The sequence below is a fragment of the Bradyrhizobium sp. MI1.7 genome, assembly GCF_055811795.1.
In genome coordinates, this window is the sequence record NZ_JBVVPO010000069.1 from 1 (window position 1) to 44,397 (window position 44,397).

General features: G+C 64.8%; 44 protein-coding genes. 13 read left to right on the top strand and 31 right to left on the bottom strand.

The features are described from left to right. Positions 1–373: 373 nt before the first annotated feature. From phoB to AC0L3X_RS38130, 13 genes are all read right to left on the bottom strand, one after another. Entirely contained in the window at positions 374–1,081 is a 708-nt protein-coding gene (gene phoB, locus AC0L3X_RS38070) for a phosphate regulon transcriptional regulator PhoB (protein WP_014491300.1), read from the bottom strand. Between the two features lie 15 nt (positions 1,082–1,096). Beyond that, a complete protein-coding gene (gene phoU, locus AC0L3X_RS38075; protein ID WP_028155152.1) occupies positions 1,097–1,813 on the bottom strand; it encodes a phosphate signaling complex protein PhoU in 717 nt (238 codons plus the stop codon). A gap of 11 nt (positions 1,814–1,824) precedes the next feature. Continuing rightward, the gene (gene pstB / locus AC0L3X_RS38080; protein ID WP_063979878.1) at positions 1,825–2,646 is read right to left on the bottom strand and encodes a phosphate ABC transporter ATP-binding protein PstB; all 822 of its coding nucleotides are present in this window, start codon (positions 2,644–2,646) and stop codon (positions 1,825–1,827) included. Further along, entirely contained in the window at positions 2,643–3,488 is an 846-nt protein-coding gene (gene pstA, locus AC0L3X_RS38085) for a phosphate ABC transporter permease PstA (RefSeq protein WP_063979879.1), read from the bottom strand. The genes pstB and pstA overlap by 4 nt, the downstream gene beginning before the upstream one ends. A 1-nt stretch (position 3,489) precedes the next feature. Beyond that, a complete protein-coding gene (gene pstC, locus AC0L3X_RS38090; protein WP_063979880.1) occupies positions 3,490–4,479 on the bottom strand; it encodes a phosphate ABC transporter permease subunit PstC in 990 nt (329 codons plus the stop codon). A gap of 143 nt (positions 4,480–4,622) precedes the next feature. Further along, a complete protein-coding gene (pstS, locus tag AC0L3X_RS38095) occupies positions 4,623–5,636 on the bottom strand; it encodes a phosphate ABC transporter substrate-binding protein PstS (RefSeq protein WP_063985930.1) in 1,014 nt (337 codons plus the stop codon). Between the two features lie 144 nt (positions 5,637–5,780). Further along, on the bottom strand, positions 5,781–7,079 hold the full coding sequence (locus tag AC0L3X_RS38100) for an ATP-binding protein (RefSeq protein WP_063979881.1): 1,299 nt from the start codon (positions 7,077–7,079) through the stop codon (positions 5,781–5,783). A 32-nt stretch (positions 7,080–7,111) separates the two neighbouring features. After that, the gene (locus tag AC0L3X_RS38105; protein ID WP_063979882.1) at positions 7,112–8,167 is read right to left on the bottom strand and encodes a putative bifunctional lysylphosphatidylglycerol flippase/synthetase; all 1,056 of its coding nucleotides are present in this window, start codon (positions 8,165–8,167) and stop codon (positions 7,112–7,114) included. Positions 8,168–8,619: 452 nt separating this feature from the next. After that, on the bottom strand, positions 8,620–8,847 hold the full coding sequence (locus tag AC0L3X_RS38110; RefSeq protein WP_063979883.1) for an Rdx family protein: 228 nt from the start codon (positions 8,845–8,847) through the stop codon (positions 8,620–8,622). Positions 8,848–8,858: 11 nt separating this feature from the next. Further along, positions 8,859–9,791, bottom strand: coding sequence for a haloalkane dehalogenase (locus AC0L3X_RS38115; protein WP_063979884.1), 933 nt, complete (start codon positions 9,789–9,791; stop codon positions 8,859–8,861). Continuing rightward, positions 9,788–10,378, bottom strand: coding sequence for a TetR/AcrR family transcriptional regulator (locus tag AC0L3X_RS38120; protein WP_166348139.1), 591 nt, complete (start codon positions 10,376–10,378; stop codon positions 9,788–9,790). The genes AC0L3X_RS38115 and AC0L3X_RS38120 overlap by 4 nt, the downstream gene beginning before the upstream one ends. Positions 10,379–10,503: 125 nt before the next feature. Further along, entirely contained in the window at positions 10,504–10,800 is a 297-nt protein-coding gene (locus AC0L3X_RS38125) for a hypothetical protein (RefSeq protein WP_063979886.1), read from the bottom strand. Between the two features lie 2 nt (positions 10,801–10,802). Beyond that, positions 10,803–12,197 (bottom strand): OmpA family protein, encoded by a 1,395-nt coding sequence (locus AC0L3X_RS38130; protein ID WP_063979887.1) that lies wholly within the window; start codon positions 12,195–12,197, stop codon positions 10,803–10,805. A gap of 164 nt (positions 12,198–12,361) precedes the next feature. On the opposite strand from AC0L3X_RS38130, the gene AC0L3X_RS38135 reads away from it, so the two are divergent. Further along, the gene (locus AC0L3X_RS38135; protein ID WP_063979888.1) at positions 12,362–13,420 is read left to right on the top strand and encodes a polysaccharide deacetylase family protein; all 1,059 of its coding nucleotides are present in this window, start codon (positions 12,362–12,364) and stop codon (positions 13,418–13,420) included. A gap of 182 nt (positions 13,421–13,602) precedes the next feature. Then, positions 13,603–14,403 carry an SDR family oxidoreductase gene (locus AC0L3X_RS38140; RefSeq protein ID WP_063979889.1) on the top strand — a complete coding sequence of 267 codons (801 nt, stop codon included), beginning with the start codon at positions 13,603–13,605 and terminating at the stop codon, positions 14,401–14,403. A 175-nt stretch (positions 14,404–14,578) separates the two neighbouring features. Here the strand turns inward: AC0L3X_RS38140 and boxB are convergent, their stop codons facing one another. From boxB to AC0L3X_RS38165, 5 genes are all read right to left on the bottom strand, one after another. After that, on the bottom strand, positions 14,579–16,015 hold the full coding sequence (boxB, locus tag AC0L3X_RS38145; RefSeq protein WP_063985931.1) for a benzoyl-CoA 2,3-epoxidase subunit BoxB: 1,437 nt from the start codon (positions 16,013–16,015) through the stop codon (positions 14,579–14,581). 128 nt (positions 16,016–16,143) lie between these two features. After that, a complete protein-coding gene (gene boxC, locus AC0L3X_RS38150; protein WP_063979890.1) occupies positions 16,144–17,832 on the bottom strand; it encodes a 2,3-epoxybenzoyl-CoA dihydrolase in 1,689 nt (562 codons plus the stop codon). A gap of 116 nt (positions 17,833–17,948) precedes the next feature. Continuing rightward, the gene (locus tag AC0L3X_RS38155) at positions 17,949–18,476 is read right to left on the bottom strand and encodes a DUF309 domain-containing protein (protein ID WP_063979891.1); all 528 of its coding nucleotides are present in this window, start codon (positions 18,474–18,476) and stop codon (positions 17,949–17,951) included. Between the two features lie 18 nt (positions 18,477–18,494). Next, positions 18,495–19,313, bottom strand: a complete 819-nt coding sequence (locus AC0L3X_RS38160; protein ID WP_063979892.1) for an alpha/beta fold hydrolase — start codon at positions 19,311–19,313, stop codon at positions 18,495–18,497. A gap of 116 nt (positions 19,314–19,429) precedes the next feature. Continuing rightward, entirely contained in the window at positions 19,430–20,971 is a 1,542-nt protein-coding gene (locus tag AC0L3X_RS38165; protein ID WP_063979893.1) for a benzoate-CoA ligase family protein, read from the bottom strand. Positions 20,972–20,999: 28 nt separating this feature from the next. Between AC0L3X_RS38165 and AC0L3X_RS38170 the strand changes: the two genes are divergently transcribed. Then, positions 21,000–22,016 carry a helix-turn-helix transcriptional regulator gene (locus AC0L3X_RS38170; RefSeq protein WP_256376492.1) on the top strand — a complete coding sequence of 339 codons (1,017 nt, stop codon included), beginning with the start codon at positions 21,000–21,002 and terminating at the stop codon, positions 22,014–22,016. 264 nt (positions 22,017–22,280) lie between these two features. Continuing rightward, complete coding sequence (locus tag AC0L3X_RS38175; RefSeq protein WP_063979894.1) at positions 22,281–22,676, top strand: group II truncated hemoglobin; 396 nt, start codon at positions 22,281–22,283, stop codon at positions 22,674–22,676. Between the two features lie 64 nt (positions 22,677–22,740). Here the strand turns inward: AC0L3X_RS38175 and AC0L3X_RS38180 are convergent, their stop codons facing one another. From AC0L3X_RS38180 to AC0L3X_RS38195, 4 genes are all read right to left on the bottom strand, one after another. After that, entirely contained in the window at positions 22,741–23,001 is a 261-nt protein-coding gene (locus tag AC0L3X_RS38180) for a hypothetical protein (RefSeq protein ID WP_063979895.1), read from the bottom strand. After that, the gene (gene ybaL, locus AC0L3X_RS38185) at positions 22,952–24,688 is read right to left on the bottom strand and encodes a YbaL family putative K(+) efflux transporter (RefSeq protein WP_231143701.1); all 1,737 of its coding nucleotides are present in this window, start codon (positions 24,686–24,688) and stop codon (positions 22,952–22,954) included. Before ybaL ends, AC0L3X_RS38180 begins: the two co-directional genes overlap by 50 nt. Before the next feature lie 85 nt (positions 24,689–24,773). Beyond that, a complete protein-coding gene (locus tag AC0L3X_RS38190) occupies positions 24,774–25,106 on the bottom strand; it encodes a PRC-barrel domain-containing protein (RefSeq protein WP_063979896.1) in 333 nt (110 codons plus the stop codon). Between the two features lie 68 nt (positions 25,107–25,174). Further along, positions 25,175–25,960 (bottom strand): IclR family transcriptional regulator domain-containing protein, encoded by a 786-nt coding sequence (locus AC0L3X_RS38195; RefSeq protein WP_063979897.1) that lies wholly within the window; start codon positions 25,958–25,960, stop codon positions 25,175–25,177. A 113-nt stretch (positions 25,961–26,073) separates the two neighbouring features. Between AC0L3X_RS38195 and AC0L3X_RS38200 the strand changes: the two genes are divergently transcribed. Beyond that, complete coding sequence (locus AC0L3X_RS38200; RefSeq protein ID WP_063979898.1) at positions 26,074–27,432, top strand: aromatic ring-hydroxylating dioxygenase subunit alpha; 1,359 nt, start codon at positions 26,074–26,076, stop codon at positions 27,430–27,432. A gap of 163 nt (positions 27,433–27,595) precedes the next feature. Continuing rightward, the gene (locus tag AC0L3X_RS38205) at positions 27,596–29,032 is read left to right on the top strand and encodes a glutamine synthetase family protein (RefSeq protein ID WP_063979899.1); all 1,437 of its coding nucleotides are present in this window, start codon (positions 27,596–27,598) and stop codon (positions 29,030–29,032) included. Between the two features lie 312 nt (positions 29,033–29,344). On the opposite strand, the gene AC0L3X_RS38210 is transcribed toward AC0L3X_RS38205, so the two are convergent. The 9 genes from AC0L3X_RS38210 to AC0L3X_RS38250 all read right to left on the bottom strand — a co-directional run bounded on the left by AC0L3X_RS38210 (position 29,345) and on the right by AC0L3X_RS38250 (position 38,109). Further along, entirely contained in the window at positions 29,345–31,636 is a 2,292-nt protein-coding gene (locus AC0L3X_RS38210; RefSeq protein WP_084794898.1) for a TonB-dependent siderophore receptor, read from the bottom strand. A 110-nt stretch (positions 31,637–31,746) separates the two neighbouring features. After that, complete coding sequence (locus AC0L3X_RS38215) at positions 31,747–32,460, bottom strand: helix-turn-helix transcriptional regulator (RefSeq protein ID WP_245328506.1); 714 nt, start codon at positions 32,458–32,460, stop codon at positions 31,747–31,749. 312 nt (positions 32,461–32,772) lie between these two features. Further along, the gene (locus tag AC0L3X_RS38220; protein ID WP_063979901.1) at positions 32,773–33,501 is read right to left on the bottom strand and encodes an ABC transporter ATP-binding protein; all 729 of its coding nucleotides are present in this window, start codon (positions 33,499–33,501) and stop codon (positions 32,773–32,775) included. After that, complete coding sequence (locus AC0L3X_RS38225) at positions 33,494–34,261, bottom strand: ABC transporter ATP-binding protein (protein ID WP_063979902.1); 768 nt, start codon at positions 34,259–34,261, stop codon at positions 33,494–33,496. The genes AC0L3X_RS38220 and AC0L3X_RS38225 overlap by 8 nt, the downstream gene beginning before the upstream one ends. Further along, positions 34,254–35,198, bottom strand: a complete 945-nt coding sequence (locus tag AC0L3X_RS38230) for a branched-chain amino acid ABC transporter permease (protein ID WP_063979903.1) — start codon at positions 35,196–35,198, stop codon at positions 34,254–34,256. Before AC0L3X_RS38230 ends, AC0L3X_RS38225 begins: the two co-directional genes overlap by 8 nt. Beyond that, positions 35,195–36,112 (bottom strand): branched-chain amino acid ABC transporter permease, encoded by a 918-nt coding sequence (locus tag AC0L3X_RS38235; protein WP_008143427.1) that lies wholly within the window; start codon positions 36,110–36,112, stop codon positions 35,195–35,197. The genes AC0L3X_RS38230 and AC0L3X_RS38235 overlap by 4 nt, the downstream gene beginning before the upstream one ends. A gap of 296 nt (positions 36,113–36,408) precedes the next feature. Continuing rightward, complete coding sequence (locus AC0L3X_RS38240; RefSeq protein ID WP_008540920.1) at positions 36,409–36,627, bottom strand: hypothetical protein; 219 nt, start codon at positions 36,625–36,627, stop codon at positions 36,409–36,411. 1 nt (position 36,628) lies between these two features. Next, positions 36,629–37,288 carry an acyl-homoserine-lactone synthase gene (locus AC0L3X_RS38245; protein ID WP_063979904.1) on the bottom strand — a complete coding sequence of 220 codons (660 nt, stop codon included), beginning with the start codon at positions 37,286–37,288 and terminating at the stop codon, positions 36,629–36,631. An 83-nt stretch (positions 37,289–37,371) separates the two neighbouring features. After that, positions 37,372–38,109, bottom strand: a complete 738-nt coding sequence (locus AC0L3X_RS38250) for a helix-turn-helix transcriptional regulator (RefSeq protein WP_063979905.1) — start codon at positions 38,107–38,109, stop codon at positions 37,372–37,374. Between the two features lie 165 nt (positions 38,110–38,274). Between AC0L3X_RS38250 and AC0L3X_RS38255 the strand changes: the two genes are divergently transcribed. The 7 genes from AC0L3X_RS38255 to AC0L3X_RS38285 form a co-directional block, all read left to right on the top strand. Further along, on the top strand, positions 38,275–38,451 hold the full coding sequence (locus tag AC0L3X_RS38255) for a hypothetical protein (RefSeq protein ID WP_014491261.1): 177 nt from the start codon (positions 38,275–38,277) through the stop codon (positions 38,449–38,451). Positions 38,452–38,700: 249 nt separating this feature from the next. Beyond that, positions 38,701–39,639 carry a LysR family transcriptional regulator gene (locus AC0L3X_RS38260; RefSeq protein WP_063979906.1) on the top strand — a complete coding sequence of 313 codons (939 nt, stop codon included), beginning with the start codon at positions 38,701–38,703 and terminating at the stop codon, positions 39,637–39,639. Positions 39,640–39,783: 144 nt separating this feature from the next. Further along, entirely contained in the window at positions 39,784–40,662 is an 879-nt protein-coding gene (locus AC0L3X_RS38265) for a shikimate dehydrogenase (protein WP_063979907.1), read from the top strand. Between the two features lie 58 nt (positions 40,663–40,720). Beyond that, the gene (locus AC0L3X_RS38270) at positions 40,721–41,851 is read left to right on the top strand and encodes an ABC transporter substrate-binding protein (protein ID WP_063979908.1); all 1,131 of its coding nucleotides are present in this window, start codon (positions 40,721–40,723) and stop codon (positions 41,849–41,851) included. A 238-nt stretch (positions 41,852–42,089) separates the two neighbouring features. After that, positions 42,090–42,965, top strand: a complete 876-nt coding sequence (locus AC0L3X_RS38275; protein WP_063979909.1) for a branched-chain amino acid ABC transporter permease — start codon at positions 42,090–42,092, stop codon at positions 42,963–42,965. Continuing rightward, positions 42,962–43,960 (top strand): branched-chain amino acid ABC transporter permease, encoded by a 999-nt coding sequence (locus tag AC0L3X_RS38280; RefSeq protein ID WP_071909113.1) that lies wholly within the window; start codon positions 42,962–42,964, stop codon positions 43,958–43,960. The genes AC0L3X_RS38275 and AC0L3X_RS38280 overlap by 4 nt, the downstream gene beginning before the upstream one ends. Continuing rightward, the coding region (locus tag AC0L3X_RS38285) for an ATP-binding cassette domain-containing protein (protein ID WP_473317264.1) at positions 43,957–44,397 on the top strand (441 nt) is incomplete at its 3' end. The genes AC0L3X_RS38280 and AC0L3X_RS38285, both read left to right, overlap by 4 nt.

The window sequence follows — 44,397 nt, forward strand, 5'->3', positions numbered from 1 at the left end:
CTGCCCTCTCGCTCTGATTTGTTGTGGGGCGGCCGGTGGGGGGGCGGCGGGCGGCGACCCTCGGCCCCCGTGTCGCGCGCGGCGCCGCCGCCCGCGGCCGCGCGCCGGCGCGCGCCGCCGAAGCCGGGTCCGCGCTGAAGTCGTTCTGAGCTCAGAAAGGAGCCGTCACACGATGGCGGCTCAACAAATCCGATGTCGTCCCGGACAAGCGCGCCTCGAGCGCGCGCAGATCCGGGACCCTTAACCACCGCAAGATGTGGCTACGGGGACTCGGAGTTACCTTTTCACAAAATAACCGCTCGCTGTGGGTGTCCCGGACCCGCGCTTGCGCTTGTCCGGGACGACACCGAGAGTGTGGCCGCAGCTCACCGAGCTACGCCTGCTCCGCCTTCGCAAAGCGATCGTCCAGTGCGTAGCCCGCGCCGCGGACGGTGCGGATCGGGTCCTGCTCGCGGCCGAGATTGAGCAGCTTGCGCAGGCGGCCGATATGGACGTCGACGGTGCGCTCGTCGATGTAGATGTCACGGCCCCAGACGCTGTCGAGCAGCTGCTCGCGCGAGAACACGCGGCCGGGATGCTCCAGGAAGAACTCCAGCAGGCGATATTCGGTCGGACCGAGATCGATCGGCCGGCCCGAGCGCGCCACGCGGCGCTTGTCGCGGTCGAGCTCGATGTCGCCATAGGCGAGCACGGTGGCGAGCCGCTCGGGGCTGGCGCGCCTGAGCAGGCCCTTCACGCGTGCCAGCAGCTCCGGCACCGAGAACGGCTTGACGATGTAGTCGTCGGCGCCGGTCGCAAGGCCCCGCACCCGCTCGCTCTCCTCGCCGCGCGCGGTGAGCATGATGATCGGGAGCTGCTTGGTCTCGGGCCGGGTGCGCAGCCGCCGGCACAGCTCGATGCCGGAGAGGCCCGGCAGCATCCAGTCGAGCACGATCAAATCGGGGATGTGCTCCTTGAGGCGGGTGTCGGCGTCGTCGCCGCGCATCACCGTCTCGACGTCATAGCCGTCGCCTTCGAGGTTGTAGCGGAGAAGCTCGGTGAGAGCTTCCTCGTCCTCAACCACCATAATGCGTGCGCCCATGGTGTTCGTCGCTCCTTAAGTGTTCGGGACCGTCGTGGCGAAGGTCGTCATGTCGCCCTTCGGCCGCTTGTCGGTGATCGCCTGGCCCTCGATCATGTAGAACACGGTCTCGGCGATGTTGGTGGCGTGGTCACCGATGCGCTCGATGTTCTTGGCGCAGAACATCAGATGGATGCAGAACGAGATGTTGCGCGGATCCTCCATCATGTAGGTGAGGAGCTCGCGGAACAGCGAGGTGCAGATGGCGTCGACTTCCTCGTCGCCCTTCCACACCGCCATCGCCGCCGGCAGATCGTGCGCGGCATAGGCATCCAGCACCGACTTGACTTGTTGCTGCACGAGGTCGGTCATGTGCTCCAGACCGCGGAACAGCTTGAGCGGATGGAAATCCGTCTCCAGCGCCGCGACGCGCTTGCCCATGTTCTTGGCGAGGTCGCCGATCCGCTCGAGATCGGTCGCGACGCGCATGGCGCCGACGATCTCGCGCAGATCCACCGCCATCGGCTGGCGGCGCGCGATGGTGAGAACGGCGCGCTCCTCGATCTTCTTCTGGAGCGCGTCGAGCTCGGCGTCGATGGTCACGACGCGCTGGCCGAGCGCGACGTCGCGGCGGATAAGCGCGTCGACGGAATCGACGATCATGCGCTCGGCGATGCCGCCCATCTCGGCGACCAGGCGCGTGAGCTCCTGGAGGTCGGTGTCGAAGGCCTTTGCGGTATGTTCAGAACCCATGTTCCGTCTCCTCAGCCGAACCGGCCGGTGATGTAATCCTGCGTGCGCCGGTCGGTCGGCGACGTGAAGATCTTGCTGGTGTCGTCGAACTCGATCAGCTCGCCGAGATACATGAAGGCGGTCTTGTCGGAGACGCGCGCCGCCTGCTGCATGTTGTGGGTGACGATCGCGATCGTGTAGTTCTCGGACAGCTCCTGGATCAGCTCCTCGACCTTGGCGGTCGAGATCGGGTCGAGCGCCGAGCAGGGCTCGTCGAACAAGATCACCTCGGGCCGCACCGCGACCGTGCGGGCGATGCAGAGGCGCTGCTGCTGGCCGCCGGAGAGCGACAGGCCGGAGGCGTTGAGCTTGTCCTTGACCTCGTTCCACAGCGCGCCACCGCGCAGCGCCTTCTCGACGCGGTCGTCCATCTCGGACTTCGAGATCTTCTCGTAAAGGCGGATGCCGAAGGCGATGTTCTCGTAGATCGTCATCGGGAACGGCGTCGGCTTCTGGAACACCATGCCGACGCGGGCGCGCAGCAAATTGAGGTCCAGCTTGGGGTCGAGGACGTTGGTCTGGTCGAGCATGAGCTGACCGGTGACGCGCTGGCCCGGATAGAGGTCGTACATCCGATTGAAGATGCGCAGCAGGGTCGACTTGCCGCAGCCCGACGGGCCGATGAACGCCGTGACGCGGTTGGTGCCGAGCGCCAGATTGATGTTCTTCAGCGCGTGGTGCTCGCCGTAATAGAAATTGAGGTTGCGCACCGTCACCTTGGCCGGAGCTTCGGGCAGCACCGGCGCCTGGGGCAAACCACCGGCCGCGCTCATCGATACGGAAAGATCACTCATTTTGCGGTCCTCTCGGCGCTCAGAATGCGCGCGCCAATATTCAGGGCAAGAACGGTCAGGGTGATGAGCAGCGCGCCGCTCCAGGCGAGCTGCTTCCAGTAGGCGTAGGGGCTCTGCACGAAATTATTGATGGTGACCGGCAGGTTCGCCATCGTCTTGTTCAGACCCAGGCTGAAGAACTGGTTCGACAGCGCGGTGAAGAGCAGCGGCGCGGTCTCGCCGGCGACGCGGGCGGTGGCCAGCATCACGCCGGTGATGAGGCCCGAGCGCGCCGCGCGATAGGCGATGCGCTTGATCACCAGCGAGCGCGGCAGGCCGAGCGCCGAGGCCGCCTCACGCAGTGCGTTCGGCACCAGCAGCAGCATGTCCTCGGTCGTGCGCAGCACCACCGGGATGACGATCACCGCAAGCGCGAGGCAGCCGGCAATCGCCGAGAAGCCGCGCATCGGCACCACCACCGCACCATAGATGAACAGGCCGATGATGATCGAGGGCGCCGAGAGCAGGATGTCGTTGATGAAGCGGATCACCGAGGTCAGGCGGTCGTTGCGGCCGTACTCGGCGAGATAGGTGCCGGCGAACAGACCGAGCGGCGCGCCGATGCCGACGCCGAGCACGGTCATGATGATCGAACCCACGATGGCGTTGCGCAGGCCGCCCTCGGTCGAGCCCGGAGGCGGCGTGTCCGCAACGAAGAGCTCCAGGTTCAGGCCGGCAATGCCGTTGTAGAGCAGCGTCATCAGGATCAGCGCGAGCCATGTGACGCCGAAGGCAGCGGCAGCCAGGCAGAGCACACGGATGACGATGTCCATGCGGCGGCGGCGTGCGTAGATCGGGTTCATGTTACTTCCCCGCCTTCTTTTCAAGACGCATCAGCATCAACCGTGCAGCCGCGAGCACGAAGAATGTCAGCACGAACAGCAGCAGGCCGAGCAGGATCAGGCCGGACTGGTGCAGGCCGTCGCTCTCGGCGAACTCCGATGCGATCGCCGCCGAGATCGTGGTGCCCGGGGCAAAGATCGACGACGAGATGCGGAACGAGTTGCCGATGATGAAGGTCACCGCCATGGTCTCGCCGAGCGCGCGGCCGAGCGCCAGCATGACACCGCCGATGACGCCGACGCGGGTGTAGGGGATCACCACGCTGCGCACGACTTCCCAGGTGGTGCAGCCGACGCCGTAGGCGGCTTCCTTGAGCACCGGCGGGACCGTCTTGAACACGTCGACCGAGATCGAGGTGATGAAGGGCAGCACCATGATGGCGAGGATCAGCGCCGCGTTGAACAGGCTGAGATAGGACGGCGGGCCTGCGAAGATCGCGCCCAGCACGGGGACGCCGTCGAAGATCTTGATCATGAAGGGCTGGAACGTGTTGGCCAGGAACGGGCCGAGCACGAAGAAGCCCCACATGCCGTAGATGATCGAGGGAATGCCGGCGAGCAGCTCGATCGCCATGCCGATCGGGCGGCGCGCCCATTGCGGGCAGAGCTCGGTCAGAAAGATCGCAATGCCGAGACCGACCGGAATGGCGATCGCCATCGCGATGAAGGAGGTGATGAGCGTGCCGTAGATCGGGCCGAGCGCGCCGAGCACGGGCGGATCTGCCGACGGCGCCCAGCGCTGCGTCCACAGGAAGGCGAAGCCGTATTCCTTCATCGCCGGGAACGCGCCGACGATCAGCGAGATGATGATGCCACCGAGGATGAGGAGCACCGAGATCGCGGACAGCCGCGTGATCCAGTAGAAGGTGAGGTCGCCGAGCTTGAAGGCGCCCAAGGCCTTGGCGCGGTCATACGGTCCGGCGTCGTCGATTACATCGCTCTGAACGGCCATCTCTGCCACGCCGATCCCCTGTGCCCGTTTGATATACGCTTGTTGTCGGTCTTGTTGTTGGTCTTGCGCTCCGGATGCGGCGCGAGGCCGATCCGGAGCGGAGGTCTTGTGAGATCCCGGCGCCCAGTCCGGGACAAGAGCGCTTAGCTCTTGATCTCGGCAGCCCAGGTCTTCTCGATCAGCTGGACGACCGGGTCCGGCATCGGGATGTAGTCGAGTTCTTCAGCCGCCTTGCCGCCGCTCTTGAAGGCCCAGCGGAAGAACTTGATGGCTTCCTGCGAGGCTGCCTTGTCGGTGGCATCCTTGTGCATGAGGATGAAGGTCGCCGCCGTGATCGGCCAGGACTTGTCGCCGGGCTGGTCGGTCAGGATGACGTAGTAGCCGGGCGCCTTGGCCCAGTCGGCATTGGAAGCCGCGGCCTGGAAGGCCTCGACGGTCGGCTGCACCGGCTTGCCGGCCTTGTTGACGAGACCGGTGTAGGTCAGCTTGTTCTGCTTGGCATAGGCGTACTCGACGTAGCCGATCGAGTTCTTGGTCTGGCTGATGTTGCCCGACACGCCTTCGTTGCCCTTGGCGCCGACGCCGACCGGCCACTCGACCGCCGTGCCCTCACCGACCTTGCTCTTCCAGTCCGCGCTGGCCTTGGCGAGGTAGTTGGTGAAGTTGAAGGTGGTGCCCGAACCATCCGAGCGGCGGACCACGGTGATCGCGTCCGACGGCAGCTTCACGTTCGGATTGAGCTTCTTGATCGCGGCGTCGTCCCACTTGGTGATCTTGCCGAGATAGATGCTGGCCAGGGTCTCGCCGTCGAACACCAGCTCGCCGGGCTTCACGCCCTCGATGTTGACGACCGGAACGATGGCGCCCATCACCATCGGCCACTGGACGAGGCCGTCCTTCTCGAGCTGCTCGGCCTTGAGCGGCGCGTCGCTGGCGCCGAAGGTCACGGTCTTGGCCTGGATCTGCTTGATGCCGCCGCCCGAGCCGATCGACTGGTAGTTCAGACCGTTGCCGGTCTCCTTCTTGTAGGCGTCAGCCCACTTGGAATAGATCGGGAACGGGAACGTCGCACCGGCACCCGTGATGTCGGCAGCAAACGCCGCCGTCGCCGATGCGGCGACCAAGCCGGCAGCGACGATAGTTTTGATGAAATTCATGGTGGTCTCCATACAGGGGAGCGAAGCGCCATCCGCGCCCGATCGCGCTCCCCGTGCCGCCCCTTTAGGAGCGGTCGGCTGTGCTTTTACGAAGGTTTCGTGACAGCTGGATGACACGGCCAAGCGATTGAAATCGCTTGAATATCAGGTTGAAGCCGCGGTCTTCGCCTGGGGAAAACAGGCCGTGAAAACGGCGCCCTGCTTGGGCACGCTCTCGATCAAAAGCCGGCCGCGATGGCGGTTAAGAATATGTTTCACCAGCGATAATCCGAGCCCCGTCCCGCCCTGCGAGCGGCTGTCGCCGACGTCGACCCGGTAGAACCGCTCGGTCAGTCGCGGCAGATGCTCGGGCGCGATGCCGGGTCCGAAATCGCGGACCAGGACCCGGATTTCCTGAGTTCCATCAGTGGCTGCCGCGGCGGCCAGCGACACGATGACACGTCCGCCCGACGCCCCGTATTTGAGGGCGTTTTCGATCAGGTTCTCGAACAGGCGGAGCAATTCCTCGCGATCGCCCGCGATCATCACCGGGGTCTCAGGCAGATGGGTTTCGACCTCGACCTGGCGCTCCCGCGCCAGCGGCTCGAGCCCGTCGGCGACCTGGAAGATGATCGGCAGCAGGTCGACCAGGGTGTCGGGCCGCACATGGGCCGACAGCTCGACCCGCGACAGCGAGAGCAGATCGTCGATCAGGCGCGCCATCCGGGTCGCCTGGTTGTGCATGATGCCGAGGAACCGCTCGCGTGCCTTGGGATCGTCCTTGGCCTGGCCCTGGAGCGTGTCGATGAAACCCGACAGCGCGGCGAGCGGCGTGCGCAGCTCGTGGCTGGCATTGGCGACGAAGTCTGCGCGCATCTCCTCGACCCGGCGCAGCGGCGTCTGGTCGTGGAATGTCATCAGCATGCATTTGTCGGCGCCGCCGAAGGAGGTCGGCACCGGCACCGGTGTGATGGTCAGCTCCATCCAGCGGTCGACCGGCACATGGTCGAGATAGGTCGTGCGCCGCGGCTCGGTGGTCGCGATCGACTCCCGCAGCGCCGTGATGATCTCCGGCGAGCGCAGCGCGAACTGGGCGAGCTCGTTCTTGCGCAGTGCCGGCGCCAGCTGGGCGGCGGCGGCATTGAGATGGATGACACGCCCGGCGCGGTCGAGCAGCACCGCCGGATCCGGCATGCCGGCGACGACCGCGGCCACCGCCGCGCTCTCGACCGGGTTGACGCGGCGGGTGTCGTCGCGCGAGGCGGCATTGTCGTGCAGCCGCCAGGGGATCAGCGCTGCGGCCGCGATGCAGAGGAACACCGTCGCCGCCCGCATCACCGACAATTCGCCGAGCGAGACCACCACCGACAGCGCCAGCGCCGCGGCGATCAGGATGACGGTCGAGTGCCGCAGCCGGTCGGACCAGGGCTGCGCGGAGGGAGAAGATGGGGCGTCGATCGCCATCGGGGCGGGCTTCTCCTAAGGGGATGCGCCGGTCAGGCGCCGGTGTCGCTGCGCTCTCTCACATAGGCGGCTTCACGCGCCGGGCCGGGGTCGAGCTTGAGCGCCGCCTGCTGCAAGCGCTTCGATCGAGCGCCGATTATAACCTCGCGAAACGTCAGCAAGATTACAGATATGACGAAGGGGGAGAGATAATAGAGGACGCGGAACAGGAGCATGCCACCCAGCAGTTCCTCGCGGTCCATCTGCCAGAGGCCGACCAGCATGGCGGCATCGAACACGCCGAGCCCTCCCGGCGAGTGGCTGGCGAAACCGAGCAGCGTCGCCGAGACGAAGATCACCGCCACCACGACGAAGCCGAGATTGGGCTCGTCCGGGACCAGCACGTACATCGCCAGCGCACAGAAGCCGAGATCGATGATGCCAATGGCGATCTGGAGCAGCGTCAGCGGGCCGCCCGGCAGCACCACGGTCCAGGGCCCGCGGCCGACCACCCGCGGCTGGGTCCAGACCCAGACCACATAGGCGACCAGCCCCGCGATGATCATCATCGCCAGCATCCGGTTCAGCCAGGGCGGAAGCTGGTCGATCGCGGCAGCGGCTTCCGGATGGTAGGAGATGCCGAGGCCGAGCACCGCGGCATTGCCGAGCCAGAAGGTCAGGCCGGCGAGGAAGCAGATCTTTGCGACGTCGATCGCGTTCAGGCCATAGGCCGAATAGATGCGGTAGCGCACCGCGCCGCCGGTGAAGACGCTGGCGCCGACATTGTGGCCGATCGAATAGCTGGTGAAGGCGGCAAGCGCATTGATGCGGTAGGGCACATGGGCGTGACCGATCGCGCGCACGGCGAACAGATCGTAGAAGGTCAGGGTGAAATAGCCCGCGGCCACGAACAGCGCCGCCATCGCGATCTGGCTCGGCTCGGTGCTCTTGATCGCTTCGAGGACCTCGTTGACGTCGATGCCCCGCAGCATGTGGTAGAGCACATAGCAAGCGATGCCGATGACCGCGACGCTGATCACAACTCCAAGCTTATGCAGGACTTGCTTCTGGCGCAGAAACGTCATCGCCCTGCGTATGGCTTCCAGCATCTAGACCTCGAACAACGCTTCAGCGGCCGGGGTGGCCGGCGGACAGGCGGACGACGCACAGGCATTCAACGAACCCTTGCCGCCGGCTCCGGCATCGCGCATGCCCCATGCCCTTCCACTAGCGCGTTTTGGGGCGGAGTGGAATTCAGCAATTCGAACAAAAACTCGTGCCTTCAATATTTTAGGCAGGGTTGCGGGCTCCTGATGCACGGATTGGCGCTTTCGGCGGCAAGACTGACGCGAATCTCCATGGCAATCCTGCGCAGGCGCCATGAAGTTTTGATGATTTCGACCGCACAATGTTCCGTCACGACTTAAGCCGACGTCAATCCATGGGCCGCCCCCGCCTGGCGAAAGAGGGGGTGGCCGGCGCTGTTGTTCAGGGATTCAGGTGGGCCGAAAGGCCGCGGCGACGGTAGCGGCCTCAGGAAGCGATCGGAATCCGCCCCGGATCAGTGCCACGCGGAAGTGACGGCGGCCACGATTTCGTCGGTACCGGGAAAGTGGCCCTTCCTGCGGCTGGCGACGATGCTGTCGCCGACCTTGACCTGGAAGATCCCACCCTTGGCGGGCACGAGAGCCGCCTCCAGCGCCAGATGCTGCCGCAGCGCAGCAGCGGCGTCCTTGGCGCGCTTCTCGTAGCCGCAGGGACGACAATAGATGATGGTCACATCAGCCATCTCGCCCGCCTTCAGGCAGCGCGCTGCTGGCGCACGGCCTCGATGCCGGCGATCCAGCCGGCGACGGAGCGGCCGATCGCCTCGGGGTGATCCTCCTGGAGAAAGTGCAGCCCAGGTCCGAGGCGCACCAATGCGCAGTGATTCAGCGAGGCTGCGAACCGCTCGGCGAATTCGGGCGCGACGAGCGCGCCGGGCATGCCCGAGAACAACAGCTTCGGATAGGACGATGCAGCCAGCGCCGCATGCGCGGATTGGAGCATCTCGTAGACGTCGGCAGGCTCACCCGCGATCGGCAGTTCGCGGGGAAAGGCGAGAACGGGCCGGCGGCTCTCCGGCGTCGGGAATGGCGCACGGTAAGGCGCCATCTCGTCCTCGCCGAGCTTGCGAACGATGCCACCGGGCAGCACGCGTTCGACGAACGCGTTCGCCTCGAGGATCATCGCTTCGCCCTCGCCCGGCGTCCTGAATTTGCGGAACGCCGCCCTCGCCGCCTCGGCGTGGTCCTGCTCCTCCGCGACCTCGGTGTGGTGAAAGTCCTGCCAGGTCGGCATCGGGCGGATGAACTCCATGAAGGCAAGGCCGCGCACGAAATCCGGCCGGCGCGCGGCGAGATGGAACGCGAGCGCGGTGCCCCAGTCCTGCGCGACGAGGTAGGCCGATTTGATGCCGCGCTGTTCGATGAATGCATCGAGATAGCGGACGTGGTCGACGAAGCGATAGCCGATGTCGGGCTTGCCGGATTGGCCGAAGCCGACGAGATCGGGCGCGATGCAATGTGCGACCGGCGATACAAGCGGCAGGATGTTGCGCCAGATATGTGACGACGTCGGGTTGCCGTGCAAGAACAGGGCAACGGGCGCATCGCGATCTCCCGCCTCGCGATAGGCCATCGTGCCTCCCAGCACAGACGTTTTGAGAATCTCGATTTCAGTTGGCTTGCTCATGTCAGCTCCCTGAAGACGGTTTGAAAGGCGATGGTCTTGAAACGTTCGAGGGCGTTGGGATTTCGGTCGACCTTCATGCGCAGGATCGCGCCCTGCCAGGACGCGAGCAGGAAATCGGCAAGCTCTTCGGGCTCGAAATCGGATGCGATCTCGCGGCACGTCTGGGCGTCCCTGATGCAAGCGGCGAACGGCGCGCGCCATTGGGCGAAGATTTCGGCGAGACGTACACGCAGCATTTCGCTGCTGGCCGATGCCTCCAGGCTGAGATCACCGATCAGGCAGCCGCGGCCATAGCCGTCGGCCTCGAGCCGGCCGGTGATGATGTCGAGATAGCGCCGCAGCCGCGCGCGCGGCGTCAGCGAGGTGTCGTCGAGTGCCTGCGCGACCAGTCCCCTCGTGGTGTCGAAGTAGCGGTCGAGCACCTCGGAGGCGAATATCTCTTTGGAGCGAAAATGGTTGGTGAAGGACCCCTGCGGCGCGCCTGCCGCAGCGGTGACGTCGCGCACGCTGGTGCCGTGATAGCCGGTCCTGAACATGACCTTCAGGCCGGCATCGAGGATGGCGTCTTTGAGTGAGGGCTTTGGCACGAGGGAATTAATACGTACGTACGTATTAATGTCAAGCGCATTCTGATCGTTCAGCAATTTGCTTGCCGATCAGGCCGTTATCGCAATGTTGGATAGAGGCCCGCCCTCCGAGAGAGCCCAAGGACTCAGGCCGCCGGCTGGCTCCGCGAGACCACCCTGTCGCGAAGCCAGGCGCCGATGGTGCAGCCGACTAGGTAGCAGGCGAACATGACCAGCCCGAGATCGAGCCAATAGCCGAAGCGGCCGGGCACCACATGCGCGAAGGAGGCTGCGACCAGGGCGGCGGCAAGCACGGCGAGCCAGCGCGCGGTCACCTTCGAGGTACCGTTGCCGCGCTGGACCACCGAGATCCAGCCCATGCAAAAGCCCAGCAGCAGCGAGCCGATCAGCCAGCCCAGATGGAATGAGACGAGATAGGGCATCGTCACCTCACCAGAAATTCGATGCGGCGGTTCTGCGCCTTGCCTTCGTCGGTGTCATTGCCGGCGAGGGGCTGCGTGGCGCCATAGCCGACCGGGGTGAAGCGGGTGGCCGGCAGCCCGGCCTTGACCAGATAGTCGATCACGGCCTGCGCGCGCTTCTCCGAGAGAGCCTGGTTGAAGGAGTCCTCACCGTCGGCATCGGTGTGCCCGGCCACCTCGATATTGGTGGTGGGGCAGCGCAGCGCCGTCTCGATCAGGTGGTCGAGAATGCCGGCGGAATCCGGGTCGATGTCGGCGCGTTTCGTTGCGAAGCGGATCTTGCCCTTGTTCAGGAGCTCCGTGAACAATTGCTGGCAGACCGTGCCGTCGACCGGGCCCGCGGCAGGCTTCACCGTAATCTCCGGCTTGTACTGCCAGTTCTTCGGGAAGTCCTTGCCGAGGCCTGCGCGGATGTCGTTGGCGGCCCCTTCGTAGAGCGCGTCACCCGACAGCTTCACCTCGCGATCGGACACCACGAGCGTACCGGTCGACAGCCGCGACAGCCCGCCTAGCGCTGCGACCACGGCAGTATTGAAGGAGCCGGGTGCGCCGACGCTGGCCTTGAGATTGTCGACGACCTTTTCGGTGAAGAACTTTCGCGAGGCACTCGTTGCAATGGCCGCGTGCACGTTGTTGTCAGGCACGTAGCCCGTCAGCGTCACCGTCGCAGCAACCGGGTCCTTGTAGGCCTGGAAGATGTAGGGCGGCGCCTTGACATCGTTGGCGGCGACCGAAAAGCCCTCCGGCAGGTTCTTGAGCGCGGCCGCGATCGCCTCACGGCCGCCGAGGTCGCGCGCCATGCCCGACAGATTGACCTTGGTGTCGGTGATCGTGATCTTGCCGTCCTTGAGCTTGCCGATCTGGTCGAGCAGCAGCATCGCTGCGGCCTCGAACCGCGGCGGTGCGCCCCTGGCCAGGCCCATCTGATCGGCGACCTCGGTCCCGTTGACCTCCTTGCGCGCGGCCTCGGTCAGGCGCGCCTTCATCGACGGCAGGGGCGCGGAGCCGGACAGCGTCACCCGCACCACGTCACGCTCGGCATTCCAGACGAAGGGCGTTGCTTCGGGAACAAGGCGGGTCCGGTCGTCGACCAGGCGCACGCCCGGGACGAGCTCGACCGCCATCACGGCATCGCGGCGCCCCTCCTCGGAAAAGGCGTCCGCGGCCAGGCCGACGTCCCGGCCGTCCACCGCGATCCGGGTCTTGTCCAGAACGGTCTCCTTGAGCGCCGCCGAGCTGCGGGCGGACAGGTCCGCCTCGACCGGCAAGGTATTATTCCAGGCCGCAAATCCCCACATGACGGCCAGGGGGATCAGCCCTGGCCACCATTTGCTGGCCCACCTGAAAAGCTTCTGCATTCAACGACCCGAACTCTGGAACCGGAGACAAAACAAACCCTTGGCGGGCTGTCAAACCGGAAATGATGCCCTTCCGAAGGCCATGCGTCGACAATTGGAATAACTTTTTCTTCAAGGGTTCTTCCGTAAGTTGAAAGTGGAATGCCAGAGTTCGCCAGCCGGTCATGAAACAACTCCGAAACAACGTCATCCGCGCCGGGCTGGGGGCACTCTATTTCAGCGGGGCGCACCACCTGTTGCGCCCGCTCTTGTCGGGCGTCGGCGCCATTTTCATGCTGCACCATGTGCGGCCGGCCCGCGAGGCCGCGTTCCAGCCGAACCGGCACCTCGAAGTCACCCCCGATTTCCTGCGCGCCACGCTGAGCCATTTGCGCTCGCGCGGGATCGACATCGTCAGCATGGACGAGCTGCATGAGCGGCTGGTGCAGGGCCGCTTCACCCGCCCCTTCGCCGCCTTCACCCTCGACGACGGTTACCGCGACAATCTCGAATTCGCGCTGCCGGTTCTGCGCGAATTTGACGCGCCCTTGGCCGTCTATGTCGCGAGCGAGTTTGCCGAGGGCACCGGACGTCTGTGGTGGACCGCGCTGGAAACCGTGATCGCCAAGGCCGAACAGATCGACATCCAGATCGGCAATTCCGCGCTTCGGCTGGATGCAACGACCCCTGCTGCAAAACAGGTTGCGTTCGACCGCCTGCACGATTGGCTGCGCGCGCTGCCGGGCGAACATGATCTCAAGCGCGAGATCGAGGCGCTCTGCGCCAGATACGACGTCGACATGGCCGCGCTGTGCCGCAGCCTGTGCCTGTCCTGGGACGAGGTGAAGGCATTTTCCGCCGATCCGCTGGTCACGATCGGCGCGCACACCATCAGCCATTGCAATCTCGCCAGGCAGAGCGAGGGGATCGCCGCACAGGAGATGGCGGTAAGCCGCGCGCGGATCGAGCAGGCGCTCGGCCGTACCGTGCTGCACTTCGCCTACCCCTATGGCGACCGCGAAGCGGCGGGCGAGCGCGAATTCGCTCTCGCTGCATCGGCCGGCTTCAAGACCGCGGTGACGACCCGGCCCGGCATGCTGTTCGCCGAGAACGCCGGCCACATGACCGCGCTGCCGCGCGTCTCGCTCAACGGCAATTACCAGGACGCGCGAATTTTGCCGGTGCTGACCTCAGGCGCCGCGACCGCAATGTGGAACGGCTTTCGCCGGATCGCGGCGGCCTGATCCATCAACACACTCAGACCTCATCCTGAGGAGCGCTCCAAAGGAGCGCGTCTCGAAGGATGGCCGCCCGCATCCTTCGAGACGCGCTGACGCGCTCCTCAGGATGAGGGCGGAGCTGGCCAGCGCCTTCCTTGACTCCCCTCTCGGCCGCGCTCAAAACGGCGTCAACCAAGGGAGGCACCATGTTCAACGATCTGTTCTCGCTCAAAGGCCGTGTCGCGCTCGTGACCGGCGGGTCGCGCGGCATCGGCAAGATGATCGCGGCGGGCTTCCTCGCGCAAGGCGCGGCGAAGGTCTACATCACCGCGCGCAAGGCCGGGCCGTGCGAGGCGACGGCGAAAGAGCTCTCCGCCCAATATGACGGCGAATGCGTCGCGCTGCCGATCGATATCTCGACCATCGAGGGCTGCGACAGGCTGGCCTCCGAAATCATCAAGCTGGAGCCGAAGCTCGACATCCTCGTCAACAATGCGGGTGCGGCCTGGGGCGCGGATTTCGACGAATTCCCGGAGAGCGGCTGGGACAAGGTGATGGACCTCAACGTCAAGTCGCTGTTCTTCCTGACCAAGGCGCTGGCAAAGCCGTTGCGCGCGGCGGCCTCGCACGAGCGGCCAGCCAAGGTGATCAACATCGCCTCGGTCGACGGCATCTTCGTCAATCCCAGCGAGACCTATTCCTACGCCGCCAGCAAGGCCGCCGTGATCCATCTGACACGGCGCATGGCGACGAAGCTGATCAAGGACAACATCAACGTCACCGCGATCGCGCCGGGCGCGTTCAAGTCCGACATGAACCGCGCTGCGCGCGACCATGCGGACGAGGTCGCAAAGCGCATTCCGGCGCGGCGTATCGGAACCGATGAGGACATGGCCGGCGTCGCGATCTACCTCGCCTCGCGCGCGGGTGATTACGTGGTCGGCAACACCATCGCGGTGGATGGCGGCGTGGTGTACGCCAATGCGGGGCTGGAGATCGCCGGGTAGGCGGGGCGTTTCAGCACAGAGCGCGCGTCACACTCCGCAGTCATGCCCCGGCTTGACCGGGGCATCCAGTACGCTGCAGCGTCTCGATCTATCTCTGCCGCCTCTGGAATACTGGATCACCCGCTTTCGCGGGTGATGACACCATTTGCATTGTGCGAGGGTCGAACCCTGACTCTTACGACTCGATCTTCACGTACTCGAAATCGCCGGGCTTGTTGTCGATGCCGACCTTCGGCGGCGAGATCCAGGAGGCGAACTGGCCGGTCTCGGTGACGGGCTGCATCAGCGAGGTGATGAAGTCGCCGTCGGCGGTCGAGGGCAGCCACTCGTCCTTGCGCTTCGCCCAAATGGCATCGTCGATCAAAAGACCATCCGGCGTCGCATGGATGCCCTTGAACTCGCCGATATGGCGATGGAAAGCGACGTTGGGCAGTTTGAGCTGGAAGTTATAGCCGGCGGTCGAGATCACCTTGTTCCAGCGCAGCATGCCCTTGACGCAGTCCTGGCTGTAATCGTCGCGCAGGCGCATGTTGAGCGCCGTCAGCGCCGGCTCGTCGACCAGCTTGATCTCACCGTCGATGAACTTGAGCACCGGATAGGTGGCGTTCTTGAGCTGGTGATCGTCGTCGATCTGGGTCTCGTGATAACGGCCCTTGATGCCGGTGTTGAAGGCGTTGGCCGCGTTGGTCGAGACCTCCGAGCCGAACAGGTCGAGCGACAGCGTGTAGTGCAGGTTCAGCTTCTTCTGGATCGTCGGCAGGTCGATCACGCCGAGCGCGCGAACCTTTGCGATGTCGGTGGGATCGGTGATGCCGGCTTCGCGCATCGCGTCACAAGTGCGCTGCACGACGCGGGTGATGCCGGTCTCGCCGACGAACATATGGTGCGCTTCTTCCGTCAGCATGAAACGGCAGGTGCGCGACAAGGGATCGAAGCCCGACTGCGCGAGCGAGTGCAGCTGCATCTTGCCGTCGCGGTCGGTGAAGTAGGTGAACATGAAGAAGGACAGCCAGTCCGGCGTCGCCTCGTTGAAGGCACCGAGCATGCGCGGCGCATCGGCATCGCCCGAGCGACGGCGCAGCAAGTCATCCGCTTCCTCGCGGCCGTCGCGGCCAAAGTACTTCTGGAGCAGGTAGACCATCGCCCAGAGGTGGCGGCCTTCCTCGACATTGACCTGGAACAAATTGCGCATGTCGTAGAGCGAGGGCGCGGTCTTGCCGAGGTGGCGCTGCTGCTCGACGGAAGCCGGCTCGGTGTCGCCCTGGATCACGATCAGGCGGCGCAGCATGGCGCGATACTCGCCCGGGACTTCCTGCCACGCAGGCTCGCCGAAATGCTCGCCGAACGGAACGACGCGGTTCTCCTCCTGCGGCGCAAGCAGGATGCCCCAGCGATAGTCGGGCATGCGGACGTAATCGAACTTGGCCCAGCCGCGCGGATCGACGGAATAGGCGGTGCGCAGGTACACCAGCGACTCCTGGAAGCCCTCCGGCCCCATGTCGCTCCACCAGTCCATATAGCCGGGATGCCAGCCTTCCAGCGCCTTCAGCACCTGGCGGTCTTCGGCGAGATTCACGTTGTTCGGAATCTTGGTCGAGTAGTCGACGTTCATGATGTTCATGGTGGACCTCCCGTGGGGGACTGATTCATTCAACGATTGGCATCGAACCGTGAGCTTGCGAATGGCGAATGGTGAGTAGCGAATGGAAATCCCTATTCGCCATTCACCACTCCTACTCGCTAAACTCTCGTCATATCGAATTTCGGCTTCTGGCCGCTGCCGTAGCGGCGCAGCGCGCCTTCCTCGCCGACCGCGTTCGGGCGCTGGAAGATCCAGTTCTGCCACGCGGTGAGGCGCGCGAAGATTTTTGATTCCATCGTCTCGGGGCCGACGAAGCGCAGGCTGGCTTCCATGCCGGTGAGGCTGTCGGGCGAGAAGCTGGCGCGCTCCTCGAGGAACACGCGCACCTCGTCGTCCCAGTCGATGTCGTCGAGCGCGAAGGTGACGAGGCCGAGCTCTTCCGCCTGCTCGGCGTCGAGCGCGGTGCCCATGGTGGCTTCCGCACGCTCGACGTCGGACGGATCGGCCTGGAAGCGCGATTCCAGCCGGGTCAGGCCGTGGCTCATCGGATACGGACCGAAGTTCATGGCCGACAATTCGATCGACGGCGGCGGACGGTTGTCGCCCTGGCGCGTGCCGATCAGCATGTAGGAGCGGTCGGCGGCGAAGACGAGCTCGGCGAGCGTGCCGGCAAAGCAGGAGCCGGGCTCGACCAGCGTCACCAGCGTGCGCGAGGTGACGTCGATGCGCTTCAGCACGCGCTTCCAATAGTGCCTGATTTCGTTGACCAGCCAGTGCGCCTTGTTGGCTTCGAGGAAGCCATCGGATGCCAGCACATGGGCGCGGTCGCCATGGCTCTTGAAGACGAGCATCGCAATCTCGAGCTCGTTGATGCGCAGATGCAGGATGGCGTCGTCGAGCTCGCGCGCGACCTGGAGCGGCCAGAACGAAGATCCCTGCGCCATCACGCCGTCGACGTCGGCCGGCGGAGCGGCCTCCGGCGCCTTGATCGAGATGGTGGCGATGCGCGCCGTGCGATCGATGTCGACGCTGACAAAACCGTAGCGGATGCTGGTCTCGTCGATGACGCGCCTGAGCGGCGTCAGCGCGATGCCCTTGCCGCTGCCCTTGCGCTTCGACTGGCCTGCGAACTCCTTGGCGCGCTCGGCGATCTTGGCCTCGAGCTTCGAGTTCGGCGCGATCTCGTCGACGAGGCGCCACTGCACGGCGCGCTTGCCCTTCACGCCTTCCTCGATGGTGCAGAAGAAATCGGCGTGGTCGCGGCGCACCTTGCGCTTGTCGACGACGCGGGTGAGGCCGCCGGTGCCCGGCAATACCGCGAGCAACGGCACTTCGGGCAGCGCAACGGCCGACGAGCCGTCATCGGCGAGGATGATGTGGTCGGTCGCGAGCGCCAGCTCATAGCCGCCGCCGGCGGCCGAGCCGTTCACCACCGTGATGAAGCGCTGGCCGGAATTCTCCGACGAATCTTCCATGCCGTTGCGGGTCTCGTTGGTGAATTTGCAGAAGTTCACCTTGTGGGCATGGGTCGAGCCCGCAAGCATGCGGATGTTGGCGCCGGCGCAGAACACGCGGTTCTTGGCCGAGCGCATCACCACGACCTTCACCTCGGGGTGTTCGAAACGCAGGCGCTGGACGACGTCCGCCAGCTCGATGTCGACGCCGAGATCGTAGGAATTGAGCTTGAGCAGATAGCCTTCGAACAGGCCGCCATTCTCGTCGACGTCCATGGTCAGGGTGGCGACGTCGCCATCGACCGCAAGCTTCCAGTGCTTGTAGCGGGACGGGACGGTCTGGAAATCGATGAATGTCGCGCCGCCTGCGAGGCGCCGATCTTCCCCGGCCATGGGCCACCCTTGAGCTTGGTTATGCGTTTTGGCTGTAGCGTTAGATGCACAATAGTGCATCTTTTCGAAAGCGTCTAGCCCTTAACGGCCATCGCATGCACTTTGTTTCATGAGGCCTATTGAGACCGCACAATGGCGCCGAGGGTGATCCAGTCCGCCTTCGAGAGTTCGGAACGGCCCAGCTTGGCCTGGAGCAGAGCCGTCAGCGCCGGAATGGGGAAGCTCTCGACAAAGCCGTCGCCGCCCGCGGCTGCCTTGCGCGAGTTCAGCGCCCGTAACTCTGCCTGCGCGTCGCCGAACAGGCGCGCGGCCGAATGCAGCCGCTGCATGCGCAGTCGCAAATTGGCATTGGCGATGTGAATGCAGGCGCGCAGCAGAATACGCTCGCGGCCGCCTTGCGGGGCTGCGGCCCACACCGCTTCCAGCACCTCCTGCGATTCCCAGAAATAGCCGCGGTCGTTGAGCGCGAGCCCGTAGCGCAGCGCCGGATGGCGCGCCGGCACGTAGCCGCGGAAGGCCGAGGGCACCAGCACCTTGGCCAGGTCAAGCGTCTCGTAATCCGCGTCGACCCCGTCGGTCTCGCCCGGCACATAGGCCCATCGCGGCCACGGCAACGGGCCGCTTGCATCCGAAGGCACATTCATGGATGTGCCTTCGCAGAATCATGCGGCGCGTCCTTGAAGTCCCTGATCGTCGCGCAGGGCCGCTCTTGCAAATTGCTCAATCGCGTCAAGCGTCGCCCCCGGCGCTTCACGATGCGGGGAATGTCCCGCGTCTGAAATAATTTTCAAATCTACCGGACAATAACACTCTTCCTGCGCAATATCGACCTGTCGCAGTGTCCCATATTGGTCGTCCTTGCCCTGCACGACCAGGATGGGAACGCGGATGTAGGCGAGGTATTCCGAGATGTCCCAGTCGCGGAATTTCGGATCGAGCCAGGCACGGTTCCAGCCGTAGAAGGCGTTGTCGACATCCTTGTGCCAGCGCGCCAGCTTCGCCTTGAGGTCGGTGGTCTCGAAGGTCGTCTTGATCGCAGCGATGGATTTCACCGAGATGTCCTCGACGATGAAATGCGGCGCCATCAGCACGAGGCCTTGCAGACGGTGATCCTGATGCGCACCGGCATAGATCGTCGCGATCGAGGCGCCGTCGGAATGGCCGAGCAGGAGGCCGCGCTTGAAGGAAATCGCGTCGAGGATCTTCGGCAGCACATCCAGCGCCTCGCGCTGCATGTAATCGAGCGGCCGCGGCAGCGTGACCGCGCTGGATTGGCCGTAGCCCGCGCGCGAATAGACGAAGATGCCGGCGCCGGTGGCTAGCTGGAGCTTCTCGGGGAAGTCGCCCCACAGGCCGACGGAGCCGAGGCCTTCATGCAGCATGACGATGGTGGGTGCATCGGCGTCCTGCGGGGCGAGCCATTTGTATTCGAGGCTGGCGCTGCCGATGGTCAGGAAGCCGGTGGGGGTGAGGTTGGTCATTTCTTCGCTCTTCTTTCTCCGTCGTCATGCCCGGGCTTGACCCGGGCATCCACGCCTTTCCTCAATCGCGGATGCACGTGGATGGCCGGGTCAAGCCCGGCCATGACGACCGATTGCTAGTTTGCGCCCTCGCGCAATTTGAACCGCTGGATCTTCCCCGTCGCCGTCTTCGGCAGTGACTCCACCACGTCGATCCAGCGCGGATATTTCCACGGGCCGATCTTCTGCTTGACGTGCTCCTTCAGCATCTCCTGCAAGTCCGCCGTCGCCGCGCCCGGACGCAGCACGACGAAGGCCTTCGGCTTCAGCAGGCCTTCCGGATCGGCTTCGGGCACGACGGCCGCTTCCAGCACGGCGGGATGCGTGATCAGCGCGCTCTCGACCTCGAACGGCGAGACCCAGATGCCGGAGACCTTGAACATGTCGTCGGCGCGGCCGCAGAAGGTGTAGCGGCCTTCGCCATCGCGGACATATTTGTCGCCGGTGCGGGTCCATGGCCCTTCAAACGTGCGGCGGCTCTTGTGGCGCTGGTTCCAGTAGCCCTCGCCGGCGGAGGGCGCATCGACCAGCAGCTCGCCGACCTCGCCGTCGGCGACATCCTGGCCGGCCTCGTTGACGAGCCGCACCGCATAGCCCGGCACCGGCTTGCCCGAGGAGCCGTATTTGATGTCGCCGGGCGCGTTCGACAGGAAGATGTGCAAGAGCTCGGTCGAGCCGACGCCGTCGAGGATGTCGACGCCGAAGCGCGCCTTCCAGCTGTTGCCGACGGATTCCGGCAACGCCTCGCCGGCCGAGGTGCAGATGCGGAGCGACTTGCCGCCGCGCTCGGCCTTCATCGTCTCGTCGTTGAGCATCGCCGCGAACAGCGTCGGCACGCCGTAGAAGATCGAGGGATTGTACCTGTTCATCAGGTCGAACATGCGCGCCGGCGTCGGGCGCTCGCTGTTCAGCACCACGGTGGCGCCGACCGACATCGGAAAAGTCAGCGCATTGCCGAGGCCATAGGCGAAGAACAGTTTTGCCGCAGACAGGCAGACGTCGTTCTCGCGGATGCCGAGCACCTGGCTCGCATAGGTGTCCGCGGTCGCCTGCAAATTCGAATGGATGTGGCGCACGCCCTTGGGCATGCCGGTTGAGCCCGACGAATACAGCCAGAATGCGGGCTCGTCGGGATGCGTCGCGGCGGTCGTGAACTGGTCGCTCTCGCCGGCGAGCTCTTCCGCGAGCTGCTTGTGGCCGTTCATCTTGGCGCCGGAGACCACGACATGCTCGAGATCCGGCATGCGGCCGACGACGTCCTTGATGACGGGATAGAGTGCTTCGGAGACGAACAGCACGCGCGCGCGGCAATCGGCGAGGATGTAGGCGTATTGATCTGATGTCAGCAGCGTGTTCAGCGGCACCGGCACGATGCCGGCGCGGATCGCGCCCAGAAACACGATCGGGAAATCGACCGTGTCCAGCATGATCATCGCCACGCGCTCCTCGCGGCGGACCCCGAGCCGGCGCAGCATGTTGGCGGCGCGCCGGGTCTCGCGCTGGAGCTCGCCATAGGTGAGCCGCGAGACGGTGTCGTCGAAGGCGAGCTTTCCTCCCCTGCCGTCCTCGACGTTGCGGTCGAGCAGCCAGGTCACCGCGTTATAGGATCCCTCGCTCACGGACTTCTCCCCCGATTTTAGAATTATAATTCATAGAAAGACACCGCGGCGGCTTGCTGTCAATGCTGGCAGGCACTATGTTTCATTAAAACGCGCCGCAGGGCATCAACTAAAGAAGGCCCATGATCTGCAGTCCATGACCGACAGTCCCGACGCCGAATCCCGATTTCTCGAACAGCTCGGCCAGCGCGTGCGCACCATGCGCGCGCTGCGCGGCATGTCGCGCAAGGTGCTCGCCAAGGTATCGGGAATTTCGGAGCGCTACATCGCGCAGCTCGAGAGCGGCAAGGGCAACGTCTCCATCGTGTTGCTGCGCCGCGTCTCCGATGCGATGGGTGCGCATCTCGAAGACCTGCTTCCCTCGGCCGATCCGACGCCGGACTGGCAGATGTTTCGCGATCTCCTGCGCAAGGCGACGCCGGCGCAAATCGCTCAGGCCAAGGACGTTCTCGCCGGCGGCAGCGCGTCGGCGCCGCGGCGCGCACCGTTCTGCGGCATCGCGCTGATCGGCCTGCGCGGCGCCGGCAAATCGACACTTGGGCGGATGCTGGCGAAGAAGGTCGGCTGGAGTTTCGTCGAGCTCAACAAGGAGGTCGAGCAGCAGAACGGGCTCTCGGTCGCCGAGATCATCGCGCTCTACGGCCAGGAAGGCTTTCGCCGCATGGAGCAGGCAGCACTGCAACAGCTGCTCGCGCGCAACGAGCTGATGGTGCTGGCGACCGGCGGCGGCATCGTGTCGGAGCCGTTGACCTTCGACCAGATCCTGTCGTCGTTCTACACGATCTGGCTGAAGGCCGAGCCCGAGGAGCACATGGCCCGCGTTCGCCGCCAGGGCGACCTGCGCCCGATGGCGGACGACCGCTCCGCAATGGCCGAGCTGCGCAACATCTTGCTGAGCCGCGAACCGTTGTATTCGCGCGCGACGGCGGTGGTCGATACGGCAGGGCTGTCGGTCGATGCGGCGGCTGCACGGCTGATCGATGCGGTGCGGCCGGTGCTGCAAAACGAAGCGCGGAGTTTCGGCCTGCGCAGCGTGGCGCTGTAAGGCGATCTCTCACGGCACGCTCGCTGCGTTCCCTCCCCCCTTGCGGGGGAGGGTTAGGGAGAGGGGTGCCACACGGGGACTCCATCACTCGCGCAACGCGCTTCTTCTTCGCGACAACCAACACCATTTCCTGGGCGACCCCTCCCCTGCCCTCCCCCGCAAGGGAGGAGGGAGCAGAGCTGAGCGCGCAGCTACGCCATGCGTCCCCTTTTCGTTTCGCAAAGGGAGACGATATGAAGAGCCTTGCACCAGACAGGACTCACGATGACCTCCAGCGACGTCACCACCTCCATGTTCGAGCGGATCGGCGGCAGCGCGACGATCGACTCTCTGGTCGACCGTTTCTACGAGCGCATGGACACGCTGCCGGAGGCGAAAATAATCCGCGCGATGCACGCGGATGACCTCGGACTGATCAGGGACGTGCTGAAGCGCTATCTCACCGAATGGACCGGCGGCCCAAAACTCTATTCCGTCGAGAAGGGCCATCCGCGGCTGCGGCAGCGGCATATCGGCTTTGCCATTGGCGACGCCGAGCGCGATGCGTGGCTGCTCTGCATGCGCGGCGCGCTGGACGAGACGGTCACGGACGCCGCCGCGCGGCAGGACCTCGACAAGGCGATATCGGGCCTTGCCGACTGGATGCGCAATCGGCAGTGACACAGAACGCGAGGCGGGGACGCGGTGGGCTACTCCAGCGGACTGCGCTTCGCGCAGCTGCAGGTTAACCCACCCTGCGCACCCCAGCCCTGTCATTGCACGCGTCAAACACCGAGCGATCCAGCGCCTCGGCCACAAAGCCCGCCACATAAATCAATGCCAGGATCGCCGCGGAGATCGCCATTGTCTCCGCATGCGCGAGCCCCCACCGCAACAACCGCTGCAACAATGTCGGCGGCGGAAAGCGGTAGGTCCGGCCCTTCGGCGTGATCAGGTCAAACGACCGAACCGACCGCGAGCGCACGTGGATCTTGCTGGGCAGCATCCGGATTTCTCCTCTCCAGCTCCTCGATCATGCCGCGCGCGATCTCCCGCTCGCCCATGATGACGACATCCGCCCCCAGCCCCTTCAAATGATCGACCTCGGCATCCGCATGCGCTCGCGCGATGATGCGGATGTCCGGATTGGCCGCACGCGCCTGCTGCACGATCTGCCCTGCCTCGAACGCCTCGGGGATCGCGATGACGAGATGCCGCGCCCGTGACGGATTGGTGGCGCCGAGAATTTCGGGCTGCGCGGCATTGCCCATGACGGTCTCGATGCCGCCCTGCTTCAGCTTCGCCAGTGCACTCTCGCCGACCTCGGCGACAAGGAACGGCAATTGCCGCTGCTTCAGGGCATCGCCGACGAGCGCGCCGACGCGGCCATAGCCGATCACGATCGTATGGTCGGTCAGGTCCGTGGTGCGGATCGGTTCGGGCACGGCGGCCGCGGCCTGCGGTGAATCCCGGCGCGGGTCGAGACGCGGCGCGAGCCAGGTGGCGGCCGCGAACATCAGCGGGTTGAGCATGATGGAGAGGATCGCGCCAGCCATGATCAGGTCGCGGCCGTCGCTGGGCAGGATCTGCGAGGCGACGCCGAGCTCGGCCAGGATGAACGAGAACTCGCCGATCTGCGACAGGCTCGCCGAGATCGTCAGCGCGGTCGCGACCGGATGCCGGAACAGGACCACGATCAGGAACGCCGCGAGTGATTTGCCGAGCATGATAATCGCCAGCGTCGCCAGCAGCGGCCAGGGCTCGCGGACCACGCTCATCGGATCGAACATCATGCCGACCGAGACGAAGAACAGCACGGCGAAGGCATCGCGCAGCGGCAGCGATTCCTGCGCGGCGCGTGCACTGAGCGGCGATTCCCGCAGCATCATGCCGGCGAAGAACGCGCCCAGCGCCAGCGACACGTCGAACAGCTTCGTCGCCCCGAATGCGATGCACAGCGCGATCGCAAGCACGCCAAGACGGAACAATTCGCGCGAGCCGGTATGCGCGATGTAGTGCAGGATCCAGGGAATCACCCGGCGCCCCACCACCAGCATCAGCCCGATGAACACGATGATCTTGGCCAGGGTCAGCATCACGATGCCGGCAAGCCCGAAGCCGGCCTGCGCGGCCAGCGGCTCGAAGGCTGGCTTGTCACCGCTGGCGCCCTGAAGGCTTGCGATCGCCGGGAACAGCACCAGCACGAGCACCATCGCGAGGTCCTCGACGATGAGCCAGCCGACCGCGATGCGGCCGCGATCGGTCTCCATCAGGCGCCGCTCCTGCAGCGCGCGAAGCAGGACCACAGTGCTCGCGACCGACAACGCCAGTCCGAACACGAGTCCCGCACCGACGCTCCAGCCCATCAGCCATGAAAGGCCGAGTCCCATCAGTGTGGCGACCGCAATCTGCACGACGGCGCCCGGAACGGCGATGTGCCGGACGCTCAGCAGATCCTGGAGCGAAAAATGCAGGCCGACGCCGAACATCAGCAAGATAATGCCGAGTTCGGCAAGCTCGGTCGCAAGCGCCTGGTCGGCGACGAAGCCTGGCGTGAACGGCCCGACGGCAACGCCGGCGAGCAGGTAGCCGACAAGCGGCGGAATGCGGAACCGCTGCGCTATAGTTCCGAGTACGAAAGCTAGTCCAAGTCCGACGACGATGGTGGCGATGAGAGGTGTGTCATGCGGCATTTTTGCCTTTTGACACAGCGCGCGCGCCGGCGCACCGCGACCAAGTGAGGCGGCTCAGCGCGCGACGCCTGCCGCAATCGCGCCGTCAGATCGACCAATAATTTGGGTGCGCGTAGGGCCGCGAACGATCGCCCCAGTCGAATTCGTCGCCGTCGAACTCGCTCGGTCCGCTGGCGAGTTCGTCCTGCGTCACCTCGACACGAAAAGCCTGCCGCGCGGGATCGTATTTCAGCGCGCCCCACTGCACAGGATAATGGTGGTGCGTGCCGAGCAGCCCGCCGGTCCTGATCACGGCGTAGGCGACCGTGCCGGTCACCTTGTCGAGCATCAGCCGCTCGATCGAGCCGAGCTTCGCGCCGTCGCGCCCGTAGACGCAGACGTGCTCCACGCGATCACTGGGAACCATGGTGTGTTTCATGGCGTCCTCCCTGTTGTCTTGCGTGACGAGATTATAGGCCCGCGGACGCGCGGCGCCAACGATCGTTGCTATAACAGCTGCGACCGCACGGACTCCGCGCCTTCGCGGAGCAGCGGGAGCAACCGGTCGATCAGCTCCCCTGCCGGCACGCGGTCGACATGGGCGCCCATGTTGATGGCGGCGACGATCACGCCGTCGTAGCGGCGCACCGGAACCGAGATCGAGCGGAAATGCGGCTCTGCCTCGCGATCGACCAGCGAATAGCCTTGCTCGCGATCGGCTGTGATGCTGGCCAGCAGCGCCTTCGGATCGGTCACCGTCTGCGGCGTCAACATCTCGCGCTTCGTTGTCTTCAGGCGTGCGGCAAGCGCTGCATCATCGAACTGCCCCAGCATGGCGCGGCCGACCGAGGTGCAGAACGCCGGCAGCCGGTAGCCGATCTCGAGCCCCCCCGAAAACATCCGCGCCGGGCTGCTGCGTGCGACAAACACGACGTCGTCGCCGTCGAGCACCGCGAGCGAGGCGATTTCCTGCGCTGCCGTGGCGACGCGATCGAGCACCGGCTGAAGCACGGCGACGAGGTGGCTGGAGCGCAGGTAGGACGCCGCGAGCGTCAGTACGTGCGGGGTCAGAGAGAACAGCTTTCCGTCGCCGGCGACGAAGCCGCCGCGCTGGAGCGTGAACAGCATGCGGCGCGCGGTGGCGCGCGGCAGCTCTGCCGCCCGGGCGAGATCGCTCAGCGTCATCGGGCCGGTGGTCGTGCCGAAACATTGCAGCAGGCGCAGGCCGCGATCGAGGCTCTCGACGAAATCCGTCGCCCGCTCTTCGCTTTCGCTTCGCTTCAGCTTGGGCATAGGTCCGGGAACATCCTGCAAAATATTGCTTGCCGCCGGACCAAGGCATGGCATAATTCGCCCATTCGTTCAATAGGCGAACAAACGCCTCTCCGACAAAGGACGCACCCGCCATGATGAGCCAGGAGCAGAACGACCTGATCACCCGTACCGGTCCGAAGGACCCCTGCGGCAAGCTGATGCGGAGCTACTGGCAGCCGGCGGCGCTGGTCGACGAGCTGGAGGGCGCGCGCCCGATCCGTCCCGTCAAACTGCTCGGCGAGAATCTGGTGCTGTTCCGCGACGAGAGCGGACGCTACGGCCTGATCGACCGTCACTGCGCCCATCGCGGCGCCGACCTCGCCTTCGGACGTCTCGAACATGACGGCCTGCGCTGCGCCTTCCATGGCTGGCTGTTCGACGCCACCGGCCAGTGCATCGAGACGCCGGCCGAACCGAAGGATTCAAAACTCTGCCAGAACATCCGCCAGCGCTCCTATCCCGTGGTCGAGAAGAGCGGCATCCTCTGGGCTTATCTCGGCGAGGGTGAGCCGCCGGCGTTTCCGGAGCTCGACTGCTTTGTCGCGCCCGGCACGCACACTTTTGCGTTCAAGGGCCACATGGCCTGCAACTGGCTTCAGGCGCTGGAGGTCGGCATCGATCCCGCGCACGCCTCCTATCTGCACCGCTTCTTCGAGGACGAGGATACGTCGACGGCTTATGGCAAGCAGTTCCGCGGCGCCTCCGCCGGCTCTGATCTGCCGATGACAAAGATCCTGCGCGAATACGACCGGCCGATCATCAATGTCGAACACACCGAATATGGCCTGCGGCTGATCGCGCTGCGCGAGATCGACGAGGAGCGCACCCATGTGCGCGTCACCAACCAGCTCTTCCCGCACGGCTTCGTCATCCCCATGAGCACGGAAATGACGATCACGCAGTGGCACGTGCCGGTCGACGACGAGAACTGCTACTGGTACGCGATCTTCACCAGCTACACCAACCCGGTCGACAAGCAGAAGATGCGCGATCAGCGGCTCGAGCTCTATGAGCTGCCCGACTACAAGTCGCGCAAGAACCGCGGCAACGATTACGGCTTCGATCCGCACGAGCAGGCGACCGCGACCTACACCGGCATGGGCAACGACATCAACGTGCACGACCAGTGGGCGGTGGAATCGATGGGCGCGATCCAGGACCGCACCAAGGAGCATCTCGGCTCCAGCGACAAGGCGATCGTGCAGTACCGCCGCCTGCTACGGGCTGAGATCGAAAAGGTCGGCGGCGGCGAAAAGCCGATGCTGTTCCTGGACGAGAGCAGGGCGCGCAGCATCCAGGGACCGGCCACCATGGACGGCATCGGGCCGACCCAGGGTTGGGAGCTCTACTGGATGGAGGTCGACGTCAAGCGCCGCCGCGGCGCACCTTGGGCCGCGCCGGTGCCGAAGGAGATCGCGGACAACGTGCACCGGCTGACGGCGGCGGAGTGATAATGCCGTCAATCAGCGGCGGGCGCCACATACTTCACTGTCATGCCCCGCGAAGGCGGGGCATCCAGTACGCCGCGGCCTCTCGTGGACACGTCGCCGTCTCTGGAATACTGGATCGCCCGCCTTCGCGGGCGATGACAGCACGGACTGAAGGAGCAACCGAGTGACTTTCGTCGCGCGTCATGCGCTGTGGTCGGATGAGCAGAGGGACGCCGCAGCGCGCCTGCGCCGCATCGTCGAGGAAAAGAACCTCGAGGTCATCCGCCTCGCCTTCCCGGACCAGCACGGCATTTTGCGCGGCAAGACCATCATCGCCGCCGAGGCGATCGCCTCGCTGGAGAGCGGCTGCTCCATCACCACGACCATGCTCGCCAAGGACACCTCGCACCGCACGGTGTTTCCGGTGTTCACATCAGGCGGCGGATTCGGCATGAAGGAGATGGAGGGCGCGGCCGACGTGTTGATGGTCGCCGACCCAACCACGTTCCGCGTGCTGCCATGGGCGCCCGCGACGGGCTGGGTGCTCTGCGATCTCTATTTTGGCGACGGCCGTCCCGTGCCGTTCGCGACCCGCGGCCTCTATCGCAAGGTGCTCGATGATCTCAGCGGCCGCGGCCACGATTTCGTCGCCGGCCTCGAGGTTGAATTCCACATCTTCAAGCTCGACGACGCGCATATGCGGCCCGAGGATGCCGGCCAGCCCGGCACGCCGCCGTCGGTGAGCCTGCTCAGCCACGGCTATCAATACCTCACCGAGCAGCGCTTCGATCAGATGGAGCCGGTGCTGGAGATCCTGCGCCGCGATATCGTCGCGCTCGGACTGCCCTTGCGCTCGGTCGAGGTCGAGTTCGGGCCGAGCCAGTGCGAATTCACCTTCGCGCCGAAGAAGGGGCTGGAGCCCGCCGACAACATGGTGCTGTTCCGCTCTGCCGTGAAGCAGATCGCGCGCCGCCACGGCTATCACGCCACCTTCATGTGTCGGCCGAAACTGCCGAATATGTTCGCGAGCGGCTGGCACCTGCACCAGTCGATCGTCTCGCGCGCGTCTGGCGAAAATCAGTTCATGACGAAGGACGGCAGCGAGCCGCTCAGCGCGTTCGGCCGGGCGTACCTTGCCGGCCTGCTCGACCACGCCCGCGCCTCGACCGTGTTCACCACCCCGACCATCAACGGCTACAAGCGCTACCGCTCCTATTCGCTGGCGCCGGACCGGGCGATCTGGGGCCGCGACAATCGCGGCGTGATGATCCGCGTGCTCGGCGGCGCCAATGATGCCGCAACGCGCTTGGAGAACCGCATCGGCGAGCCCGCCGCCAATCCCTATCTCTACATGGCCTCCCAGATTCTCTCGGGCCTCGACGGCGTCGACCGCAAGCTCGACCCCGGCCCGTCCGCCGACACGCCCTACGAGACCAAGGCGCCGCCGTTGCCGAAGAGCTTGCGCGATGCGGTCGCCGCGCTGAAGGACGATCCGTTCTTCCGCGAGAAGTTCGGGCCTGAGTTCGTCGACTACTACACCCACATCAAGAATGCCGAGATCGACCGCTTCCTGTCAGAGGTGACCGACTGGGAGCACCGCGAATATTTCGAGGTGTTTTGAGGGAGATACGTCTCACGCCCGCGTGAGGCGACTTCGTCCGGTCTGTTCCGACGACATCACGGCGCTCGCCGACGAAGCCATTTTCCCTGTCCCTCGAAAACGGCCGGAAAGACTGGGGGCCTAATATCCTGCATATGATCAACAGTGGAGTTCGATCATGTGGGTTCAATTGTTCAGCCTGATCTACCGCCTGTCCTGCCGGACCACCTTGGTTGAAATCGGCACCCACCACCTGGCGCGTTAGTCGCCGGCGCCAGCGATTTGGGTAAGACATATTGACCGGATAACCGGGCTTCTCAGGCGCAAGCTGGTTCACCAGCGATAGCCGAGCGTTGCGATGACGGTCAGCGGCGCGCCGCGGTAGCAGTAACCGACCTGGCACGTGGTGTAGTGCAGATTGAACAGGTTCTTGGCATTGACCTGGAACTGGAGGCCCTTCAGCTCCTTCATCGCCTGGCCAAAATCATATTTCAGCGCCGCGTCGATCAGGGTTACCGAGCTGTTCTTGAACGTGTTCGCATCATCGCCGTAGCTCCAGGACATGTAACGCGCGCCGCCACCGACGCTCAATCCTGCAAACGGTCCGGCCAGCGGCAGGGCGTAGTTCGCCCACAGCGTCGCGGTATGCGGGGGATTGCCCGAGGGAAACTTGCCAATCAGCGAGTCGTCAGCGGCCTGCTTGGTCACCATGTCGAGATAGGTGTACGACGAGGTGATGTCGAAACCACCGCCCAGGCTGGCAAGCGCCTGCAATTCGAAGCCGCGGCTTTGAATCTCGCCACGCTGGACCGTCACGCCCGTCCCCGTCGTGACCAGGCCGCCGTCCTGGGTCAAATCGAACACCGCCGCGGCAATGAAGCTCCTCGTGCCCTGCGGCTGGTACTTCACACCGACTTCGGTCTGCTTGCCGGTGGTCGGCTTGAAGAAGGCGCCCGACGGATCGACGCCGAGATTGGGAAAGAACGAGGTCGAATAGGCAACGTAAGGCGCAACACCGGAATCGAACACATAGGTCAGCCCGGCTCGCCCGCTATAGGCCTGATCGGACTGCGTCTGCCGCGTCAGCGCGAACAGATCCTCGCCCGTGGTGCTGACCCAGTCGCTGCGGCCGCTCAATGTCAGGATCCAGTGATCGAGCCTGGCCTGGTCCTGAACATACACGCCGGACTGGGTTTGCCGCTGGGCCGTCGAGGACGAGATCGCGGGATCGGGAATGGATTCCGGCGCGTAGACCGGCGCGGCCAGGTTGAGATCGGAGACGCCGAAGCCGAATCCCTGCTTGTCGTTGAACTTCGACGCGGTGTAGTCGGTGCCGACCAGGAGCGTGTGCTGCACGGGCCCGGTCGATAGCCTGGCCTCGACCTGGTTGTCCATAATGGCCGATTGCAGCGTGTCGTGGACGTAGCCGGTGTAGCGTGAGACGACATTGCCCACCGGCGCGCCGAGAAAGCCCACATAGCGGGTGACCGCGTCGACATCGACGTAGCGGAATTTCTGGCGGACGGTCACGGCGTTGTTGAACGCATGCTCGAACAGATAGCCCACGCGTCCCTGCTCCTGGTCGAGCGAATTGTAGGACGGGCTGCCCGTGAAGATGTCCGTGGCGGTGCCGGTGCCCGTGGAGTAGGTGAACATGGATCCGGGCGTCTTCGACTTCTGATAGGACCCGAGAATCGTCAGGGTCGTCGATTGATCCGGCTTCCAGGTGACGGCGGGCGCGATGTAGGTCCTGTTATCCTTGCCGCCGGGCACGAACACGTTCGCGTCACGCATCACGCCGGTCAGCCGATACGAAAACTGACCGTTGGCATCGACCGGACCCGAAAGATCGAAATTGCCCTGGACGCGATCGCGGTCGCCAAACACCGTTTGCACCTCGTGAAACGGCTGGCTGGTCGGCAGCTTGCTCGACAGATCGATCAGTCCGCCCGGCGAGCCGAGCCCGTAGAGTGCCGAGCTCGGCCCACGGACCACGGTGATGCTGTCGACCCCATAAGGCTCGGTCTTGAACACGCTGAGACCTGCTCCGACGAGGCGCAATCCGTCGAGATAAACGCCGTTATAAGTGATGTCGAAGCCGCGGATCGCGATCGCGTCGAAACGCGGATCGTAGCCTGAAGCATCGATGCGGACGCCGGGTTCATAGCCAACTGCCTCCGTCAGCGTCTGGACGGCGCGGTCGTTGAGTTCCTTGCGCGTCACGACCGAGATCGACTGCGGCGTCTCGAGCAACGGCGTGTTGGTCTTGGTACCCGCCGAGCTGCTGTCTGCAACATAGCTGCTCTCGCTCGACGCGTTGGCGCGACCGGCACCGGCCTCGCGCGCGCCCGAATTTCTGGCTGGCGCGGGCCCGGCATTGCGTTGCGTCGCGATGCGGCCGCGCGACGACTGCGAAGCTCGCTGAGCGGGCTGGGTGCGCGGACGCGCCTGGATCGGTGCCTCCACCGTGACGGGAGGCAATGTCGCCGCCGTCGACGTTGCATTGGTCCCGGAGGTCTGTGCGACCGACGGCGTTGCGTGCAGGACTATTCCCAGGCCGGCCGCTCCCAGACCAGTTCTCGCCATCCGTTCCCAGCCGAGCATCCGCCCGTCGTTGCGCGTCATTGTCTTCCCCGAGTTCCGTGTTCGAACAACCCGGGAGTAACCAGATCGAGGCGCACACCGCCTTTGCGCGCGCGCAAATCACCTTTGATCGCACGTGGAGGCGTTCAAGTTTACTGACAGTGGCTCGGCGAATAGCCGAAGTGCCTGCGGAATGCCGTCGCGAAATTGGCCGGATGGGCATAGCCGACCCGAAAGGCCGCCTCGGTGACCGACAACCGTTGATGAATCAGAAGGTCACGTGCGGCATCGAGTCGGCGGGCCCGCAAATAGTCGATCGCGCTCTCGCCATACGCCATCTGGAATTTCTGGTTGAAGGACCGGCGGCTCAGCCCCGCATTCCGCGCCAGTTCGTCGATGCTCCAGGGATAAGCGAGATCGGCATCCATGCGCGCCTTGACCGATTGCAACCGCACCCGCTGGAGGTCGGCTGCAGGATCGAGCGCGATCCCGCGCTTGCCGAACAAGGCGTGGACCACGATCTCGGCGGCATGCGCCGACAGCAGCAATTGCGTCGCGTTTCCGGCCACCGGTGGCGAGAACATTTCTGCCGCGAGGGCCTGCACACGCGGAGACGCCGTGACAGAGACGATGGCCGTGCCCAACGCGTCGGTCTTGAACAGCGCCCGAACCTCGTCGCCGAGTCCAAGCCCGTCGATGGAGGCTTGCGGAAGCGCCAGGCCGATCGCGGGACGTTCGCCGCAGCGAACCGAGCCTCCTACGGCGACGGATTCGCGCACGGCAATCGCCGTCATCTGCCCTGCACCGGTTGTGCGCGTCAGAATGCCGCGGCCTGCGCCTTCATCGAGCGCAACGGAGATGAACAAGCCCGGCCCTACGATCGCTGGCCGATCGGGATCGGCGCGAAACTCACCTCTGATGAACACACAGCCCGGGAAATCCAGCCACTGAGGCGCTGTCGAAGCGCCTCGCTGTGCGGAGCCGATGATGTCGTCGTCAGGCCGTCCGGCAATTTGATTGTAAAAGTCCTGCATCGAATCCGCTACGCCGCGACATTGGCGGCTGGCGGCAACGCACTCAAGACCTCTGCGCGCAGTTTGGAGAGCTTCGAAACTGACGTCCTCGACGAGGTTCTGCGCGCGCGGCGATCCTGCACGGCAGTCAGATCCAGGAGCGCGTCAGATGCCCAGATATTTGTGCTGGAGATCCGGCTCGGCCATCAGCTCGACGGACGTGCCGCTCCACACCGTCTTGCCGCGCTCGATGATGTAGTGGCGGTCGCAGATGCGGGCGAGGTGGTCGACGTTCTTGTCGACGACCAGGATCGACTGTCCCCGGCTCTTCAGCAGCGACAGGCAATTCCAGATTTCTTCGCGGATCAGCGGCGCAAGGCCTTCGGTCGCTTCGTCCAGGATCAGCAGTTTCGGATTCGTCATCAACGCGCGGCCAATCGCGAGCATCTGCTGCTCGCCGCCGGAGAGCTGGTTGCCCATGTTGGAGGCACGTTCGGCGAGGCGCGGAAACATCACGTAGATCGCGGCGAGCGTCCAGGGATTGGGGCTAGCGAAGCGATCGGCCGCGGCCGCCACCAGGTTTTCGCGCACGGTGAGGTTCGGGAAGATCTGGCGCCCCTCAGGAACGAGACCGACGCCGAGTTTTGCAATTCTGTAGGATGGAAGCTGCCGCACTTCTGCGCCGGCGAAGCGGATCGTGCCTGATCGTGCCGGTGTCAGGCCCATGATGGAGCGGATGGTGGTCGTCTTGCCCATGCCGTTGCGGCCCATCAGCGAGACCATCTCGCCCGGCTTGATCGACAGCGACAGGCCGAACAGCACCTGGGAGAGGCCGTAGCAGGTCTCGATGCCGTCGACGTTGAGCAGCGTGTCAGCCATCGCCTTTTCAGACATGGTGCGTCACCACGTGCTGGTCGCCGAGATAGGCGCGCTTGACGTCCTCGTTGGCGCGGATCGCGGCCGGATCGCCCGAGGCGATGACGCGGCCATAGACCAGCACCGAGATGCGGTCGGCCAGCGCGAACACCGCCGGCATATCGTGCTCGACCAGCACGATCGAGACTTCCTTCCGCAGCTCCTGAAGCAGTTGCACCATGCGCTGGGATTCGGTGACGCCAAGACCCGCCATCGGCTCGTCCAGCAGCAGCAGCTTCGGCTTGCTCGCGAGCGCGACCGCGAGTTCGATCTGGCGGCGCTCGCCATGGCTGAGCCTGGACACCAGGACATCGGCGCGATGGCCGAGCCCGACGCGGTCGAGCGCGGCATGGGCGGCATCGCGCAGGCCCTTCTCCTTGCGCGCATTGGCGAAGAAGCGGAACGAGTGGCCTGCATGCGCCTGCGCCGCCAGCGCGACATTGTCGGCGGCGGTGAAGTCGAGCAGCAGCGAGGTGATCTGGAACGAACGGGCGAGCCCCAGCGCGCAGCGGCGATAGGCCGGCAGATAGGTGATGTCGCGACCGCCGAGCGAGACGCTGCCGGAATGCGGTTCGAGGTGCCCTGTGAGCTGACTAATCAGCGTGGTCTTGCCGGCACCGTTCGGGCCGATGATGGCGTGCAACTCGCCGCTAGCTACGTCGAGCGAGACGTTGTCCGTCGCAACGATGCCGCCGAAGCGGCGCACCAGTTTTTCGACGCGGAGCAGCGGTTCAGCCACGATTGAGCCTCCCGAGCAGGCCCATGATGCCGCCGCGGCCGAACAGCACGATCAGCAGCAAGAGCGGGCCCATGATCAGCGCCCAGTATTCGGTGATCTGCGACAGGAATTCTTCCAGCAGCAAAAACACCACCGCGCCCATCACCGGGCCGAACAGCGTGCCCATGCCCCCCAGGATCACCATCACCATGAGGTCGCCGGAGCGGGTCCAGTACATCACGGCCGGGCTGATGAAATCGGTGTTGTTGGCGAGCAGTGCGCCGGCAAGGCCGCACATCATACCGGAGATGACGAAGCAGACGAGCTGGTAGCGTTTTGCCGGAAAGCCGATCGCCTGCATCCGCTGCTCGTTGGAGCGCAGGCCCTGCAAGACGAGCCCGAAGCGCGAATTGGTGATGCGCCAGATCAGGACGATCACGGCGAACAGGCAGGCGAGGCAGAGATAATAGAACTGCGTGCGGTTCGACAGGTTGATCAGGCCGGAGAAGTCGCTGCGCTTGTAGACGGTGAGACCGTCGTCGCCGCCGTAACGCGCGAGGCCCGAGGCGACATAATAGGCCATCTGCGCGAAGGCCAGCGTGATCATGATGAAGTAGACGCCACGCGTACGAAGGGAGAGCGCGCCGATCACCAGGGCGTAGATCGCGGAAGCTGCGAGTGCGACCGGGAACTGGATGAAGCCGCTTCCGACGCCTTCCTGCGCGAGCATGCCGACCGCGTAGCCGCCGATGCCGAGATAGGCGGCGTGGCCGAAGCTCATCATGCCGCCAAAACCCATGATGAGGTTGAGGCTCGCGGCCGCCAGCGCCAGGATGACGATGCGGGTAAACAGCGTCAGGATGAAGATGTTGCCGGACAGCTGCGAATAGAGCGGCAGCAGCACGAGGCCCGCCAGCATCAGGGCCGTGACGGCCTTGCTCACAGTGAAAGCCTTCATCGACGGTTGGCCGGAAACAGCCCCTCCGGGCGCACCACCAGCACGATCGCCATCAGCAGATAGATCAGCATGGACGACAGTGCGGGCGCGGCGGTGGAGGCGGCGGCGCCGCTCAGCACCTGCCGCAACAGGTTGGGCAGGAAGGCGCGGCCGAGCGTGTCGATCATGCCGACGAAGATCGCGGCGAGGAACGCGCCACGGATCGAGCCGATGCCGCCGATCACGATGATGACGAAGGCGAGGATCAGGATGTTCTCGCCCATGCCGATCTGCACGGTGAGGATCGGCGCCTGCATCAGGCCGGCGAGGCCGGCGAGCGCGGCGCCCAGGCCGAACACCAGCGTATAGAGCAGCTTGATGTTGATGCCGAGCGCACCGATCATCTCGCGGTTGGAGGCGCCGGCGCGGATCAGCATGCCGATGCGGGTGCGCATCACGCCGAGATAGAGCAGCAGCGCGACCAGCAGCGCCACCACGATGATGGCGAGACGATAAGCGGGATAGTGGATGCCGGGCAGGATCGGCACCGGCACCGTGAGCCAGGCCGGCAGCGGCAGCGCAAGCCCGGCCGGACCCCAGATCAGCCGCACGGCTTCATTGAAGAACAGGATCAGGCCGAAGGTCGCGAGCACGTGGTCGAGATGGTCGCGCCCGTAGAGATGCCGCAGCGCCGACATCTCCAGCACGATGCCGAGCACCAGAGTCGCGCCGAGCGCCAGCAGCGCACCGAGCAGGAAGCTGCCGGTCCAGGCCGCAAAGGTCGCGGCGAAATAGGCGCCCATCATGTAGAGCGAGCCGTGCGCGAGGTTGACGAGATCCATGATCCCGAACACCAGCGTCAGGCCGGCGGCGAGCAGGAACAGGAGCAGGCCGAACTGCAATCCGTTCAAGAACTGTTCGACGACGAGCAGCATCAAAACTCTTTCAGGCGCACGCGGTGTCGCGCCGATGTTCGAACACGGTCGCCATCAGTGAAAGAGCTCCCCCTGCCTCTTCAAGGCGGAAAAATGGGTAATGGCAGTATCGTTCCGAGGCAAGAGCGATTCAACACCAGACATGCACTTTGTTGCATGCCGGTGCATGCGATCGAAATTGGCCTTGCAAGAAGGCTGCCGCACAGGATGGGTCAACCTGCCGCACCCAAACGATCGCCCTCCCCCAGGCATGCCTGGGAGAGGGCGCGAAGGTCGACGGAAGTAGGAGAAGGCGTCTAGTGCGACGTCATCTGCCGGGGGAGATCATCCGGCTCGGCCAGCACGCTGTTGGCCGTCGAGGCTTCCAGCGCCGCCATACGGAACAGATAGGCGAGCGTTGCCAATCCGGTGTCTTCCGCCATCTGCGCCAGCTCGAGCGCCATGTCGGACATGTAGCCGAGATTCTCGTCCTTGGTCTGCGCCATGATCTGGCTGTCCCGCATCATGTTCGACATTTCAGGCGCTCTTTCGTTGTGCGGCAGCAAGGCCGCAGAGGTTGGCACGGGCGACGGCGTCCAGACGCGGGCCGTCTTGTTGTACGATCGAATCCATGCCGATGCGATCATGCAGGGCATCGAGGGTCTCGCGGCGAATGTCGATGGTCGCCGCCATGGTCCAGGCGTTCTCCACCAGCGCGGGCAGACCAAGCGGCGTCACGACGAAGCCGGCCTCATGGAAGCGCGGCAGCCACCAGGTCTCCATGATCGCGCTGACCTGCGCGATTCCCTGATCGAGGCAGAACTCCTGCACCGCTGCCATCAGTTGCAGGTTGAGAGTGCCGTCGCGGCGATCGCGCACGACAAAGTAGCGCGACCATTCCCAGACCAGCGGATTCGCAGGGCAGCCGCGAACCGATGCCAGATGCGGGAAGACCTCGCTCATCATCGAGGGTTTGGTGGTGGGGTAGAGCCGGTGACCGCCGACGACGCGCCGGCCTTCCAGCGCGAGCAGATAGACGGTGTCCTCGTCGTCGTAGGAATCGACCTCGCGGCAATCAGGCCGGCGCAGCGTCTCCCAGTGCCGCTCCTCGACGAAGATGTCGTGGCGTAGTCGGAAGTGCTGCTCGAGTACGTCTTCGTAAAGGTGGCGATTGACCGAAGAAATTGCGTGAATCATGAAAACCCCCATTCAGCCGGAATGAGGGGCAGCCTCTGCGAAAAGAGGCAGGTTCGATATTGGGAAATTTCCCAGTACGTCGCTTAGGGATTGATGAGCTTGTTGCGAATCGCCAGTGCAACCGCATGCGTACGGTTGACGGCGCCGAGTTTGCGCGCGGCGGTTGCAAGATGCTCTTCTGCGGTGCGCTGCGTGATGTGCAGGATCTCGCCGATCTCCCAGGCCGACTTGCCCTGCGAGGCCCAGGCGATCACCTCGCGCTCTCGCGGGGTGAGACGCGTCGACAGATGCGGCGCCGGATCCAGCAGGCGGCGAATATGGTCGAAGCCATACATTGCCATCAGGTGCAGTGCCGGCTTGCTGCGGGGATTGAGGTCGAGATGGACGCCGCCGAGCGACACCGCCGCCTCGTAGCCGGTGAGCCCGTGGATCGGCACGATGAAGCCGCGCGACATGCGAAAATCGCCGGCGCGGTTCATCACCTCGGCCGCGCTCGGCTCGAGCTCGGCATCATAGGGCGCTTCCGACCACTCGAACGGATTGACCGATTGCCGGCACAGCCGCACCACGGGGTCGACGCGGTCGTAATTGTTCTGGGTGTAGAGATTGAACCATCCTGCCGGCCAGCGCTTGGCGAGCACCATCTGCGCGAACCGCTGATCGGGATTCGGCAACCCCGTCACGATGATGGTCTCGAAGCCGAAGCGACCGAACGCCGCCTCAAGCGCATTCATGGCGTCCGGTACCTTGCGATAGGTCCCCAGGCCTTCGATGAAGTCGAGCGCTTCCCGGCCATAATCTACGGCGTCTACGGCGGACATCGGTGCGTTTCCTGAGCCTCGCCGTCGGTATAGCACGTATTTGGGAGCTGCCTCAATTCGCTGCTTCCGTAGTTTACCGGCCCTCGTCTGCACCCGAGATTTAATCTACTTGTGGAGGAAGTGACGTCAAGTTACACCTATGGCGTCTGAAGCGGGAAAATCACGATGGAAGACGAGGACATCGCCCTCAACAGCGTGCTCGGCCTGGAACTCAACCGCGTGTTTTTCGCCGTCCGCGAAACGGCAAACAAGCAGAAGATCATCGAGTACGCGCGCGAAGTGCTGCAGCGCGAACGCGCGGAGCGGCCCGGCAGCGCGTCGCCCGAGAGCCCGGCGAGCTAGAACGCGGTTACAGGTGAGGCATACGTTCTGCGCGAGCGGCGCCCTTCCATTCGAACGTGCCGATTTTGGCCGAAACATTCTGACTGCGAAGTTAATCAGCAATTGTTGCCGGTGAGCGAGCTGCGCTCTTACCCTCCCCTGGAGGGGGAGGGTGAAGCGCCGCCCGCTCCGTCGCACACTTGCCGCTGGATGACATCACGGCTCTCGTGAGATGATCGCCACCACGATCCTCTTTGGGATGCCCACGACATGATGACGCTGCGCCAGGTTGAAGTGATCCGTGCCGTGATGGTGACGGGTACCATCGGCGGCGCGGCGAAGCTGCTCAACGTGTCGGCGCCGGGGATCAGCCGGCTGGTCAAATACACCGAGCGCACGCTCGGCATCCGCTTCTTCCAGCGCCAGAACGGGCGCTATTTCCCGACGCCGGAAGCCGAGAACATCTTTGAGCAGATCAACGGCGTCTACAAGAAGGTCGACGACCTCTCCGAGCTCATCTCCAAGATCGGCCGCGGCGGTTTGTCGGAATTGCGCATCGGCTCGGTGCCGAGCATCTCCCAGGTGATGGTGCCGCGCGCGATCGAGCGCGTCCGGCGCCGCTATCCCGATCTCGGCATCGACATCAACATCCTCAAGCTCGAGGAAGCCATCGACTACCTCCTGCTCGGCCGCGGCGAGTGCGTGGCGATGAGCTACCGGCTCGAGCATTCCGGGCTCGACTTCATGCCGCTCGCCTCGGGTGAGCTCTATTGCATCGTGCCGCCGGGTCACGAGCTTGCCGGCCGCAAGCAGGTCTCGGCCGCCGAGATCACCCGCTATCCGCTGATCGGCATCGATCCCAACGATCCCTACGGCCGGATCATGGCCGGGATCTTTGCGCGCCACCGGCTCGACTACAACATCACGATCCGCGCGCGCTTCGGCACCACGGTGTGTGCGCTGGTGAAGGCGGGGCTCGGCATCGCCATCATCGACCAGTTCACGGTGGCCCATGGCGGCTATCCGGGAATCGAGCTGTTGAAGATCACCGAGCCGACGCGGTTCGAGACCTATATCGCGGTGAAGCGCGGCGCGCCGCTGTCGCTCCATGTCGAGTATTTCATCGAGTCCCTGCGCGCCGAGATGCGCGCGGTGGAGCCGTCCCGCAGCGAGGGCAACGCCGCCCCGGCACGCGCGCGGAAGAAATAACATTATGTTAGGTTTGCCCAATAAATGGGTAATTGTGTTAGGCACGGGAAAGGCTATCGTCGCAACTGGAAGCCCCCTTGGAATTGTGCGGATTTCCCCGCTAATGGCCAGGACCCAACGCTCCCAACGAGACGATAGCCAACCATGTCCAAGCGCGGATACGCCGCCAGCAAGAAGCTTCTCACCGGCCTAATCGGGGCGCCGATCGCGCATTCCGCCTCCCCTGCCATGCACGAGCGGGCCGCCGAGGCGCTCGGCCTGCGCGGTCACTACCAGCTCATCGAGGTCGCCGGCGCCGATGCGGCCGGGCTCCGCATGATGCTCGAGGGCGTGCGGCGGCTCGGCTTTGCCGGCGTCAACGTGACTTACCCTTACAAGGAAGCGGTGGTCCCGCTGCTCGACGAGCTGGCGCCGGGCGCGGCCGCCATGGGCGCGGTCAACACCGTCGTCGTCAGGGACGGCCGGCTGATCGGCCACAACACCGACACGACCGGGTTTGCGCGCGCGGTCGCGCCGCTGTTGGCACCGTCCGGAAATGCAGTCGCCGTGATCGGAACGGGCGGCGTCGGCAAGGCAATCGCCTTTGCGCTGGCGAGCCTGAAGGTCTCCGGCCTCCGCATTTTCGACAGCGAGACGGCGCGCGCCGAAAAGCTCGCTTCATTGCTTGCCAGGCACGGCGGCGCCACGGTGGCGAAAAGCGTCGAGGACGCGCTCGATGGCGCAACCGGCCTCGTCAACGGCACGCCGGTCGGCATGCTGCCGAACCGGGGCATGCCGGTCCCGGCGGCCTTGCTGCACGAGAAAATGTGGGTCGCGGACGCCGTCTATTCGCCGCTGATCACGCCGCTGCTGGCGGCGGCACAGGCCAAGGGCGCGCGGATCATGACCGGGCGGGAGCTCGCGATCTACCAGGCCGCTGACGCCTTCGAATTGTTCACCGGCCTTGCCCCATCGACCGAGGTCATGGGAGAGGCATTTGACGAGGTGATGGCGGCACGAAGCGCGGCCTACCACGCCGCGTAACCGAAGCGGCCGGACACAAGGCCGCGGACAACATCAACGAAAAATGGGAGGAGTGACCATGAAATCGACCCTAGTGGCAGGCGCCTTGCTTGCCTTCGCGACTGCAACCAGCGTCCATGCGCAGGCGATCAAGCTCGCCGACGTCGCCGAGCTCTCGGGCGGCGGCGCCACCGTCGGCACCAACTGGAAGAACGGCATCGACCTCGCGATCGAGGAGATCAACGCCAAGGGCGGCGTGCTCGGACGCAAGCTGGAGGTCACCCATGCCGATTCGCAGTCCAACCCCGGCGTTGCCCGCGCCCAGGTGCAGAAGGCGCTCGACGCCGAGCCCTATGTGCTGCTCGGGCCCGGCTATTCCGGCTCGGTCAAGGTGACGGCGCCGCTCGCGGCCGAGGCCGGCATCGCTCAGATCATGGGCGGCGAAGCCGCCGAGCTGACGCAAGCCGGCAACAAGTTCCTGTTCCGCACCTCGTTCGGCCAGCAATCGTCGATGCCGAAGGTCGCAAAGTACATCCACGACGACATGAAGGCGAAGACGGTCGCGGTGGTCTGGGTCAACAACGACTTCGGCCGTGGCGGACGCGACGTCGTCGTGAAGGAACTCGACCGGCTTGGTTCCAAGGTGGTCGCCGATCTCTCGACTGAAGCGGGACAAGCCGACTTCGCCGCCGACGTCGGTAAGATCAAGGCCGCCAATCCCGACGCCGTGTTCGTCTACCTGAATGAAGAAGAGAGCGCGCGCATCCTGAAAGAGCTGAAGCGCCAGGGCGTCACCGCGCCGCTGATGGGCGAGACCACGCTGATCGGCCAGAAGGTGATCGAGCTCGCCGGCGATGCCGCCAACGGCGCGCGCGGCCATGTCGGCCTCACCACGGACGCACCGGTCGACCTGATCAAGGCGTTCCGCGACAAGTTCGCCAAGAAGTACAATTACGTGCCCGACCATAACGGCCTGAAGGGCTATCTCGCCGTCTACATGGTGAAAGCCACCACCGAGAAGATGGGGAAGGTCGACAGCAAGGCGTTCGCCGACACGCTGCACGGCCTGACCATCAAGGCCGCGGACGAGCCGGGCATCCTGATGGACGTCACCTTCAGCGAGACCGGCGACATCGACCGGCAGAGCTTTCTGGTCGAGGTGGTCGAAGGCAAGCAGGTGGTGAAGCAGGTGCTGCCGAAGGTGAAGTGACGATCTTCGCTCTCCCCGCGCCCGTCCCGCCGAAGCTTCAGCGAAGGCGGATGCGGCGAGAGATCTCTCCTCTCCTCTCCCTCTCCCCGCTCTTCGCGGGGAGAGGGGCGGGGTGAGGGGTGATTCTGCAAGGACGGTGAGAGATGGGCTCGCGGATAGTGCCCCTCACCCCGCCCTCTCCCCGTAAGAACGGGGCGAGGGAGACGACAGAGCTGGGCGAGGGACAGGAGAGGGGAAAATGTCCAATCTGTTCGATCTTCTGGTCGCGGGACTAGCCACTGGCGCGATCTATGCGCTGGTCGCGGTCGGCTTCACGCTGCTGTGGCAGACCTCGCAGACCATCAATTTCGCGCAAGGCGAGTTCGTGATGCTGCCGGCGTTCCTGATGCTGGCGGCGATGCATGCCGGCGCGCCGTTCTGGCTTGCGATCATCCTCGGCATCCTGCTCTCGATGCTCCTGCTGGGCCTCGCCTTCAAGATGCTGCTGGTCGATCCGATGATGCGCCATGGCGTGCTGCCGCTGGCGATCGCGACGATGGCGCTCGCGATCGGCATCAAGGAGGCCGTGAAGCAGTTCTTCAGCGCGGAGGCCTCGCCCTTCCCATCGATCGTGCCGACCGGTGATATCTCCATTCTCGGACATGCCGTCTCGCTGCAAAGCATCGGCGTCCTCGTCCTCGCCATTCTTGCCGTCTTCGGCCTGACGAGCCTTCTCAACCGCACGTCGCTCGGTCACCAGATGCAGGCGGCGGCGCAGAACCCGACGGTGGCGCGCATCATCGGCGTCCCGGTCGAGCGCATGATCCTGCTGACGTTCCTGATCAACGCCTTCCTGGTCGCGCTGGCGTCGCTTTTGATTACACCGATCTACCTCGCAAAATTCTCCTCCGGCGAAGTGCTGGGCCAGGCCGCCTTCATCGCCGCGATCGTCGGCGGCTTCAACCAGGTGCGCGGCGCCATCGCCGGCGGCCTCCTGATCGGCGTGCTCGACAATCTCGCAGCCGCCTATGTCTCGACGCAGTACCGCGCCGCCGTTCCGATGATCTTCCTGATCGCCGTCATCCTGTTCCGGCCGCAGGGCTTGCTCGGCCGCGCCGAGGAGCGCACCGTATGAGCGGCTTCGCCAAACCGTTGAAGATCGCGCTCGGCCTCATCGTCATTGCCGGCCTGATCATCGTCCCCATGAACTTCAACCGCTACGGCCTGTTCATCCTGAGCCAGTGGGCGGTGATGAGCATCGCCGCGATGGGGCTCAATTTGACACTCGGCTATGCCGGCCAGGTCTCGCTGGCGCAAGGCGCCTTCGTCGGGATCGGCGCCTATGCGGCAGCGATCATGACGACCCATGGCTGGCCGCTGCCGGCGGCGATCGTGGTCGCGATTGCCTTGAGCTTCGCGGTCGGCTGGGTGCTCGGCTATCCCGCGCTGCGCGTGCAGCACCATTACCTCGCCTTCGTCACCCTCGCCTTCTCCACCCTCGCCTTCCTGGTGTTCCGCAACGAAAGCTGGCTCACCGGCGGCATCTACGGCATCTCCAACATTCCCCGGCCGCACATCTTCGGCATCGCGACCAACAAGCCGCTGCCGTTCTATTATGTCTGCCTCGGCTCGCTTGCGATCGTGTCGCTCGCGGTGTGGTGGCTGATCCGCTCGCCCTGGGGCCGCGCCTTCATGGCATTGCGCGAAAATCCGCTGCGCGCGCAGTCGCTCGGCGTCGACACAAGGCGCTATACGCTGATGGCCTTCGCGATCGGCTCGGCGCTCGGCGGCGTTGCCGGCGCGCTGTATGCGCCGCTGACGCAATATATCGATCCCGTGCCGTTCAACCTGTCGCTCTCGCTCGACCTCTTGATGATGGTGATCGTCGGCGGTGCCGGCTTCTACTTCGGCCCCTTCCTCGGCGCGATGATCGCGGTGCTGTTGCCGGAATGGCTGCGCTTCACGGAAGGGTATTATCTGATGCTCTACGCGGTCGCGGTGATGCTGCTGTTGATCTGGTCGCCGACCGGCATTCTGGGAATTCTCGATCGCTATCTCGCCGAGCGCCGCACCAAGGCGGCCTCCGCGCTGCGGGCCGTGGCAAAGTCCCGGCTGGAGACGGTGCAATGAGCGCGGTCCTGGAAGTCACCGGCATCAAGAAGAATTTCGGCGGCATCAGCGCGGTCGACGGCGTCTCATTCGACGTCCGCGAGGGCGAGATCCTCGGCCTGATCGGCCCGAACGGCTGCGGCAAGTCGACCCTGTTCAACTGCATCCTCGGCCAGCTCACACCATCAGGCGGCGAGGTCAAGCTCGACGGCAAGGTGGTCACGGGCCTGCGTCCTGCCGAGCTCAACAAGCTCGGGGTCAGCCGCACCTTCCAGCTCCTGCAGGTCTTCCCAAAGCTCTCGGTGCGCGAGAACCTGATCCTCGCAGGGCAGGAGCACCAGGGCAATATGGCCTCGCGCCTGGTCGGCCGCTCCGATGCCGGGTTGACCGAGGTCGCCAACCAGATGATCGGCTTCTTCAAGCTCGACCATCTCGCCGACGAGCCGGCCGGCGGGCTC

What these genes read in the sequence shown, in the direction of transcription:
- phoB (WP_014491300.1), bottom strand. Translation starts at nt 1,081, where the DNA reads ATGGGCGCACGCATTATGGTGGTTGAGGACGAGGAAGCTCTCACCGAG.
- phoU (WP_028155152.1), bottom strand. Translation starts at nt 1,813, where the DNA reads ATGGGTTCTGAACATACCGCAAAGGCCTTCGACACCGACCTCCAGGAG.
- pstB (WP_063979878.1), bottom strand. Translation starts at nt 2,646, where the DNA reads ATGAGTGATCTTTCCGTATCGATGAGCGCGGCCGGTGGTTTGCCCCAG.
- pstA (WP_063979879.1), bottom strand. Translation starts at nt 3,488, where the DNA reads ATGAACCCGATCTACGCACGCCGCCGCCGCATGGACATCGTCATCCGT.
- pstC (WP_063979880.1), bottom strand. Translation starts at nt 4,479, where the DNA reads ATGGCCGTTCAGAGCGATGTAATCGACGACGCCGGACCGTATGACCGC.
- pstS (WP_063985930.1), bottom strand. Translation starts at nt 5,636, where the DNA reads ATGAATTTCATCAAAACTATCGTCGCTGCCGGCTTGGTCGCCGCATCG.
- AC0L3X_RS38100 (WP_063979881.1), bottom strand. Translation starts at nt 7,079, where the DNA reads ATGGCGATCGACGCCCCATCTTCTCCCTCCGCGCAGCCCTGGTCCGAC.
- AC0L3X_RS38105 (WP_063979882.1), bottom strand. Translation starts at nt 8,167, where the DNA reads ATGCTGGAAGCCATACGCAGGGCGATGACGTTTCTGCGCCAGAAGCAA.
- AC0L3X_RS38110 (WP_063979883.1), bottom strand. Translation starts at nt 8,847, where the DNA reads ATGGCTGATGTGACCATCATCTATTGTCGTCCCTGCGGCTACGAGAAG.
- AC0L3X_RS38115 (WP_063979884.1), bottom strand. Translation starts at nt 9,791, where the DNA reads ATGAGCAAGCCAACTGAAATCGAGATTCTCAAAACGTCTGTGCTGGGA.
- AC0L3X_RS38125 (WP_063979886.1), bottom strand. Translation starts at nt 10,800, where the DNA reads ATGCCCTATCTCGTCTCATTCCATCTGGGCTGGCTGATCGGCTCGCTG.
- AC0L3X_RS38130 (WP_063979887.1), bottom strand. Translation starts at nt 12,197, where the DNA reads ATGCAGAAGCTTTTCAGGTGGGCCAGCAAATGGTGGCCAGGGCTGATC.
- AC0L3X_RS38135 (WP_063979888.1), top strand. Translation starts at nt 12,362, where the DNA reads ATGAAACAACTCCGAAACAACGTCATCCGCGCCGGGCTGGGGGCACTC.
- AC0L3X_RS38140 (WP_063979889.1), top strand. Translation starts at nt 13,603, where the DNA reads ATGTTCAACGATCTGTTCTCGCTCAAAGGCCGTGTCGCGCTCGTGACC.
- boxB (WP_063985931.1), bottom strand. Translation starts at nt 16,015, where the DNA reads ATGAACGTCGACTACTCGACCAAGATTCCGAACAACGTGAATCTCGCC.
- boxC (WP_063979890.1), bottom strand. Translation starts at nt 17,832, where the DNA reads ATGGCCGGGGAAGATCGGCGCCTCGCAGGCGGCGCGACATTCATCGAT.
- AC0L3X_RS38155 (WP_063979891.1), bottom strand. Translation starts at nt 18,476, where the DNA reads ATGAATGTGCCTTCGGATGCAAGCGGCCCGTTGCCGTGGCCGCGATGG.
- AC0L3X_RS38160 (WP_063979892.1), bottom strand. Translation starts at nt 19,313, where the DNA reads ATGACCAACCTCACCCCCACCGGCTTCCTGACCATCGGCAGCGCCAGC.
- AC0L3X_RS38175 (WP_063979894.1), top strand. Translation starts at nt 22,281, where the DNA reads ATGACCTCCAGCGACGTCACCACCTCCATGTTCGAGCGGATCGGCGGC.
- AC0L3X_RS38180 (WP_063979895.1), bottom strand. Translation starts at nt 23,001, where the DNA reads ATGCTGCCCAGCAAGATCCACGTGCGCTCGCGGTCGGTTCGGTCGTTT.
- ybaL (WP_231143701.1), bottom strand. Translation starts at nt 24,688, where the DNA reads ATGCCGCATGACACACCTCTCATCGCCACCATCGTCGTCGGACTTGGA.
- AC0L3X_RS38190 (WP_063979896.1), bottom strand. Translation starts at nt 25,106, where the DNA reads ATGAAACACACCATGGTTCCCAGTGATCGCGTGGAGCACGTCTGCGTC.
- AC0L3X_RS38195 (WP_063979897.1), bottom strand. Translation starts at nt 25,960, where the DNA reads ATGCCCAAGCTGAAGCGAAGCGAAAGCGAAGAGCGGGCGACGGATTTC.
- AC0L3X_RS38200 (WP_063979898.1), top strand. Translation starts at nt 26,074, where the DNA reads ATGATGAGCCAGGAGCAGAACGACCTGATCACCCGTACCGGTCCGAAG.
- AC0L3X_RS38210 (WP_084794898.1), bottom strand. Translation starts at nt 31,636, where the DNA reads ATGACGCGCAACGACGGGCGGATGCTCGGCTGGGAACGGATGGCGAGA.
- AC0L3X_RS38220 (WP_063979901.1), bottom strand. Translation starts at nt 33,501, where the DNA reads ATGTCTGAAAAGGCGATGGCTGACACGCTGCTCAACGTCGACGGCATC.
- AC0L3X_RS38230 (WP_063979903.1), bottom strand. Translation starts at nt 35,198, where the DNA reads ATGAAGGCTTTCACTGTGAGCAAGGCCGTCACGGCCCTGATGCTGGCG.
- AC0L3X_RS38235 (WP_008143427.1), bottom strand. Translation starts at nt 36,112, where the DNA reads ATGCTGCTCGTCGTCGAACAGTTCTTGAACGGATTGCAGTTCGGCCTG.
- AC0L3X_RS38240 (WP_008540920.1), bottom strand. Translation starts at nt 36,627, where the DNA reads ATGTCGAACATGATGCGGGACAGCCAGATCATGGCGCAGACCAAGGAC.
- AC0L3X_RS38245 (WP_063979904.1), bottom strand. Translation starts at nt 37,288, where the DNA reads ATGATTCACGCAATTTCTTCGGTCAATCGCCACCTTTACGAAGACGTA.
- AC0L3X_RS38250 (WP_063979905.1), bottom strand. Translation starts at nt 38,109, where the DNA reads ATGTCCGCCGTAGACGCCGTAGATTATGGCCGGGAAGCGCTCGACTTC.
- AC0L3X_RS38255 (WP_014491261.1), top strand. Translation starts at nt 38,275, where the DNA reads ATGGAAGACGAGGACATCGCCCTCAACAGCGTGCTCGGCCTGGAACTC.
- AC0L3X_RS38260 (WP_063979906.1), top strand. Translation starts at nt 38,701, where the DNA reads ATGATGACGCTGCGCCAGGTTGAAGTGATCCGTGCCGTGATGGTGACG.
- AC0L3X_RS38265 (WP_063979907.1), top strand. Translation starts at nt 39,784, where the DNA reads ATGTCCAAGCGCGGATACGCCGCCAGCAAGAAGCTTCTCACCGGCCTA.
- AC0L3X_RS38270 (WP_063979908.1), top strand. Translation starts at nt 40,721, where the DNA reads ATGAAATCGACCCTAGTGGCAGGCGCCTTGCTTGCCTTCGCGACTGCA.
- AC0L3X_RS38275 (WP_063979909.1), top strand. Translation starts at nt 42,090, where the DNA reads ATGTCCAATCTGTTCGATCTTCTGGTCGCGGGACTAGCCACTGGCGCG.
- AC0L3X_RS38280 (WP_071909113.1), top strand. Translation starts at nt 42,962, where the DNA reads ATGAGCGGCTTCGCCAAACCGTTGAAGATCGCGCTCGGCCTCATCGTC.